The sequence below is a fragment of the Streptomyces sp. NPDC002446 genome (assembly GCF_053595675.1).
On record NZ_JBSFYC010000015.1, the window covers coordinates 56,262 to 110,900 of the forward strand.

57 protein-coding genes and 1 pseudogene (2 of these 58 running past the window's edge) are annotated in these 54,639 nt (G+C 72.1%); 31 read left to right on the top strand and 27 right to left on the bottom strand.

The window, feature by feature from the left end; translation table 11 throughout:
• Positions 1-949 carry the 5' portion of a L,D-transpeptidase gene (locus ACWD6P_RS11715; protein WP_451443873.1) on the bottom strand. It extends 314 nt beyond the left edge of the window, so the window shows 949 of its 1,263 coding nt (coding positions 1-949); its start codon is at positions 947-949; the stop codon falls past the left edge of the window.
• 266 nt (positions 950-1,215) lie between these two features.
• Positions 1,216-1,554 (bottom strand): hypothetical protein, encoded by a 339-nt coding sequence (locus tag ACWD6P_RS11720; RefSeq protein WP_451443874.1) that lies wholly within the window; start codon positions 1,552-1,554, stop codon positions 1,216-1,218.
• Between the two features lie 109 nt (positions 1,555-1,663).
• On the opposite strand from ACWD6P_RS11720, the gene ACWD6P_RS11725 reads away from it, so the two are divergent.
• Complete coding sequence (locus tag ACWD6P_RS11725) at positions 1,664-2,011, top strand: hypothetical protein (RefSeq protein WP_451443875.1); 348 nt, start codon at positions 1,664-1,666, stop codon at positions 2,009-2,011.
• Positions 2,012-2,047: 36 nt separating this feature from the next.
• Here the strand turns inward: ACWD6P_RS11725 and hutH are convergent, their stop codons facing one another.
• The 5 genes from hutH to ACWD6P_RS11750 form a co-directional block, all read right to left on the bottom strand.
• The gene (gene hutH / locus ACWD6P_RS11730) at positions 2,048-3,592 is read right to left on the bottom strand and encodes a histidine ammonia-lyase (RefSeq protein WP_451443876.1); all 1,545 of its coding nucleotides are present in this window, start codon (positions 3,590-3,592) and stop codon (positions 2,048-2,050) included.
• 131 nt (positions 3,593-3,723) lie between these two features.
• Positions 3,724-4,839, bottom strand: coding sequence for a diguanylate cyclase domain-containing protein (locus ACWD6P_RS11735; RefSeq protein WP_451443940.1), 1,116 nt, complete (start codon positions 4,837-4,839; stop codon positions 3,724-3,726).
• 267 nt (positions 4,840-5,106) lie between these two features.
• Positions 5,107-5,901 carry an enoyl-CoA hydratase/isomerase family protein gene (locus tag ACWD6P_RS11740; protein WP_451443877.1) on the bottom strand — a complete coding sequence of 265 codons (795 nt, stop codon included), beginning with the start codon at positions 5,899-5,901 and terminating at the stop codon, positions 5,107-5,109.
• Between the two features lie 108 nt (positions 5,902-6,009).
• A complete protein-coding gene (locus ACWD6P_RS11745) occupies positions 6,010-7,164 on the bottom strand; it encodes an adenylate/guanylate cyclase domain-containing protein (protein ID WP_451443878.1) in 1,155 nt (384 codons plus the stop codon).
• Positions 7,165-7,315: 151 nt separating this feature from the next.
• Positions 7,316-8,191, bottom strand: a complete 876-nt coding sequence (locus ACWD6P_RS11750) for a biotin--[acetyl-CoA-carboxylase] ligase (protein ID WP_451443879.1) — start codon at positions 8,189-8,191, stop codon at positions 7,316-7,318.
• 131 nt (positions 8,192-8,322) lie between these two features.
• Between ACWD6P_RS11750 and ACWD6P_RS11755 the strand changes: the two genes are divergently transcribed.
• The 7 genes from ACWD6P_RS11755 (at position 8,323) to ACWD6P_RS11785 (ending at position 14,205) form a co-directional block, all read left to right on the top strand.
• On the top strand, positions 8,323-9,912 hold the full coding sequence (locus tag ACWD6P_RS11755) for an acyl-CoA carboxylase subunit beta (RefSeq protein WP_451443880.1): 1,590 nt from the start codon (positions 8,323-8,325) through the stop codon (positions 9,910-9,912).
• A gap of 14 nt (positions 9,913-9,926) precedes the next feature.
• On the top strand, positions 9,927-10,142 hold the full coding sequence (locus ACWD6P_RS11760) for an acyl-CoA carboxylase epsilon subunit (protein ID WP_451443881.1): 216 nt from the start codon (positions 9,927-9,929) through the stop codon (positions 10,140-10,142).
• A gap of 125 nt (positions 10,143-10,267) precedes the next feature.
• Positions 10,268-10,396, top strand: coding sequence for a morphogenic membrane protein MmpB (gene mmpB / locus ACWD6P_RS11765; protein WP_451443882.1), 129 nt, complete (start codon positions 10,268-10,270; stop codon positions 10,394-10,396).
• 170 nt (positions 10,397-10,566) lie between these two features.
• Positions 10,567-12,045 (top strand): peptidoglycan D,D-transpeptidase FtsI family protein, encoded by a 1,479-nt coding sequence (locus ACWD6P_RS11770; RefSeq protein ID WP_451443883.1) that lies wholly within the window; start codon positions 10,567-10,569, stop codon positions 12,043-12,045.
• Positions 12,046-12,080: 35 nt separating this feature from the next.
• A complete protein-coding gene (locus tag ACWD6P_RS11775) occupies positions 12,081-12,716 on the top strand; it encodes a nucleoside triphosphate pyrophosphatase (RefSeq protein ID WP_451443884.1) in 636 nt (211 codons plus the stop codon).
• 20 nt (positions 12,717-12,736) lie between these two features.
• Positions 12,737-13,567, top strand: coding sequence for an MOSC domain-containing protein (locus ACWD6P_RS11780; RefSeq protein ID WP_451443885.1), 831 nt, complete (start codon positions 12,737-12,739; stop codon positions 13,565-13,567).
• A gap of 71 nt (positions 13,568-13,638) precedes the next feature.
• Positions 13,639-14,205 (top strand): DJ-1/PfpI family protein, encoded by a 567-nt coding sequence (locus ACWD6P_RS11785; protein ID WP_451443886.1) that lies wholly within the window; start codon positions 13,639-13,641, stop codon positions 14,203-14,205.
• A 39-nt stretch (positions 14,206-14,244) separates the two neighbouring features.
• On the opposite strand, the gene ACWD6P_RS11790 is transcribed toward ACWD6P_RS11785, so the two are convergent.
• The 4 genes from ACWD6P_RS11790 to ACWD6P_RS11805 form a co-directional block, all read right to left on the bottom strand.
• Complete coding sequence (locus tag ACWD6P_RS11790; RefSeq protein ID WP_451443887.1) at positions 14,245-16,377, bottom strand: serine/threonine-protein kinase; 2,133 nt, start codon at positions 16,375-16,377, stop codon at positions 14,245-14,247.
• A 22-nt stretch (positions 16,378-16,399) separates the two neighbouring features.
• The gene (locus tag ACWD6P_RS11795; protein ID WP_451443888.1) at positions 16,400-18,640 is read right to left on the bottom strand and encodes a protein kinase domain-containing protein; all 2,241 of its coding nucleotides are present in this window, start codon (positions 18,638-18,640) and stop codon (positions 16,400-16,402) included.
• 7 nt (positions 18,641-18,647) lie between these two features.
• Positions 18,648-19,595: a serine/threonine protein kinase gene (locus ACWD6P_RS11800; RefSeq protein ID WP_451443889.1), complete on the bottom strand. Its 948-nt coding sequence runs from the start codon at positions 19,593-19,595 to the stop codon at positions 18,648-18,650.
• 129 nt (positions 19,596-19,724) lie between these two features.
• Positions 19,725-20,192 carry a hypothetical protein gene (locus ACWD6P_RS11805; RefSeq protein WP_451443890.1) on the bottom strand — a complete coding sequence of 156 codons (468 nt, stop codon included), beginning with the start codon at positions 20,190-20,192 and terminating at the stop codon, positions 19,725-19,727.
• Between the two features lie 434 nt (positions 20,193-20,626).
• Here ACWD6P_RS11805 and ACWD6P_RS11810 point away from each other — a divergent pair, with 434 nt between their 5' ends.
• A complete protein-coding gene (locus ACWD6P_RS11810; protein ID WP_451443891.1) occupies positions 20,627-22,396 on the top strand; it encodes an acetyl/propionyl/methylcrotonyl-CoA carboxylase subunit alpha in 1,770 nt (589 codons plus the stop codon).
• A 102-nt stretch (positions 22,397-22,498) separates the two neighbouring features.
• Here the strand turns inward: ACWD6P_RS11810 and ACWD6P_RS11815 are convergent, their stop codons facing one another.
• Positions 22,499-23,683, bottom strand: coding sequence for an alpha/beta hydrolase (locus tag ACWD6P_RS11815; RefSeq protein ID WP_451443892.1), 1,185 nt, complete (start codon positions 23,681-23,683; stop codon positions 22,499-22,501).
• A gap of 432 nt (positions 23,684-24,115) precedes the next feature.
• On the opposite strand from ACWD6P_RS11815, the gene ACWD6P_RS11820 reads away from it, so the two are divergent.
• On the top strand, positions 24,116-24,673 hold the full coding sequence (locus ACWD6P_RS11820; RefSeq protein WP_451443941.1) for a TetR/AcrR family transcriptional regulator: 558 nt from the start codon (positions 24,116-24,118) through the stop codon (positions 24,671-24,673).
• 80 nt (positions 24,674-24,753) lie between these two features.
• Here ACWD6P_RS11820 and ACWD6P_RS11825 read toward each other — a convergent pair whose 3' ends face one another.
• Positions 24,754-25,740 (bottom strand): DeoR/GlpR family DNA-binding transcription regulator, encoded by a 987-nt coding sequence (locus tag ACWD6P_RS11825; RefSeq protein WP_451443893.1) that lies wholly within the window; start codon positions 25,738-25,740, stop codon positions 24,754-24,756.
• A 306-nt stretch (positions 25,741-26,046) separates the two neighbouring features.
• The gene (locus ACWD6P_RS11830) at positions 26,047-27,492 is read right to left on the bottom strand and encodes an NAD(P)H-quinone dehydrogenase (protein WP_451443894.1); all 1,446 of its coding nucleotides are present in this window, start codon (positions 27,490-27,492) and stop codon (positions 26,047-26,049) included.
• 140 nt (positions 27,493-27,632) lie between these two features.
• Here ACWD6P_RS11830 and ACWD6P_RS11835 point away from each other — a divergent pair, with 140 nt between their 5' ends.
• The 3 genes from ACWD6P_RS11835 (at position 27,633) to ACWD6P_RS11845 (ending at position 31,010) form a co-directional block, all read left to right on the top strand.
• The gene (locus tag ACWD6P_RS11835) at positions 27,633-28,070 is read left to right on the top strand and encodes a gamma-glutamylcyclotransferase (RefSeq protein WP_451443895.1); all 438 of its coding nucleotides are present in this window, start codon (positions 27,633-27,635) and stop codon (positions 28,068-28,070) included.
• Positions 28,071-28,250: 180 nt separating this feature from the next.
• Positions 28,251-29,072, top strand: a complete 822-nt coding sequence (locus ACWD6P_RS11840; protein WP_384442674.1) for a purine-nucleoside phosphorylase — start codon at positions 28,251-28,253, stop codon at positions 29,070-29,072.
• A gap of 252 nt (positions 29,073-29,324) precedes the next feature.
• Entirely contained in the window at positions 29,325-31,010 is a 1,686-nt protein-coding gene (locus tag ACWD6P_RS11845; RefSeq protein ID WP_451443896.1) for a phospho-sugar mutase, read from the top strand.
• Positions 31,011-31,087: 77 nt separating this feature from the next.
• Here ACWD6P_RS11845 and ACWD6P_RS11850 read toward each other — a convergent pair whose 3' ends face one another.
• Genes ACWD6P_RS11850 through ACWD6P_RS11875 form a run of 6 tightly spaced genes read right to left on the bottom strand, consistent with a single transcriptional unit; the run spans position 31,088 to position 32,996 of the window.
• Positions 31,088-31,297, bottom strand: coding sequence for a DUF397 domain-containing protein (locus tag ACWD6P_RS11850; RefSeq protein WP_451443897.1), 210 nt, complete (start codon positions 31,295-31,297; stop codon positions 31,088-31,090).
• Positions 31,294-31,503: a DUF397 domain-containing protein gene (locus tag ACWD6P_RS11855; RefSeq protein ID WP_451443898.1), complete on the bottom strand. Its 210-nt coding sequence runs from the start codon at positions 31,501-31,503 to the stop codon at positions 31,294-31,296. The genes ACWD6P_RS11850 and ACWD6P_RS11855 overlap by 4 nt, the downstream gene beginning before the upstream one ends.
• Entirely contained in the window at positions 31,500-31,709 is a 210-nt protein-coding gene (locus ACWD6P_RS11860; protein ID WP_451443899.1) for a DUF397 domain-containing protein, read from the bottom strand. Before ACWD6P_RS11860 ends, ACWD6P_RS11855 begins: the two co-directional genes overlap by 4 nt.
• Complete coding sequence (locus ACWD6P_RS11865; protein ID WP_451443900.1) at positions 31,706-31,915, bottom strand: DUF397 domain-containing protein; 210 nt, start codon at positions 31,913-31,915, stop codon at positions 31,706-31,708. The genes ACWD6P_RS11860 and ACWD6P_RS11865 overlap by 4 nt, the downstream gene beginning before the upstream one ends.
• Positions 31,912-32,121 (bottom strand): DUF397 domain-containing protein, encoded by a 210-nt coding sequence (locus ACWD6P_RS11870; RefSeq protein WP_451443901.1) that lies wholly within the window; start codon positions 32,119-32,121, stop codon positions 31,912-31,914. Before ACWD6P_RS11870 ends, ACWD6P_RS11865 begins: the two co-directional genes overlap by 4 nt.
• Positions 32,118-32,996 (bottom strand): helix-turn-helix domain-containing protein, encoded by an 879-nt coding sequence (locus ACWD6P_RS11875; RefSeq protein WP_451443902.1) that lies wholly within the window; start codon positions 32,994-32,996, stop codon positions 32,118-32,120. Before ACWD6P_RS11875 ends, ACWD6P_RS11870 begins: the two co-directional genes overlap by 4 nt.
• 157 nt (positions 32,997-33,153) lie before the next feature.
• On the opposite strand from ACWD6P_RS11875, the pseudogene ACWD6P_RS11880 reads away from it, so the two are divergent.
• From ACWD6P_RS11880 to ACWD6P_RS11890, 3 genes and pseudogenes are all read left to right on the top strand, one after another.
• Positions 33,154-33,477: pseudogene (locus ACWD6P_RS11880) on the top strand (ATP-binding protein).
• Between the two features lie 240 nt (positions 33,478-33,717).
• Complete coding sequence (locus ACWD6P_RS11885; RefSeq protein WP_451443903.1) at positions 33,718-34,602, top strand: helix-turn-helix domain-containing protein; 885 nt, start codon at positions 33,718-33,720, stop codon at positions 34,600-34,602.
• Positions 34,599-35,186, top strand: coding sequence for a Uma2 family endonuclease (locus ACWD6P_RS11890; RefSeq protein ID WP_451443904.1), 588 nt, complete (start codon positions 34,599-34,601; stop codon positions 35,184-35,186). Before ACWD6P_RS11885 ends, ACWD6P_RS11890 begins: the two co-directional genes overlap by 4 nt.
• A gap of 18 nt (positions 35,187-35,204) precedes the next feature.
• On the opposite strand, the gene ACWD6P_RS11895 is transcribed toward ACWD6P_RS11890, so the two are convergent.
• Positions 35,205-35,834 carry a PH domain-containing protein gene (locus tag ACWD6P_RS11895; protein WP_451443905.1) on the bottom strand — a complete coding sequence of 210 codons (630 nt, stop codon included), beginning with the start codon at positions 35,832-35,834 and terminating at the stop codon, positions 35,205-35,207.
• Positions 35,835-35,964: 130 nt separating this feature from the next.
• On the opposite strand from ACWD6P_RS11895, the gene deoC reads away from it, so the two are divergent.
• From deoC to ACWD6P_RS11925, 6 genes are all read left to right on the top strand, one after another.
• Positions 35,965-36,960: a deoxyribose-phosphate aldolase gene (gene deoC / locus ACWD6P_RS11900; protein WP_451443942.1), complete on the top strand. Its 996-nt coding sequence runs from the start codon at positions 35,965-35,967 to the stop codon at positions 36,958-36,960.
• 7 nt (positions 36,961-36,967) lie between these two features.
• Complete coding sequence (locus tag ACWD6P_RS11905; protein WP_451443906.1) at positions 36,968-38,398, top strand: aldehyde dehydrogenase family protein; 1,431 nt, start codon at positions 36,968-36,970, stop codon at positions 38,396-38,398.
• Complete coding sequence (locus ACWD6P_RS11910; RefSeq protein ID WP_451443907.1) at positions 38,391-39,251, top strand: aldehyde dehydrogenase family protein; 861 nt, start codon at positions 38,391-38,393, stop codon at positions 39,249-39,251. The genes ACWD6P_RS11905 and ACWD6P_RS11910 overlap by 8 nt, the downstream gene beginning before the upstream one ends.
• 138 nt (positions 39,252-39,389) lie before the next feature.
• Entirely contained in the window at positions 39,390-39,722 is a 333-nt protein-coding gene (locus ACWD6P_RS11915; RefSeq protein WP_451443908.1) for a hypothetical protein, read from the top strand.
• The gene (locus ACWD6P_RS11920) at positions 39,719-40,822 is read left to right on the top strand and encodes a WXG100 family type VII secretion target (protein ID WP_451443909.1); all 1,104 of its coding nucleotides are present in this window, start codon (positions 39,719-39,721) and stop codon (positions 40,820-40,822) included. Before ACWD6P_RS11915 ends, ACWD6P_RS11920 begins: the two co-directional genes overlap by 4 nt.
• Before the next feature lie 13 nt (positions 40,823-40,835).
• A complete protein-coding gene (locus ACWD6P_RS11925) occupies positions 40,836-41,501 on the top strand; it encodes a hypothetical protein (protein WP_451443910.1) in 666 nt (221 codons plus the stop codon).
• A 43-nt stretch (positions 41,502-41,544) separates the two neighbouring features.
• On the opposite strand, the gene ACWD6P_RS11930 is transcribed toward ACWD6P_RS11925, so the two are convergent.
• Positions 41,545-41,949: a hypothetical protein gene (locus tag ACWD6P_RS11930; RefSeq protein WP_451443911.1), complete on the bottom strand. Its 405-nt coding sequence runs from the start codon at positions 41,947-41,949 to the stop codon at positions 41,545-41,547.
• A 260-nt stretch (positions 41,950-42,209) separates the two neighbouring features.
• Between ACWD6P_RS11930 and ACWD6P_RS11935 the strand changes: the two genes are divergently transcribed.
• Positions 42,210-42,803 (top strand): ATP-binding protein, encoded by a 594-nt coding sequence (locus tag ACWD6P_RS11935; RefSeq protein WP_451443943.1) that lies wholly within the window; start codon positions 42,210-42,212, stop codon positions 42,801-42,803.
• 207 nt (positions 42,804-43,010) lie between these two features.
• Here ACWD6P_RS11935 and ACWD6P_RS11940 read toward each other — a convergent pair whose 3' ends face one another.
• Positions 43,011-43,799, bottom strand: coding sequence for a SigE family RNA polymerase sigma factor (locus tag ACWD6P_RS11940; RefSeq protein WP_451443912.1), 789 nt, complete (start codon positions 43,797-43,799; stop codon positions 43,011-43,013).
• Positions 43,800-44,093: 294 nt separating this feature from the next.
• Between ACWD6P_RS11940 and afsQ1 the strand changes: the two genes are divergently transcribed.
• The 6 genes from afsQ1 (at position 44,094) to ACWD6P_RS11970 (ending at position 48,802) form a co-directional block, all read left to right on the top strand.
• A complete protein-coding gene (afsQ1, locus tag ACWD6P_RS11945) occupies positions 44,094-44,771 on the top strand; it encodes a two-component system response regulator AfsQ1 (RefSeq protein WP_026169550.1) in 678 nt (225 codons plus the stop codon).
• Positions 44,768-46,540 carry an ATP-binding protein gene (locus ACWD6P_RS11950; RefSeq protein ID WP_451443913.1) on the top strand — a complete coding sequence of 591 codons (1,773 nt, stop codon included), beginning with the start codon at positions 44,768-44,770 and terminating at the stop codon, positions 46,538-46,540. Before afsQ1 ends, ACWD6P_RS11950 begins: the two co-directional genes overlap by 4 nt.
• On the top strand, positions 46,537-47,166 hold the full coding sequence (locus ACWD6P_RS11955; protein WP_451443914.1) for a hypothetical protein: 630 nt from the start codon (positions 46,537-46,539) through the stop codon (positions 47,164-47,166). The genes ACWD6P_RS11950 and ACWD6P_RS11955 overlap by 4 nt, the downstream gene beginning before the upstream one ends.
• Before the next feature lie 82 nt (positions 47,167-47,248).
• Positions 47,249-47,872, top strand: a complete 624-nt coding sequence (locus ACWD6P_RS11960) for an antibiotic biosynthesis monooxygenase (RefSeq protein WP_451443915.1) — start codon at positions 47,249-47,251, stop codon at positions 47,870-47,872.
• 116 nt (positions 47,873-47,988) lie between these two features.
• Positions 47,989-48,543: a VanZ family protein gene (locus ACWD6P_RS11965; RefSeq protein WP_451443916.1), complete on the top strand. Its 555-nt coding sequence runs from the start codon at positions 47,989-47,991 to the stop codon at positions 48,541-48,543.
• Positions 48,544-48,589: 46 nt separating this feature from the next.
• Positions 48,590-48,802: a PspC domain-containing protein gene (locus tag ACWD6P_RS11970; RefSeq protein ID WP_451443917.1), complete on the top strand. Its 213-nt coding sequence runs from the start codon at positions 48,590-48,592 to the stop codon at positions 48,800-48,802.
• Between the two features lie 123 nt (positions 48,803-48,925).
• Here the strand turns inward: ACWD6P_RS11970 and ACWD6P_RS11975 are convergent, their stop codons facing one another.
• Entirely contained in the window at positions 48,926-49,213 is a 288-nt protein-coding gene (locus tag ACWD6P_RS11975) for a hypothetical protein (RefSeq protein WP_451443918.1), read from the bottom strand.
• A 143-nt stretch (positions 49,214-49,356) separates the two neighbouring features.
• The gene (locus ACWD6P_RS11980; protein ID WP_451443919.1) at positions 49,357-50,517 is read right to left on the bottom strand and encodes an adenosine deaminase; all 1,161 of its coding nucleotides are present in this window, start codon (positions 50,515-50,517) and stop codon (positions 49,357-49,359) included.
• A gap of 103 nt (positions 50,518-50,620) precedes the next feature.
• On the opposite strand from ACWD6P_RS11980, the gene ACWD6P_RS11985 reads away from it, so the two are divergent.
• Positions 50,621-51,388 carry an alpha/beta fold hydrolase gene (locus ACWD6P_RS11985; protein WP_451443920.1) on the top strand — a complete coding sequence of 256 codons (768 nt, stop codon included), beginning with the start codon at positions 50,621-50,623 and terminating at the stop codon, positions 51,386-51,388.
• Positions 51,389-51,742: 354 nt separating this feature from the next.
• On the opposite strand, the gene ACWD6P_RS11990 is transcribed toward ACWD6P_RS11985, so the two are convergent.
• Entirely contained in the window at positions 51,743-52,756 is a 1,014-nt protein-coding gene (locus tag ACWD6P_RS11990) for a LysR substrate-binding domain-containing protein (RefSeq protein ID WP_451443921.1), read from the bottom strand.
• Between the two features lie 95 nt (positions 52,757-52,851).
• On the opposite strand from ACWD6P_RS11990, the gene ACWD6P_RS11995 reads away from it, so the two are divergent.
• On the top strand, positions 52,852-54,171 hold the full coding sequence (locus ACWD6P_RS11995; protein ID WP_451443922.1) for an MFS transporter: 1,320 nt from the start codon (positions 52,852-52,854) through the stop codon (positions 54,169-54,171).
• A gap of 172 nt (positions 54,172-54,343) precedes the next feature.
• Here ACWD6P_RS11995 and ACWD6P_RS12000 read toward each other — a convergent pair whose 3' ends face one another.
• On the bottom strand, positions 54,344-54,639 hold the final stretch of the coding sequence (locus ACWD6P_RS12000) for a thymidine phosphorylase (RefSeq protein ID WP_451443923.1). The gene runs 982 nt beyond the window's last position; only the last 296 of its 1,278 coding nucleotides appear in the window; its start codon lies off the right edge, out of view; the stop codon is at positions 54,344-54,346.

The window sequence follows — 54,639 nt, forward strand, 5'->3', positions numbered from 1 at the left end:
CGTTCTTCTTCTTGAAGCCGACGGTCGAGCCGTCCATCCGGGTCTGCTGGAACCGCTCGGAGATGACCATCTTGCCGTTGTAGGTCGGGTTCTTCTCGTTGCCGGCCGAGATCGGGATGGTCTTGAGGATCCGGTCGTCACGGACCACAACCATCTTGTGCGCCTTGGTGTCGACGGTGCTGACCTGGGCGTGGCCGACGCGGAAGCCGACGGTCTTGTGCTGGATGCCGGTGACGCCCGGTGAGGCCTCGACGCCGGCCAGGCCGAGCTCCATGCTGACCTCGGTGTTCGCCTTCCAGTACTCCCGGGGGCGGAAGTCGAGCCGGGTGTCGCTGAACCAGTGGCCGACGACCCGCTGGTTGCTGCTCGCCGCGACCTGGATCGCGGACTCGACGGCGGCCTTGTTCTTGACCGGCTTGTTGAAGTTGATCGACACCGGCATGCCGATGCCGACGGTCGAGCCGTCCTCGGGCGTGAAGGTCCCGACGAGGTGCGGGGAGGGGGAGGCCGTGGTGAAGGCGGAGTTCTCCACCGCCTTGCGGCCCTGGTCGTCCACCGCGCGGGCGGTGACCTTGTACCGCGTCGAGCGCTGCAGCGGCTGTTCGGGCTGCCAGGAGGTGCCGTCGGCGGACAGCGTGCCGTCGACCGTCTTCTTGGTCTCGACGGCGGTCATCGTGACGTCGGTGAGCCGGCCGCCACTGACCGTGACCTTGGCGGCGCCGACGCCGGCGCGGCTGTCGCCGTCCTTCGGCAGGATCGTGATCCTGGCCTCGGAGACGTCCTGTGCGGCCGCCGCGTCCACCTGCTGGGTGTTCTCGTGACGGGCGGCGCCGTCGGCCCCGCTGCCGCCGTCCGCCGCACTGCTGGCGCCGCACGACGTGAGCGTGAGTACGCCCCCGAGCAGCGCGGCGCCGGCTATCAGGCCCTTGCGGCGGTTGCTGTCCGTCATCACACGCATCTCCATTGCTACCGAGTTCGCGACAAATCCCCGAGCTGGCTGCCAACTGAACGCAGGCATATCTGGACGCAGGCATTCCTGCCGACGCCATAAGAACGCCTTTTCCGTTTCGCCCGTTCCATTCGTCCGAAAAGTGTGGGGTAGGCCACTAAGGACCCCTCTGGGGTGCGCTCGGGGTCTGCACGTAGTCGGCCCCCGTACGGCGGGGAGCCGTGCGGGGGCCGTGGCCGGCAGGGAGGGGGCAGTGGTGCCCGGTGTCAGCCCTCCCCGTCCGCGTCGTCCGCCAGGTCCCACTCCGCCGCGTCCCACTCGGCGTCGGGGTCGTAGTCGGTCATCTCCTCGCTGCTCCAGGAGGCCTGCGCGAGCTCGGCCCCCGGCACGGAGGCGACGAGGTCGAACGGGTCGATCAGGTGGGCCAGCGCCTCCGCCGGGTCCTCCTTGACCGTCTCCCGGGACTGTCTGCGCTCCTCGTCCGGCAGGGACGGGTCGCCGTCGATGTGGTCGAGGGCGGCGCCGGTCAGCTGGCCGGCGTCGGTGACCTCCATGACCAGTTCGACATGAAGCCGCACAAAACGTGATGTCTCACCATTGCTCATAGCACGGAGGTTAGGCACGGACGGCTCCCGACTTCCCCGCGACCCGCGGCGGTCACTAACATCTGCGCTCAACGGCCAATTCGCCGAACCCACAAGGAGGATTGCTTCCGTGACCGCACGACGATCACTGCTGACCGCCACGGCCGCGGGATCGGTGCTGTTCGCCTTGTGGTTCGTACCGTCCGCCAACGCGATCGTGGGCACTGACGGGGCGACAGATTCCGGTCTGCGGGCGGCATCCGCGCAGGCCGGGCGGGCCGCGACCGACGAGCCGGACCGGGCGGGCCGCACGGGCAGCGGCGCCAAGGGCACCGGCCCCACCGCCCCGCACCACCTCCTCGCCGACACCGGCAGCCCGGACACCACCCCGTACGCGATCGGCGGCGCCGCCTTCCTCGTCCTGGGCGCCGGGCTGGTCGGCTACTCCGTGCGCCGCAGCCCCGGCGGGACGGCCTGACCGTCCGCGGGCGGGGCCCCGGCGCGGCACCCGGAGCTACGCCAGCTCTCCGGTGACCGACTCCGCCGCCGCCACCAGCTTCCCGGCCCGCACGAAGGCGTACGCGGCCTCCAGGTCCGGCGCCAGGAAGCGGTCCTCGCCGGGCCCCTGGATGCCCGCGGCGCGCACCGCGTCCAGCACCGCACGGGTCGCGGGCGCCGGGGCCAGCCCCTCGCGCAGCTCGATGGCGCGGGTCGCCGCGTACAGCTCGACGGCGACGATCCGGGTCAGGTTGTCGACGGCGGTACGCAGCTTGCGCGCCGCCGACCAGCCCATCGAGACATGGTCCTCCTGCATGGCGGAGGACGGGATGGAGTCCACCGAAGCGGGCGCGGCCAGCCGCTTCAGCTCGCTGACCAGCGCGGCCTGCGTGTACTGGGCGATCATCAGGCCGGAGTCGACGCCCGGGTCGCCGGCCAGGAAGGCGGGCAGGCCGTGGGAGCGGTTCTTGTCCAGCAGCCGGTCGGTGCGGCGCTCGGCGATCGATCCGAGGTCGGCGGCGGCGATCGCCAGGAAGTCCAGGACGTAGGCGACCGGCGCACCGTGGAAGTTGCCGTTGGACTCGACCCGGCCGTCGGGCAGCACCACCGGGTTGTCGACCGCCGACGCCAGCTCGCGGTCGGCGACCAGCCGGGCGTGGTCCAGGGTGTCCCGTCCGGCGCCGGCGACCTGCGGGGCGCAGCGGATGGAGTAGGCGTCCTGGACGCGCGGGGCGTCGTCCTGATGGTGGCCGGTGAAGCCCGAACCCGCCAGCACCTTGAGCATGTTGGCGGCCGAGGCGGCCTGCCCCGGGTGCGGGCGGATGGCGTGCAGCTCGGGGGCGAGGACCCGGTCCGTGCCGAGCAGCGCCTCCAGGGAGAGGGCCGCGGTGATGTCCGCCGAGGTGAAGAGCCGGGCGAGGTCGGCGCAGGCCATCACGAGCATGCCGAGCATGCCGTCGGTGCCGTTGAGGAGGGCCAGGCCCTCCTTCTCGCGCAGCTCGACGGGCGCGATGCCGTGCGCGGCCAGCAGCTCGCCGGCCGGGCGGACGACACCGTCGGGGCCCTCCGCCTCGCCCTCGCCCATCAGCGTGAGCGCACAGTGCGAGAGCGGTGCGAGGTCGCCGGAGCAGCCGAGCGAGCCGTACTCGTGCACGACCGGAGTGATGCCGGCGTTGAGTATGGCGGCCATGGTCTCGACGACCAGCGGGCGGACGCCGGTGTGCCCGGAGGCGAGCGTCTTGAGCCGCAGGAACATCAGCGCGCGGACGACCTCGCGCTCGACCCGCGGGCCCATGCCGGCCGCGTGCGAGCGCACGATGTTGCGCTGGAGCTGGGCCCGCAGCTCCGGGCTGATGTGGCGTACGGCGAGGGCACCGAAGCCGGTGGAGACGCCGTAGACGGGGTCGGGCTTGGCGGCGAGTTCGTCGATGAAGGCGCGGGAGGCGGCGACGGCCGCGAGGGCCTCCTCGGACAGCTCGATCCGGGCGGCACCGCGGGCCACCGCGATGACGTCCTGTGCGGTCGTGCCGGACGTCCCCAGCACCACAGTGTGCATATCCATATTCAGGCACCCTAGAGACTGAATCGCCGGATGTCACCACCAGATTTCGGGATCACCCCTTACCGGAGGGGGCGTCCGAGGGAGACCCGGGGCGTACGGGGGATCTGCCGTCTGCACAAGGATCTGCCGCCTCACCTCCGGAAGCGCCGGCGCTCCGGCCCCGGGCGCCGGTCGGGGGCGTCGGCGAGCCGTACGACCGGGTCGTCCCGGCCGCCGTGCCGGCCGGCAACCACCGGCTCGCCCGAGCCCGCCGCCTTGGACTTGTACTGCGCGGCGTCCGCGAGCCGGAAGAGCCGGCGGCCGCTGCGCACCGGACCGATCGGGTCACCGGTCGAGGCGACCCCCACCGCGACGCCCTCCCCGAGATCCAACTCCCCGGCCCGCTCGCACAGTTCACCGGCCACCTTGACCACCTCGTCGGCCGGCGGGCCCACCGCGAGCAGACAGAACTCATCGCCGCCGAGCCGGGCGGCCAGGGTGCCGGGCAGCATCGCGCCGCACAGGGACAGCACCGAACCGAACCGCTCCAGCAGCCGGTCGCCCACCGCGTGGCCCCGCGAGTCGTTCACCCGCTTGAGGCCGTTGAGGTCGCACACCACCAGGCTGACCACCACGCCCTCACCGCGGTGCAGCTCCAGCGCCTCGTCCAGCCGCATGTCGACGGCGCGGCGGTTGGCGAGGCCGGTCAGCGCGTCGGTGAAGGCCAGCCGGCGGGCCTCCGCCAGCCGCTCGGTCTGGGCGACCCCGGCGGCCGTCACCGCGGCGAGCACACTGGCGAAGTCGGCGTCCGCCCGGCCGAAGACCGGCTCCCCGGTGCGCCGGGCGACATACAGCTCGCCCCACGCCCTGCCGTGCAGCACGATCGGGGCGACCACGCAGCAGCCCCGGCCGCGGCGGCGCAGGGCGGCCACCCGCTGACGGTTGTAGGGCCCGGCCCGGCCGCCCGCCGCGCCGCCAGGCGGGGGAGGGTCCGCCTCGGCCGTCTCCACCCAGGCACTGGGCTCGCCGCCGCCGGCCCACTGCTCGTGCAGGAAGCCGACGATCTCCGGGAACTCGTGGACGGGGTAGCTCTCGTCCTCCGGGAACTCCTCCTCGCCTTCGGCGAGTTCGCCGATGTTGACCAGGACCCGCAGCTTTCCCAGCTCCCGCTCCCACTTCGAGATCGCCGCGAAGGAGCCCCCCAGGGCCTGGCGCACGCCCTGCGCCGCGGCGTGCGCCGATTCGCGCGGCGTATGCGCGGCCGCCATGGCCTGCGCAAGCTCCACCACGGCCCGCAGCCTCGCATCGCCCTCGCCCGTCACCGGATCCTCGCATTCCGTCACCGTGAGCACGCTCTGTACTACAGCGTAGGAATGTTTAACCCCATTCGCCCCTTTCAGTGCGGGAATGACACCGGGACGTGATGTACGTCGTGGCTGGTGAGGGCCGAAACGAGCAGGACGCAGCCCGCAATTACGGTGAGTGACGGAAAGGGCGTCACGGGTGGCGGCACACCTCCCGCCCGGCCGCCGCCCTCACTCACCCGGCCACCGCGGATCCCGCTTCTCGTTGAAGGCCGCCACGCCCTCGGCGCGGTCCCCGGAGAAGGCCACACTGCGCCAGGCGCCGTCCTCCACCTCCAGGCCGGCCCGCAGGTCCAGGCCGTGCCCCAGGCGCAGGGCGCGCTTGGCGGCGCGCAGGCCGACCGGCGAGTTGCAGGCGATCGCCGCCGCCAGCGCCAGCGCCTCCGCCCGGTCCTGGCCGTCCGCCACCAACTGGTCGACCAGACCCAGCTGCGCCGCCTCGGCCGCCGGCACCCGCCGGGCGGTGAACACCAGCTCGGCGGCGCGCGCGGCGCCCACCCTGCGCGGCAGCAGCTGCGTCCCGCCGCCCCCGGGGATGACGCCCACCGACACCTCCGGCAGACCGACCACCGCGGTACCGTCCGCGACGATCAGGTCGCAGGCCAGCGCCAGCTCGAAGCCGCCGCCGAGCGCGAAGCCGTGCACCGCGGCGATGGTGGGCACCGGCAGCTCCAGTACGCCCGTGTAGGCGGCGCGGGTGTGCGGGCGCTGGCGCATCAGGTCCGCGTCGGTGAAGGAGTTGCGCTCCTTGAGGTCGGCGCCGACGCAGAACGCCCGCTCATGGGTGGAGGTGAGCACCACCGCCCGTACGGAGCGGTCCGCGGCCAGCTCGGCGCAGGCCTGCGCGAGGCCGTCGGCCATCGCCGTCGAGACCGCGTTCATCGCCTTGGGGCGGTCCATGACCAGCTCCGCCACAAAGCCGTGGCGCTCGATGCCGACCCATTCGTCCGTGCCGAACCGCTGCATGGAGCCCTCCCTGTTAACGAGCGTTGACCTGATCGACAGGGGGGATCATGCCAGGCGGGGGCCCGGCGGGACAGGGGGTCGGGGCACCCGTCGCGCCACCGGGGCCGGTCAGCCGCGCCGGGTCAGCAGCCAGGGCTCCACGACGCCCAGGCCGCGCACCGGCCGCTGCCACATCGGCTGCAGCGCGAAGCGGTAGGACGGCGGCGCCTCGCCCGTGCCCTCCTCGGCCGCCTTCTCCGCGGCCGCGGCGTCCGCCTCGGAGACCGGTGCGTCACCGATCCGGCCGAGCTCCTCCGCGAACGCCTCGTCCACCAGGACGGTGTCCTTCGGCGCTATCGAGGTCAGCCGGCTGGCCAGATTGACGGTCGTGCCGAAGACATCGCCCATCCGGGTCGTGACCGTGCCGAAGGCGATGCCGACCCGCAGTTCGGGCATGGTCTCGTCGTGGCTCATCGTCTCGATCAGCCGCAGGCCGATCTCGGCGGCGATACCGGCGTCGTCGGCGGAGAAGAGGACCTCGTCGCCGAGGGTCTTGATGAGCCGGCCGCCGTGCGCGGCCACCAGGTCGGAGCAGGTGGTCTCGAACGCCTCCACCAGCTCGCCCAGTTCCTCCTCCTCCAGACGGCGGGTCAGACGGGTGAAGCCCACCAGGTCCGCGAAGCCCACCGCGAGCCGGCGGTCGACCATCTCGGCGTCGTCCTGGGCCCGTACGACCCGGCCGGTGGCCGCGGCCAGCTGCCGCCGCCAGACGTAGACGAGGAACTCCTCCAGCTCGGGCAGGAGCAGCTCGACCAGCGGATAGGTGATCTCCGTACGGGTCAGGCCGGAGTCCTGGGGCTCGGTGAGGCCCTCCAGGAAGGAGTCGATCTGCCAGTCGGCGAGGCGGGCGGTGGTCTGGCCCGTGGAACGGGCGACCTGGACGGCCATGGCCTCGCTCAGCAGGCCCGCCTCGACGAGACCGGCGAGCCGGCGCAGGGCGAGGACGTCCGCCTCGGTGAGGGCCTTGACCTGGCCGATGTCGGCGAAGCCCATGGCCCGCCAGAAGCGGGCCGCCAGGTCCATCGAGACGCCGGCGCTACGGGCCGCCTGGAACGGCGTGTAGCGGCGGTCGGCGCCGAGGATGAGCTGTTCGAGGCGCAGCGCGATGCTGTTCTCGTCGCCCTCCTCGTGGACCCCTGGCGGGTCGCCCTCGGGGACGTCGCGTACGGCATCGTCCTCGGTGTCCCTCTCGCGCGGGGTGGCGCCCGAGTCGTCGGCGGTCACCGGCCGCTCCCTGTCCGATCCCTGCGCACTGCCCTTCCGATCACTGCTCGCCCGTGGCCCGCTCCCTGGCGGACCGCCTCAACGATACGGCACAGGTGTGCTGTGGCTCACAGCCGCGGGTGCGTCGTGCCTGAGCGGGGCGGGGCTCTTGTCAGGGGTGCGGCCCGGTGGTCCGCAGATGGACGATGTCGCCCGCCCCCACCGGCCGCTGTACGCCCTCCTCCGTGGCCAGGACCAGACGGCCGTCGCCGTCGATGGCGACCGCCTCGCCGACGATCTCGGTGCCGCCGGGGAGTTCGGCCCGTACGGAACGGCCCAGGGTGGCGCAGCCCGCCGCATAGGCCTCCTGGAGCCGGCTGCCGGCGGGGTCGCCGTCGGCGGTCTGCCATTCGGCGTACCAGTGCTCCAGGGAGCGCAGTACGGCGCGCAGCAGCGGGTCGCGGTCGGTGGTGCGGGCGCCGGCCAGGGCCAGCGAGCCCGCGCCGGGGACGGGCAGTTCGCCGGCGGTGAGGGTGACGTTGAGGCCGATGCCGACGACGACGCCGTCCGCGGCCCGTTCGGCGAGGATGCCGCCGGCCTTGCGCTCGTCGCCGTCGATGGTGACGAGCAGGTCGTTGGGCCACTTGAGTGCGGTGTCGACGCCGGCCGTACGGGAGACGGCGGTGGCGGTGGCGACGCCCGCCAGGAGGGGCAGCCAGCCCCAGCGCTCCACCGGGACGCGAGGGGTGAGGTAGACGGAGAAGAAGAGGCCCGAGCGTGCGGGCGCCGACCAGGTGCGGTCGAGGCGGCCGCGGCCGGCGGACTGCTCCTCGGCCACCAGGACGGCGCCCTCGGCCGCGCCCTCGGCGGCCCGCAGCGCCAGGTCGGTGTTGGTGGAGCCGGTGGCGGGGACGACGTCGAGGTCGGTCCACAGGGAGCCGGAGCGCACCAGGGCGCGGCGCAGCGCGGCGGCGTTCAGCGGAGGGCGGCCCAGATCGCTCCAGCGACCGGAGTCTTTGTCCCGGTTTCCCGGTGGTTGAGGGGTCATGGCACCAGCCTAGGTGTGGTCAACGACGCAGTGCCGCTGAGCAGCGCCGCCGATACGCTACGAGTCGGTAGCCATACACGTACCACCCTCAGTACGAGCACCATTCCAGGACGAGCAGGAGCCGCATCCCGATGTCCGAACCGGAAGCAAACATCCACACCACCGCGGGCAAACTGGCGGATCTGCAGCGGCGGGTCGACGAGGCCACCCATGCCGGTTCCGCCCGCGCGGTGGAAAAGCAGCACGCCAAGGGCAAGTTGACGGCGCGTGAGCGCATCGACCTGCTGCTGGACGAGGGCTCGTTCGTCGAGCTGGACGAGTTCGCGCGGCACCGGTCGACCAGCTTCGGAATGGAGCGCAGCCGCCCGTACGGCGATGGTGTGGTGACGGGCTACGGCACCGTCGACGGGCGCCCGGTGGCGGTCTTCTCCCAGGACTTCACGGTCTTCGGCGGGGCCCTCGGCGGGGTCTTCGGCGAGAAGATCGTCAAGGTGATGGACTTCGCGCTGAAGACCGGCTGCCCGGTCATCGGCATCAACGACTCCGGCGGCGCGCGCATCCAGGAGGGCGTGGTCTCGCTGGGCATGTACGGCGAGATCTTCCGGCGCAATACGCATGCGTCGGGCGTCATTCCGCAGATCTCGCTGATCGTCGGCCCGTGCGCGGGCGGCGCGGTCTACTCCCCCGCCATCACCGACTTCACGGTCATGGTCGACCAGACCTCGCACATGTTCATCACCGGACCGGACGTCATCAAGACGGTCACCGGTGAGGACGTGGGCTTCGAGGAGCTGGGCGGTGCGCGGACGCACAACAGCACCTCGGGCGTGGCCCACCACATGGCGGGCGACGAGAAGGACGCCATCGACTACGTCAAGGGACTGCTGTCCTACCTGCCGTCCAACAACCTCTCCGAGCCGCCGGTCTTCCCCGAGGAGGCGGACCTGGAGACCTCGGAGTACGACCGCGAGCTGGACGCCCTGGTCCCGGACTCGGCGAACCAGCCGTACGACATGATCACGGCGGTCGAGCACGTCCTGGACGACGGCGAGTTCTTCGAGACCCAGGCGCTGTTCGCGCCGAACATCGTCACCGGTTTCGGGCGGGTCGAGGGCCATTCGGTCGGTGTGGTGGCCAACCAGCCGATGCAGTTCGCGGGCACCTTGGACATCAACGCCTCGGAGAAGGCCGCCCGCTTCGTGCGGACCTGCGACGCGTACAACATCCCGGTCCTGACGTTCGTCGACGTCCCCGGCTTCCTGCCCGGCACGGACCAGGAGTACGACGGGATCATCCGCCGCGGCGCCAAGCTGATCTATGCGTACGCGGAGGCGACGGTCCCGCTGATCACGGTCATCACGCGCAAGGCGTTCGGCGGCGCCTACGACGTCATGGGGTCCAAGCACCTGGGCGCCGACCTGAACCTGGCCTGGCCGACCGCGCAGATCGCGGTGATGGGCGCGCAGGGCGCGGTCAACATCCTGCACCGCCGCACCCTGGCCGCCATCGAGGACCCGGCCGCGCAGGACGCCAAGCGCCAGGAGCTGATCCGGGAGTACGAGGACGCCCTGCTCAACCCGTACGTGGCGGCCGAGCGCGGCTACGTCGACGCGGTGATCATGCCGTCCGAGACACGCCGGCACATCGTCCGCGGGCTGCGCTCGCTGCGCAACAAGCGTGAGGCGCTGCCGCCGAAGAAGCACGGCAACATCCCGCTGTAGAAGGGTGGTCGCAGATGATCAAGGTCGTACGGGGCAATCCGACGCCTGAGGAGCTGGCCGCCGCACTGGCGGTGGTACAGGCCCGGGCGGCGGCGGCCGCGGCCGGTTCCGCGCCCGGCGGCGCCGCCCCCGGCTCCGAGTGGTCCGATCCGGCGTCCACGATCCCGGCGCGGGCCCGGGTGCCGCACCCGGGGCCGCGGGCGTGGCGGACGAGTTACTGGCCGCGCTGACCGGCCGGCTACGGGTGTGTCCGGCCGGCAGGGTCGGTGCATCGTGCAATGACTAGTCCTTTGCACCGCGGCGCCTGAGTACGCGTACTCAGGCGCCGCGGGCGTGACGGGCACAGGATCGATACATGCTGTGGTCCGATCCGCCCGATGAGCCGCCCGAGGAGCTGCGCGACGTGCAGGCCAAGCTCCGCCGGATGGGCATCGTGCTGGCCGTGGCCGTGGTGCTGCTGACGTTCCTGCTCGCCGGCCGGTGACGGCCGGCCGGGCGCTTTCCCCGCCGGGCGAGGCGACACTCACAGTTCCCGCCTGCAACCACAGGCCCCGGAATCTCATCTTTCACTCTCGAAGAGCCGCAATTCGGGCGTAGTGCGGTCCGGGCGCCGAGCCGTCCGGGCCGGCGCCGCCGATGGGGAGTGGGAGAGCGATGAACAGGCCGCTGAGGCACATAGCCGTCTTCTGCGGGGTGCTGGTACTGGCCCTGCTGGTTCGTGCGACCTGGGTCCAGTTCGTCCAGGGCGACGAGCTCGCCAACGACCCCCACAACCGCCGGGTGAAGATCGAGGCGTTCTCCTACCCCCGCGGCAACATCATCGTCGGCGGCAAGCCCATCACCGGCTCCGTGGCGACCTCCGGCGACTTCAAGTACAAGCGGACGTACAAGGACGGCGCGATGTACGCCCCGGTCACCGGCTTCGCCTCGCAGGGCATCGGCACGTCCTTCCTGGAGGGCATCTACAACAAGCTGCTCAGCGGCAAGGACGACCGCCTCGCGCTCGACCGCGCCATGGACGTCCTCACCGGCGAGAAGCCCCGCGGCGCCGATGTCGTGACCACCATCAACCCCAAGGCGCAGAAGGCCGCGTACAAGGGGCTGACCGACCTCAACGCCAAGGGCGCGGTGGTCGCCCTCGACCCCCGCAACGGCAACGTCCTCGCGATGGCCTCCACGCCCTCGTACGACCCGTCCGCCTTCGCCGGCATCCTCGACGGCGACAAGTTCACCAAGCTCGACAAGGACAAGAGCAAGCCGCTGAACAACCGGGCGCTGCGCGAGACCTACGCGCCCGGCTCCACCTTCAAGATCCTCACCGCGGCCGCCGCCCTGGAGCACGGCGTGGTCGGCGACATCAACGCCAAGACCGGCGCCCCCGCCCCGTACCAGCTGCCGCTGAGCTCCGTGAAGGTCGGCAACGACGTGGCCGGCGCCCCCTGCGACAAGGCGTCCCTCAAGACCGGTATGCAGTGGTCGTGCAACAACGTCTTCCTGGACACCGCGCTGAAGGTCGGCAAGGACAAGATGCGGGAGACCGCCGAGAAGTTCGGCTTCAACTCCGACGTCTACGACGAGGCCTTCGGGGACCTGAAGGCCAGCAAGAGCCTCTACCCCGACAAGCTGGACAAGCCCGCCACCGCGCTGACCGGCATGGGCCAGGGCAGCCTGACCAGCACCCCGATGCAGATGGCGATGGTGGCCGCGGCGCTCGCCAACGACGGCAAGCTGATGATGCCGCACCTCGTCGACGAGCTGCGCGGCCCCGACCTGTCGACGATCCAGAAGTTCGAGCCGAAGGTGAAGTCCCAGGCCGTCTCCGCCGACACCGCGAAGAAGGTCCAGGAGATGATGGAGTACACCGTCGAGGAGGGCACCGCCAACAAGGCCAAGATCGACGGCGTGACGGTCGGCGGCAAGACCGGTACCGCCCAGCACGGCATGGACGTCAACGACGAGCGCCCCTACGCCTGGTTCGTCTCCTACGCCAAGCAGAGCGACGGCTCCTCCCCGGTGGCGGTCGCCGTCTTCGTCGACCCCAAGGACATGGACATCCCCCGGGCCGAGATCGCCGGCGGCAAGCTCGGCGGCCCGATCGCCAAGCAGGTCATGCAGGCGGTCCTGGGCAAGTAGTCCGTCCGCGCCCCGGCCGTGACCGGCTCCGTACGATGGCGCCCATGACCGAAGAGCAGTCCCCCTCCCCCGCCCGCCCCCGCCGCCTCGTCCTCGCCTCCCAGTCCCCGGCCCGGCTGGCCCTGCTGCGCCAGGCCGGGCTGGCGCCCGAGGTGATCGTCAGCGGCGTCGACGAGGACGCGCTGACCGCCGCCACACCCGGTGAGCTGGCCCGCATACTGGCCGAGGCGAAGGCCGCCGCCGTCGCCGCCCGCCCGGAGGCGGCGGGCGCACTGGTCGTCGGCTGCGACTCGGTCCTGGAGCTCGACGGCCGGGCGCTCGGCAAGCCGGCCGACGCCGAGGACGCCACCGCCCGCTGGAAGTCGATGCGCGGCCGCTCCGGCGTCCTGCAGACCGGCCACTGCGTCATCGACACCGCCAGCGGCCGCGAGGTGTCCGCCACCGCCTCCACCACGGTCCGCTTCGGCGAGCCCACCGACGACGAGATCGCCGCCTACGTCGAGAGCGGCGAACCCCTCTTCGTCGCCGGCGCCTTCACCCTCGACGGCCGCTCCGCCCCCTTCATCGACGGCATCGACGGCGACCCCGGCAACGTCATCGGCCTCTCCCTGCCGCTGCTGCGCCGCCTGCTCGCGGACCTGGATGTGGCGATCACCCAGCTGTGGACCTGAGGCCCTCATAGGCTGCCCGCATGGCAACCGTCGTCGAACTGATCAGCTACCCCGTCAAGGGCTGTGCCGGGACCCCGGCGGCCGAGGCGGAGCTCACCCCGGCCGGCCTCGCCCACGACCGCAGCTTCATGGTCGTCGGCGAGGACGGCGTCTTCCGCAGCCAGCGCACGGACCCCGGCCTGGCGCTCATACGCCCCGAGGTCGGCCCCGAAGGCGCCGAGCTCACCCTGTCCGCACCGGGAACCGCCCCCCTGACGTACGAGATCGACCACGGCCTGCAGTCCGCGGCCAGAGCCGACGTCGAGATGTTCCACGCGCCCTACCGCGCCGTCGACCAGGGCGAGGCGGCGGCCCGCTGGCTGTCCGAGGTGCTCGGCGCGCCCAGCCGGCTCGTCCGGGTACCGCCGGAGCACGACCGGATCACCGACGGCCACACCCCCGGCACCTCCGGCTTCGCCGACAGCAGCCCCGTCCACGTCCTGTCCCGGGCCTCCCTGGACGACCTCAACGCCCGTATCACCGCCGCCGGACGCGCCCCGGTCCCGATGGAGCGCTTCCGCCCGAACATCGTCGTCGACGGATGGCACCAACCGCAGACGGAGGACCGCGCCCGCCGGATCACCATCGGCGAGTGCGCACTGGGCTTCGCCAAGCTCGCCGTCCGCTGCGCCGTCACCCTCGTCGACCAGCGCTCCGGCACCAGGGCCGGGCCCGAGCCGCTGCGCACCCTCGCGTCCTACCGCCGGGTGCCCGAGGGCGGTGTCGCCTTCGGCTCGAAGTTCTCCGTGCTGGAAACCGGAAAGCTGGCGGTGGGCGAGGCATTCAACGTCACCGCGTGGGGAACCGATTGATCCGATACGGCCTGATCGACCGGATCAGCCGGATCGGACCGGTCCGTCATACCCCACGAGGAGTGCGCAGCATGCCCACGATCCTGCTCATCGCCGGTGACGCCACCGAGGACCTGGAGTTCTTCTACCCCTACCAGCGGCTGCTGGAGGAGGGCTACGAGGTCCGGATCGCGGCCCCGTCGCGCAAGAAGCTGCGGTTCGTCGTGCACGACTTCGTCGACGACTTCGACACCTACATCGAACGCGAGGGCCACTCCTGGCCGTCCGACGTCGCCCTGTCCGAGGTCGACCCGGCCGAGTACACCGCCCTGGTCCTCCCGGGCGGCCGGGCCCCCGAGTACCTCCGCAACGACCCCGACTACCGCCGCATCGTCACCCACTTCTTCGACACCGACAAGCCGGTCGCCCACATCTGCCACGCGGCCACCACCCTCGCCCCCCTCGGCGTCCTCAAGGGCCGCCGCACCGCCGCCTACCCGGCCTGTGCGCCCGACGTGGAGATGGGCGGCGGCACGTTCGTCGACGGCTCCGCGGTGGTCGACGGCAAGGTCGTCTCCGCCCGCGCCTGGCCCGACCAGCCGGACTGGATGCGCGCCTTCATGGAGGTACTGCGGGAGCATGCGCCGCTGAAGGGGTGAGGTCCGCGGGCGGGGGCGCGGACGTGCGCCCCCGTCCGGTCAGAACACCGGCAGCGCGTAGAGCGAGCCGCCGTTCATGGCGAAGACGCGGTTGCCGTCGGCGACCAGCCACTGGCGGTCGGCCTCGCCCACTTTGTACGTCCAGACCGGGCCGCCGTCCGCCGCGCTCATCGCTTTGACCTCGTACCAGGGGTCGGCCTCGATCGTCCAGAGGCCGTTGCCCTGGACGACCACGGGGGTGTGCAGGCTGGAGCCCCCGCGGATCTGGAAGTCCTTGCCGCCGTCGCGGCGTTGCCACTTGTTGGGGAGGGCGGACTCCTGGTCGGCGTAGGCCTGGTGCGTGGCGTACAGGGCGTCCTCGGTGGCGGTCACCGGGCCCCACCTGACGATCGGCGGCTTCTCGCCCGCGGACGTGCTCGCCAGGGCACGCTTGCGGACCGTCCACAGCTCCTTGCCGTCGGATATCCGACGGGCCGTCATCGACATGCCGTTGACGTAGACGGTGTCGCCGTAACAGGTCGGACGGACGAAGGCGTCGGACCGGTGACGCAGGTCCCACACCCGGCGGCCGTCCGCGGTGTCGACGGCGAGGACGTTGCCGTCGGTGGTGCCCATGACCAGGCGGCCGTGGGCGGCGACGCCGGGCGGGTTGACCTTGGTGCGGAACGGCTCGTCGAGGGGGGCGGTCCAGCGGACCCTGGCGTCAGCGCGGCCGACGGCGCGCAGCCGGTGGTCCTTGGTCAGGACGTAGACCGCCGTGTCGTCGGCGGCCAGTATGGAGTCCGCGTCCGCGTCGGCGGTCCACCGGGGCTCCCCCGTGGAGGGGACGAAGGTGCGCAGCGTCCCCTTGGCGTCGACGGCCGCGACCAGCCGGTCCGAGAGGGAGACATAACGCCCGGTGGCCTTGAGGTCCTTGACGGCCCAACGGCGTTTGCCGTCCACGACGTTGTGGGCGGCGAGGCCTCCCCCGCGCGCGCCGAAGACGATGACGTCGCGGACGGGCAGCGGGGCGGGGGTGTCCTCGGCGAGGGTGTGCACGGCCCACAGCTCCTTGGGGGAGCCGCCGATGATCATGTCGCCGTCGTCGGGGTTCAGCACATGCGCCCTGGGCGTCGTGACGGCGGACGGGAAGGCGAAGAGGTCCACCTTCTTCCTGGGCGGCTTCGGCGTACGCGGCCACCAGGCGGCCGTCGCGCCGCCGCCCGCCGCGAGGACCACGCCGCCCGCCGCGAGGCCCGTGAGCAGCCGGCGCCGGGAGACCTGGCGGGGGCCCACGCCGTCGACGAGCGTGGTGGTCAGCTCGTGGATGCCGCTCTCCCGCTCCTTGATGGCCTGGCTGACCGGGCCGCGCCGCCAGGCCCGTTCGGCGCCGCGCGGCGGGGCGAAGGCCGCGGCGATCTGCGCCGGGGTGGGCCGGGCGGCCGGGTCCTTGGCCAGCAGGGGCGCGATGAGCACCCGCAGCGCTTCGGGGACCCCGGCCAGATCGGGCTCGTCGTGGACGACCTTGTACTGGAGGGCGGCGACATGGCTGCCGTCGAAGGCCCGGTGGCCGGTCGCCGCGTGGACGAGGACCGCGCCCAGGGAGAAGACGTCGGCGGGGGCGGCGACCCGGCGGCCCAGGACCTGCTCGGGGGCGCCGTAGCCGGGGGTGACCGGGACCTGGCCGGTGGTGGTGAGGGTGAGGCCGTGCTCGGGGCGGGCGATGCCGAAGTCGATGACCCGCGGACCTCCCGACGTCAGGACGATGTTCGGGGGCTTGAGGTCACGGTGGATCAGGCCGGTGGCGTGGATGTCCGCCAGGGTGTGCGCGATCGACGCGGCGAGGGCGCGCACGGCCGGTTCGCCGAAGGGGCCGTACGCCTCGACGGCCTCGTCCAGGGTCGGGCCGGCCAGGAACTCGGTGGCGATCCACGGGCGGCCGCCCTCGGTGTCCGTGCCGAGCACGCGTGCCACGCCCTTGCTCACCACGGCCGTCGCCGCCTGGGCCTCGCGGACGAAGCGCTGGGCGAGGTTCGCCTCGCCGGTGAGTTCGGGCCGCAGCACCTTGACCGCGGCGACGGTGCCCTGGGAGTCCTGGCCGACGTAGACCTTGCCCATACCGCCTTCGCCGAGCACGCCGAGCAGGCGGTAGGGGCCGAGGCGGAGCGGGTCGCCGGTGTTGAGGGGTTTCATGAGCGGTGTCCTTCCGGCGGGCTCAGCGGAGGGGGAATCCGGCGAGGAAGTGCGGGCCGGAGGCGATGACCATCCGGCTCTTCTCGTGGGCGACGAAGCGGGTCCCGCTGGTCGTGTACAGCTGCTCGGTGGTGCGCGAGGCGAGGCCCACGGCCCGCAGGACGCCGTCGGTCCTGCTGTACGTGTAGGCGTACTCGGAGCCGATCACGGGCCGCACGACGTGGTCCGCCCGCGGGCCCTCCGCGCTCTTCTCCGACCACCGCGGCTTGCCGCCGCCGGTGCCGTACGACACCAGGCCGAGCCCCTTCTCCACCGCGTAGACCGCACCGCCCTTGAGGACCGCCGGTCCGTAGGTCTTCTTGGGGCGCACGGAGGACGTGTCCCACGCCTGTCCGCCGTCGCTCAGCCGCAGCGCCCGCAACGGGCCGTAGCCCAGGTAGAGGTGCCGCCCGTCGACCGCGAGCGGATCCCGTACGTACCGGGAGTCGGCGCCGTCCCACGGCTTGTCCCAGGCGACCCTCCCGGTGCGGGTGTCACGGGCGACGATCCGGACCTTGCCGTCGTTCGTCTGCTGGAGGAGGACCAGGCGGTCGCCGTGCGCCTTGGCGGCGATGAAGTGGTTGTCGTTGCTCTTGGCGGGGTGGAAGGGCACCGGGTCGGTCCACGTGCGGCGCCCCGAGGTGAGGTCTACCGCGATCACGGACCAGCGGGACAGGCGCTCGTGCGACTTGACCTTCCCGTGCGAGATCGCCAGGTAGGCGGTGCCGTCGGCGACCGCCAGCAGCCGGCTGATGATGCCGTTGTGCTCGGAGTCCGACACCGGGGCGATGCGCCTGCCCGGCTTGCCCGTGCCGAGGTCCACCGGTGCGAGGAACCACGAGACCTTCTTCGTCATCAGGTCCTGCCCGTTCTCGACCCGCAGGATCTGGTAGACGCGCTCGCCGTCCGAGGCGACCTGCCAGGAGGAGTCCGCGTACAGCGAGAACGTCCACGCCGACTCACCGGACTTCGGAGCCACCCCGCGCGCCTCGGCGCCGGCCACCAGGACGACCTGGTCGCCGGCCACCATGGGCACTTCGGGGTTCTGGTCCTCGTCGGGACCACCGGTCTGCTTCTGCCACACCGAGTCCAGCTTCTTCTTCTTGAGCGCGCCGACGCTCGGCCCGGGCTTCGGCCTGGTGTACCCCGGTCCGGTGCCGGGGCCCGGCTCCGTGGCGTCCCGGCCCAGCAGGGCCCACACCCCCGCCCCGGCCCCCGCGACGCCGAGCACCGAACCCGCGCCCGCCATCAGCAGCCCACGGCGGGTGAGGCCGCGCGCGGCGGGCACGTCGGCGGACGGCACGGTGGGCGGCGCGTCGGCCGGCGCGGGCAGCCGCCGCGGCACGATCTGCCAGACCTCGCTCGCCCGCCGTCCGATCTCCGCGAGCACCGCATCCGGCAGATGGTCGGCGAACTGCCCGCCGCCGTCGTGCAGTTGGGACGACAGCTCGGCGGTGGACGGCCGCTGGGCGGGGTCCTTGGCCAGGCAGCGGGACAGGCCCGGGAGCAGCGCCGCGGGCACGCCGGTGAGGTCCGGCTCGCCGTAGCGGACGCGGTAGAGCAGGTCGGCCGGCTGCCCGTCGCCGAACGGGCCGCGGCCGGTGGCGGCGAAGACCAGGACCCCGGCGAGCGCGAAGACGTCCCCGGCCGGGGTGTGTTCCGCCCCGGTCGCCTGCTCGGGCGACATGAACGCCGGGGTGCCGACCGCGGCGCCGGTGTGGGTCAGCCGGTCGTCGCCGAGGGCGCGGGCGATACCGAAGTCGATGACCTTCGGGCCGTGCGCGGTGACCATGATGTTCGACGGCTTGAGGTCGCGGTGCACCACGTCCGAGTGATGCAGTTGGCCGAGCGCCCCGCACAGCGCCGCCCCCAGGGCGCGGACCGATGCCTCGGGCAGCGGGCCGGCCAGCGCCACCGCGTCGTCGAGCGGCGGGCCGAGTACGTACTCGGTGGCCATCCAGGGGGTCTCGGCGCCCGGATCGGCCTCGACGACCTGGGCGCCGTAGCGTCCGCCGATGACCCGGGCGGCGTCCGCCTCCAGCCGGAAGCGGGTGCGGAACGCCGTCTCGGTGGCGATCCGGGCGTGCATGGTCTTGACCGCCAGGGTCCGGCCGCCCGGGGAGCGGGCCAGGTAGACGGTGCCCATGCCGCCGCTGCCCAGCCGGGCGATGAGGCGGTAGGGGCCGAAGCCGTGCGGGTCGTCATGGGCGAGAGGGGAGGGCATGCGGGCGTCAGTCCTGGTGCGGTGCGGGCGGAACGGGGAGGTTCGCGGCCAGCAGTTCGGCCGACTGGCGGGCGAGGGCCGCGATGATCCGGCCGGGCAGCCAGCCCGGGCCGAGCGCGGCGGCGGCCCGGTCGGCGGGGTTGCCCGCCGTGTCGAGCGCCGTGGCGGGGTGGGCGGCCAGCGGGCTGAGCGCGTCCAGCAGCTCGGCCGGACGCGGCCGGGCGGCCGGGTCGCGCGAGAGGCAGCCCGTGACGGCCGCCCGCAAGGCGGCCGGCAGCTCCTCCCGTTCCGGCACGGTGTGACCGGTCGCGGCGTAGGCGAGGGTCGCCCCGAGGGCGTAGACGTCGCCCGCCGGATCGGGGCGGCCGCCGCCCGCCTGCTCCGGCGGGAGGCTCCCGGACTCCAGGCCCGGCAGCCCGGAGCGCGGGGTGCCGTCCTCGGCCGCGGCGCGCACCGCCCCGAAGCAGGTGAGCCGGGGCCCGTCCGCCGCCAGCAGGACGGCCGCCGGGGACACACCGGCGTGCGCCAGCCCCTGCCCGTGCCCGATGATCAGGGTCTCCAGGAGGGCCGCGCCGAGGGCCCGTACGGTGCGTTCGGGCAGCGGACCGCCGTACAGGGCGAGCGCGGCCGGCAGCGGGAGGGCCGGCAGGTAGGGGCGGGCGTGCCAGGGGGCGTCACCGGGCGCGGCGATCTCGGCGGCCGGAGCGGACCACGGCCCGAGCAGATAGCGGGAGGCCTCCGCCTCGGCCAGGAACCGGCCGGGGTCGGCCCCCGGCAGCGGCAGCCCGATCAGGACCGTACGGTCCCCGTCCGCGCTCCGCCCGATGAACCGCTGCTCGGGTACGGGTATGCCGGACACCTCGTCGTCCAGCCGGCCCAGTACCGCGTACGGACCGATCGAGACCGGCGTCCCCGTCCGCGGCGTTGCCCCGGCACCCGCAACCGGCGTCTGCATCTGCACCAACCCCCGTCGACGACACAGCGCGAAGAGCCTACCCGGGCGTGTCGCGGGGGCCGGTGCCGCATCGAGTCGGGCCGGGGAGCGGGGAGTTCGGGCCGGGAATTCAGGTGCGCAGCGCGCGGATCACAGCGCGCCGGGCGCCGCCGGCTGCGGGCCGCCGCCGGGGACCTCCGCGCCGCCGTCCGCGCCCTGCCGGCCGCGCCCCTCCCCGTACGCCACCAGGACCAGCACCAGAAGCCCCAGGACGGCCGTCATCGCGAGGAAGGCGACCCAGCCGACCAGTCCGACGGAGAAGGCGCCCAGCACGCCGTGGACCACGGCGGCGCTGATGAGGGCGATACGGGCGAAGCCGCCGGGGGCGCGGTCGCATACCGCCGTTCGGATGAGGACGGCGGCACAGAAGAGGAGGTAGAGCCCGAAGAGGGCGCCGGCGACCCAGGAGCCGGTGGACATCGCGCGGGGCTGCAGACCGGCCAGCGACATCTGCTGCCGGTCCACGACGATGCTCAGGATCCAGTTGAGGAGCACGATCCCGCACGCCTCCAGGACCAGTACCACCGCCGCGGCCCATGCCACCGGCCGTCGTGCCATCACCCAGCCCACCCACTTCCGGAAGACATCCGTTACCGCGAGTTCTCAGACATCGCGCACGCTACTAATGGGTAATAGCTGGGGCAAGGGTTCTGCACGAGCGGGTGGCGACGAGTGCGGACGGAAGTCCGGCGGTACGTCCAAGGACGGAGCCGACCGCAAAGATTCCTTCGCCCATTCGTAGGGACTCCACAAAGAATTGACGATCCGCTGGACGTCAGAAGTTCGAGACCTAAGCCACACCGAGTCTCGAGCCGGAGCCCGGGAAACGGGGCCTACCCTGGGATACCAGGGGACTTAGGCCCCTCACTGGCGCCCCGAGCACACTCCGTGTGGGCAAGCTCACCCCAGGGAACGGGTCGGCACGCGGTGTCGCCAGTCCCTAAAATCGCCGCATCCCTTTGTTGCGGCGAAGCGCCAAGGAAGGACCCATCGTGCGCAAGGTGCTCATCGCCAACCGTGGCGAAATCGCTGTCCGCGTTGCCCGTGCATGCCGGGACGCGGGGATCGGCAGTGTCGCTGTCTATGCCGACCCCGACCGGGACGCTCTGCACGTACGCGCGGCGGACGAGGCCTACGCCCTGGGCGGTGACACACCTGCCACCAGTTACCTGGACATCGCCAAGGTGCTGGCCGCCGCGGCCGATTCGGGCGCGGACGCCATCCACCCCGGTTACGGCTTCCTTTCGGAGAACGCCGACTTCGCGCAGGCGGTGCTGGACGCCGGGCTGACGTGGATCGGCCCGCCCCCGCAGGCGATCCGCGATCTGGGCGACAAGGTCGCGGCCCGGCACATCGCCCAGCGCGCCGGTGCGCCGCTGGTGGCCGGCACGCCCGACCCGGTCTCCGGCGCGGAGGAGGTCGTCGCCTTCGCCAAGGAGCACGGCCTGCCCATCGCGATCAAGGCGGCCTTCGGCGGCGGCGGCCGCGGCCTGAAGGTCGCCCGCACCCTCGACGAGGTCCCCGAGCTCTACGACTCCGCGGTGCGCGAGGCGGTCGCCGCCTTCGGCCGCGGCGAGTGCTTCGTCGAGCGCTACCTCGACCGCCCCCGGCACGTGGAGACCCAGTGCCTGGCCGACAAGCACGGCAACGTGGTCGTCGTCTCCACGCGTGACTGCTCGCTGCAGCGCCGCCACCAGAAGCTGGTCGAGGAGGCCCCGGCCCCGTTCCTGACGGACGAACAGAACGCCGAGCTCTACCGCGCCTCCAAGGCCATCCTCAAGGAGGCCGGCTACGAAGGCGCCGGCACCTGCGAATTCCTCGTCGGCCAGGACGGCACGATCTCCTTCCTGGAGGTCAACACCCGCCTGCAGGTCGAGCACCCGGTCACCGAGGAGGTCACCGGCCTGGACCTGGTCCGCGAGATGTTCCGCATCGCCGACGGCGAGGAGCTCGGCTACGGCGACCCGGCGGTGCGCGGCCACTCCTTCGAGTTCCGCATCAACGGCGAGGACCCCGGCCGCAACTTCCTCCCGGCGCCCGGCACGGTCACCCGCTTCGACGGCCCCAGCGGCCCCGGCGTCCGCCTGGACGCGGGCGTGGAGTCCGGCTCGGTCATCGGCCCCGCCTGGGACTCCCTGCTCGCCAAGCTGATCGTCAGCGGCGCCACCCGCGAACAGGCCCTGCAGCGCGCCGCCCGCGCACTGGCCGAGTTCCAGGTGGAGGGCATGGCCACCGCCATCCCCTTCCACCGCACCGTCGTCAAGGACCCGGCGTTCGCCCCCGAACTGACCGGCTCCGCCGACCCGTTCACGGTCCACACCCGCTGGATCGAGACCGAGTTCGTCAACGAGATCGCCCCGTTCGCCGCGCCCGGCGCGGAGGAGGCCGAGACCGACGCCCGCGAGACGGTCGTCGTCGAGGTCGGCGGCAAGCGCCTGGAGGTCTCGCTGCCGTCCTCGCTGGGGATGCCGCTGGCCCGCGCGGCGGTCGCCGGAGGCGCCAAGCCCAAGCGCAAGGCCGCCAAGAAGGCCGGCAGCGCCGCCTCCGGTGACGCGCTCGCCTCGCCGATGCAGGGCACCATCGTCAAGGTCGCCGTCGAGGAGGGCCAGCAGGTCACCGAGGGCGAGCTGGTCGTCGTCCTGGAGGCCATGAAGATGGAGCAGCCGCTCAACGCGCACCGCTCCGGCACCATCAAGGGCCTGACCGCCGAGGTCGGTGCCGCCCTCACCTCCGGCGCGGTGATCTGCGAGATCAAGGACTGACCCGGTAGTTCCGACGTCCGAGGGGCCCGCGGCAGGCGACTGCCACGGGCCCCTCGGACGTTCCCGGACGCGTCCGCGGGCCGGCCCCGGGGCCGTATTCCGCTACGAGTTCCCCACCACGTCCTCCGGGAACGTCAGCTTCTTGCCCATCCACTCCAGCGCGGCGGGCAGTTCGCGCCGCCAGGTGGCGAAGTTGTGGCTGCCGTGGTCGAGGACCACGGCCTCGGCCTTCATCGGCGGCCGGACCGCGGCCAGGAAGTCCCTGGCGGCCGGGTAGTTCTTCTCGCCCGTACGGCTCGTGCCGATCAGGACGTTCACCTGGGGGGCGGGCAGATGCCGCAGCCGCCACATCAGGTCGTGCTCCTGGCGGCGGCGGACCCGGTCCCGGCCGTCGCCGAAGAGGTTGCCGGTCGTGGGGTCGTTGCTGACCTTGAAGTCCGGCGAGAGGGCGGCCGCCGCGGTGTACGTACGGTCGTGCCGCAGGGCGAGCTGGAGGGCGCAGCTGCCGCCCGACGAGTAGCCCAGCACGCCCCAGCCGCCGGGGTCGTGGCCCACGCGGTAGTGCGACCTGAGGGCGTCGGGCACATCGCGCGCGAAGAACGTCTCGGCCTGCGGGCCGCCGGGCACATCGACGCACTGGGTGTCGCGCGGCGGCGCGATGGTGGGCCGCAGCATCACGATGACGGTCGGCTGCATCCGGCCGGCGCGGATCAGCCCGGCGGCGGTCTGCGGCACCCGCAGATGCTGGGCCAGCAGGAACGTGCCGCCCGGGTAGCCGCTGAGCGCGACGACGACGGGGAAGCGCTGGCGCGCGTACTGCGGCTGGAAGTACTGCGGCGGCAGATAGACATAGGCCGGGTCCACCGCCCGGGTCCGCTTGCCGACGATCCGTACGGCCTCGACCCTGCCCACCTGGTCCGGCGGGCCCTTCGGCAGACCGTGCACCTTGTCCAGGCCGTCCGGGCCCGAGGCCTGGACGAGGCCCTTGGACGGGTCGCCGGCGGGGCCGGCGCTGCCGCCGTCGCCCCACTTGCCGACGGCGGCCGGCGCGTCGTCGTAGAGGCCCAGCAGCTCCTGCCAGGAGCCGTAGAACTGGAAGTTGGCGTTCACCGCGAGACCGAGCGCCGCCACGACGGCCAGCTGGGTCGCGACGATCGAGCTGAGGCGCCCGAGCATCGCCCGTGCCCCGCGCCCGGCGAACCGCGGCCACAGCCACAGCGTGAGTCCCACGCAGACCACCGCGACCGCGGCCATGACGTACAACAGCGACCGGCTGGTCAGTCCCATGGCGTTCCCCAGGTACTCCGCGCCGCGGACCGCTCCCCCGGCGGGATCTCACGGCGTGTCCCAGGCCCTCCGGAAGACCCCGGAAGACCTCATTGCGCCAGGTTTGATGGCTGCCGGCGGCGTGGCGTTGCGGCCCCGCCGAGGTGTTCGGCCACGCGACCACTGCGGTATGCCGGAACTTCACGCCCGGTCCGCCGGCCGTCCACCGGGCGGGATCCGGACCCTGACCGGAAGCAATCGGAGTACACCTCCACTAATCCTTGCGTACCGCACCGAGATACCCCGTGAAGGGGCAGTGGCATCCTGGACCCACCGGGCCGCGACCGGCCGGGTGGAGGAAGGACGGCGATGGCGACGGAGACGGCAGGGCAGCGGCAGACGGCGCGGGGTCCGGTGACGGCCGCCCCGGCGCGGGACGGTGCTGCGCGCCCGATGCGGGCCGATGCCCGCCGCAACTACGAGCGGCTGCTGACCGAGGCCCGTACGGCCTTCACCGAGCACGGCACGGACACCTCACTGGAGGACATCGCGCGCCGCGCCGGCGTCGGCATCGGCACCCTCTACCGGCACTTCCCCAACCGCACCGCCCTGATGGGCGCCGTCTTCCAGAGCGAGGTGGACGCCCTGCTTGCGTACGCCAGGGAGCTGGCCGACGCGCCCCGGCCGTGCGCCGCGCTGGTCGACTGGCTGCGCGCGATCGTCGCCCACGCCAGTACGTACCGCGGTCTGTCGCGGGCGCTGATGACGGCGTCGGCGGACGAGAGCTCGGGGATGGCGCGGTGCAGCGTGCCGATGCGGGAGGCCGGCGGCACGCTGCTGGCCCGCGCCCAGCAGGCCGGTGCCGTACGCCCGGATGTGAGCATCGGCGATCTGATGCAGCTGACCAACGGCATCGCCCTGGCCGCCGAGGAGTCCCCGGACGACCCGGAGCTCGCCGACCGGCTGCTGACGCTCACCTTGAGCGGACTGAAGGCGGGGAGCGCCTGCTAGGGCCTGTCCGATGGGTCAGGCCCTAGGACCGCCCCGGGGACGCGCTCCCCGGGCCGACCGCCCGCTCCGGGCCTTGGCGCTCAGCGCCGCCGTGGTGCCAGATCGGCCACCCGGCCGCCCGGCGGCTCGCTCAGTGACGCGGCCGGGCGCAGCTGCGGCGCACCGCTTGTGCCGCCCGGCGCATGGCTGCGCCGCTGCCCCGGCAGCGGGACGTCCCGCCGCGGGCCCCGGCGGTCACCGCCCCCGCCCTCCAGGCCCTGCTGGCCCGGAGCGTGCCCCGCACCCGGCCCGCCGGCGACGGCGATCTGTACGCCCTGGTCGGCCAGCGCCTGGAGTTCCGTGGCGGCGCGGTCGTCGTGGCCCGGCGGCTCGTCGGTGACCAGGCGGGTGATCACGTCGGTCGGCACGGTCTGGAACATCGTGTCGGAGCCGAGCTTGGTGTGGTCGGCGAGCACCACCACCTCCCCCGCCGCCTGGACGAGCGCCCGGTCGACGCTGGCGGAGAGCATGTTGGAGGTGGACAGGCCGCGCTCGGCGGTCAGACCGCTGCCCGACAGGAAGGCGCGGGACACCCGCAGTCCCTGGAGGGACTGTTCGGCACCGCTGCCGACCAGCGCGTAGTTGGAGCCGCGCAGGGTGCCGCCGGTCATCACGACCTCGACGCGGTTGGCATGGGCCAACGCCTGGGCGACGAGCAGGGAGTTGGTGACGACGGTGAGTCCGGGGACGCGGGCGAGCCGGCGGGCCAGCTCCTGGGTGGTCGTTCCCGCGCCGACGACAATGGCCTCGCCCTCTTCGACGAAGCCGGCCGCGAGATCGGCGATGGCCGTTTTCTCCGCGGTGGCGAGATGGGATTTCTGTGGAAAACCGGATTCCCTGGTAAAACCTCCCGGCAGGACCGCACCGCCGTGCCGGCGGTCGAGCAGTCCCTCTGCCTCCAGCGCCCGCACATCCCGCCGTACGGTCACTTCGGAGGTCTGGACGACGCGGGCGAGCTCCCGGAGCGAAACCGCCCCATTGGCACGCACCATTTCAAGGATCAATTGGCGACGTTCTGCAGCGAACACGAAACTGACAGTAACGCCAACGACCGTCTGTTTTCAGCAGGTTGCACCAATTAACGGAAGTTGTTCACACCGCGCAGCGTGACGTGGTATGCGAAGCGCATATGTCGTGCGTACGGCGGACCGCCGGGCGGCGCGACCCGCTCGCTGCCTGGTCAGCCGCCCTGGGGGCCCGTGCGCCGGCGAGGCCGCCGCACGGGCGGACCGCCGGTGTGTGCAGGGACGTTTCATCCCCAGTGCTCACTGGGGGCACAAAGTTTTCAATCGCCTATGGGCGCGGGGGGATCGCCGCTTTTCGGTTGTGTGCCCTTACTCGCCGGCGGTCTTACGGGAGTGCAGCTGCCGGGCGACCTCCGCGATCGAGCCGGACAGCGACGGGTAGACCGTGAAGGCGCTGGCGATCTGCTCGACCGTCAGATTGTTGTCGACCGCGATCGAGATGGGGTGGATCAGCTCGCTGGCGCGCGGGGAGACGACCACACCGCCGACGACGATGCCGGTGCCGGGACGGCAGAAGAGCTTCACGAAGCCGTCGCGGATGCCCTGCATCTTGGCGCGCGGGTTGCGCAGCAGCGGCAGCTTCACGACCCGGGCGTCGATCCGGCCGCTGTCGACGTCGGCCTGGGAGTAGCCGACGGTGGCGATCTCCGGGTCGGTGAAGACGTTCGCCGAGACGGTCTTGAGGTTCAGCGGGGTCACCGCGTCGCCGAGGAAGTGGTACATCGCGATCCGGCCCTGCATCGCGGCGACCGACGCCAGCGCGAAGACGCCGGTGCAGTCGCCGGCCGCGTACACGCCGGGGGCCGTGGTGCGCGAGACCTTGTCGGTCCAGACGTGGCCGGAGTCCTTGAGCTTGACGCCCGCCGCCTCCAGGCCGATGCCCGCGGTGTTGGGGATCGAGCCGACCGCCATCAGGCAGTGCGTACCGGAGATCGTCCGGCCGTCGGCGAGGGTGACTTCGACGCGGTCGCCGACCCGCTTGGCGGACTGGGCCCGCGAGCGCGCCATGACGTTCATGCCGCGGCGGCGGAAGACGTCCTCCAGGACGGCGGCGGCGTCCGGGTCCTCGCCCGGGAGCACGCGGTCACGGGAGGAGACGAGGGTGACGCGGGAGCCCAGCGCCTGGTAGGCACCGGCGAACTCGGCGCCGGTGACACCGGAGCCCACCACGATGAGCTCCTCGGGCAGCTCGTCGAGGTCGTAGACCTGCGTCCAGTTCAGGATCCGCTCGCCGTCGGGCAGCGCGTCGGGGATCTCGCGGGGGTGCGCGCCCGTGGCGATCAGCACCGCGTCCGCGATCAGGCCCTCGGTCGTGCCGTCGGCGGCGGTGACGGTCACCTTGCGCGAGCCGTCCGGCGCCTGGCCCGGCTCCAGCCGGCCGCGACCGCGCATGACCCGGCCGCCGGCGCGGGTCACGGAAGCGGTGATGTCATGCGACTGGGCGAGCGCGAGCCGCTTGACCCGTCGGTTGACCTTGCCGAGGTCGACGCCGACGACCCGGGCGGGCCGGTCGATGTGCGGCGTGTCGTCCTCGACGATGATGCCGAGCTCCTCGTAGGAGGAGTCGAAGGTCGTCATGACCTCGGCCGTGGCGATAAGGGTCTTCGACGGCACGCAGTCGGTGAGCACCGACGCCCCGCCCAGACCGTCGCAGTCGACGACGGTCACCTCCGCGCCGAGAGAAGCCGCCACCAGGGCCGCTTCGTATCCGCCGGGTCCGCCACCGATGATCACGATCCGAGTCACGTACTCCATTGTCCCGCACGCCCGTGTGTCGCTCTCGCCCGGGGGCGCCGTGTGCGCCGGCCGGCCGCCCGTGCGCCGCCTGTGCTGCCCTGTCGTACGAGCCTCCGGTACCACGAGCCCGACGGGCAACCTCCCGTACCCTCGGAACCATGTCGCTCTACGCCGCGTACGCCGGCAACCTCGACGCGCGGCTGATGTCCCGCCGCGCACCGCACTCGCCGCTGCGCGGCACCGGCTGGCTCAGCGGCTGGCGGCTCACCTTCGGCGGCGAGCAGATGGGCTGGGAGGGCGCGCTGGCGACGGTCGTGGAGGACCCGGGCTCCCAGCTCTTCGTCGCCCTGTACGACATCGCCCCCATGGACGAGGAGTCCATGGACCGCTGGGAGGGCGTCGGCATGGAGATCTACCGGCGGATGCGGGTGCGGGTGCACACCCTCGAAGGCGACGAGACGGCCTGGATCTATGTGCTCAACGGCTACGAGGGCGGGCTGCCCTCCGCCCGCTATCTGGGCGAGATCGCGGACGCCGCGGAGTCGGCCGGCGCGCCCCACGACTATGTGATGGAGCTGCGCAAGCGGCCCTGCTGAGGAGCGGACACCGGATCGGCGGGTGCGCGGGACGGCGCGGCGAAGGCCGTCGGCGCGTCCGTACGGGTGTCGCGACGCGCCCGGGCGACCGGCGTTTGGCGAAAGCCACAAGACAACGATCCGAGCACCGTAAGCAGCGACATCTACGCGCGTAGGGGAATACCGGCTACCCTCGTCCGCGTGAACGCATCTGTTACTCCGGACATCGCGCGCGACCCGCAGGGTGCCGCCGCCGACGCCGCCGCCCGTCTGCGCGAGCTGACCGGCGCCGAGACCCACGACGTCGCCCTGGTGATGGGCTCCGGCTGGGCGCCGGCCGCCGAGGCCCTGGGCGCGCCCGAGCACGAATTCCCCGTCACCGAGCTGCCCGGCTTCCCGCCCCCGGCGGTCGCCGGACACGGCGGCAAGATCCGCTCCTACCAGGTCGGCGCGAAGCGCGCGCTGGTCTTCCTGGGCCGTACCCACTACTACGAGGGCCGCGGCGTGGCCGCCGTCGCGCACGGCGTCCGTACCGCCGTCGCGGCCGGCTGCAAGACCGTCGTACTCACCAACGGGTGCGGTGGCCTGCGCGAGGGCATGCGCCCCGGCCAGCCGGTCCTGATCAGCGACCACCTCAACCTCACCGCCACCTCCCCGATCGTCGGCGCGAACTTCGTCGACCTGACCGACCTGTACTCGCCGCGGCTGCGCGCGCTGTGCAAGGAGGTCGACCCGAGCCTGGAGGAGGGCGTCTACGCCCAGTTCCCCGGCCCGCACTACGAGACCCCGGCCGAGATCAAGATGATCCGCACGCTGGGCGCCGACCTGGTCGGCATGTCCACCGTCCTGGAGGCCATCGCGGCCCGTGAGGCGGGCGCCGAGGTGCTCGGCCTGTCCCTGGTGACGAACCTCGCCGCCGGCATGACGGGCGAACCGCTCAACCACGAGGAGGTGCTGCAGGCCGGCCGCGACTCCGCGACCGCGATGGGCAGCCTGCTCGCCCAGGTGCTCGGCAAGCTCTGAACCACCGCGGCGCCATGGGCGCCACGGCCACGGACACGGCGGGTGCGCGGGTCGCGTCGCGGGCCGATCACGCAGATCGGCCGGACGCGCCACCCGCGCGCCGCCCGCCGCCCGCCGCCGCGGCCTGCCAATGGCCGGTTCTGCGGCTCCCTTCACGCCCGTACGGGGTAAGCGTGACGAGCCGGGACGAGGCCCCGCTCACGGGCACCCCGCAGCGCGCCCCCCACCCGTATCCACCCTCAGGAGCATCACGTGGCTACCGATCCCGCGGAGCTGATCAACCGGGCCCAGGCATGGCTGGCCGAGGACCCGGACCCGGAGACCCGGGACGAGCTGTCCAAGCTCATCGAAGCCGCCGACGACGCCGACATCACGGCCGAGCTGGCCGCGCGGTTCGCCGGCACCCTCCAGTTCGGCACCGCCGGGCTGCGCGGTGAGCTGGGCGCGGGACCGATGCGGATGAACCGCTCGGTGGTCATCCGGGCCGCGGCCGGCCTCGCCGCGTACCTCAGGGCCAAGGGCCAGGGCTCGGGACTGGTCGTCATCGGCTACGACGCGCGCCACAAGAGCGCCGACTTCGCCCGCGACACGGCCGCCGTAATGGTCGGCGCGGGCCTGAAGGCGGCCCTGCTGCCCCGCCCGCTGCCCACACCCGTCCTGGCCTTCGCGATCCGGCACCTGGGCGCGGTCGCCGGCGTCGAGGTCACCGCCAGCCACAACCCGCCGCGCGACAACGGCTACAAGGTCTACCTGGGCGACGGCTCGCAGATCGTGCCGCCCGCGGACGGCGAGATCGCCGCCGAGATCGCCGCGGTCCGCTCGCTGGACGACGTACCGCGCCCCGAGTCCGGCTGGGAAACCCTCGACGACGCCGTCCTGACGGCCTACCTGGCCCGTACCGACGCCGTCCTGACCCCCGGCTCCCCCCGGGACGTGAAGGTCGTCTACACGCCGATGCACGGCGTCGGCCGGGACACCCTCCTCGCCGCCTTCGACCGGGCCGGCTTCCCGGCCCCGGCGGTCGTCGCGGAGCAGGCCGAGCCGGACCCCGACTTCCCGACGGTCGCCTTCCCCAACCCGGAGGAGCCGGGCGCGATGGACCTGTCCTTCGCCACGGCCCGCTCCGTGGGCCCGGACATCGTCATCGCCAACGACCCCGACGCCGACCGCTGCGCCGTCGCCGTCCCGGCCCCCGGCACGCCGGAGGGCTGGCGGATGCTGCGCGGCGACGAGGTCGGCGCCCTGCTCGCCGCCCACCTCGTCCGCAAGGGCGCGACCGGCACCTTCGCCACCACGATCGTCTCCTCCCAGCTGATGTCCCGCATCGCGGCCGGCTCCACGCTCCCGTACGAGGAGACGCTGACCGGCTTCAAGTGGCTGGCCCGGGTGGACTCGCTGCGCTACGCCTTCGAGGAGGCGCTCGGCTACTGCGTCGACCCGGAGGGCGTGCGCGACAAGGACGGCATCACCGCCGCCCTGCTGATCACCGAACTGGCCGCGGAGCTGAAGGCGGCCGGACGCGGCCTGCCGGACCTGCTGGACGAGCTGGCCGTGGAGCACGGACTGCACGCCACCGACCAGCTCTCGGTCCGCGTCGAGGACCTGTCGCTGATCTCCGACGCCATGCGCAGGCTCCGCGAACAGCCGCCGACCACACTGGCGGGCCTGACCGTGGACCGCGCCGACGACCTGTCCCAGGGCACCGAGGCACTCCCGCCGACCGACGGCCTGCGCTACTACCTCTCCGGTTCCGCTGAGGCAGGCATCGAGTCGGCCCGTGTCGTGGTCCGCCCCTCCGGCACCGAGCCCAAGCTCAAGTGCTACCTGGAGGTCGTGGTCCCGGTGGCGTCGGCAGACGGGCTGCCCGAGGCGCGGGGCAGGGCCGCCGGGACGCTGGCCGCGATCAAGGGGGATCTGTCGGCGGCGGCCGGGATCTGAGAGCTTTCTGCTCTTCTCACGCCATGCGCCCCGCTCCCGGGTTCACCGGGGACGGGGCGCGTTGCGTTCAGTCGTCTTCAGCGCTCGACCATGTACGTCACGAAGTCGGCCCACGCGGTCGCCGTGAACGCGAGCCGGGGGCCCGGCTTGTCCTTGGAGTCACGGACGTGGATGAGGCCGGGGGCGCTGGCGACTTCGACGCAGTCGTTGGGGTTGCTGCTGTCGCTGTAGCTGCTCTTGAACCACTGCAGCTCGGAACCATCCCCGGTGGAAAGCTTGTGGATCATGTCTCTCCCACGTATGTCACGAAGTCGGCCCACACGGCCCGCGTGAACACGAGCCGCGGGCCCGGCTTGTCCTTGGAGTCACGGACGTGCACCGCGCCGAAGGAAGTCGCCACCTCGACGCAGTCGTTGCCGTCACCGCTGTCGCTGTAACTGCTCTTGAACCAGTGCAGGTCGAAGGCAGCCCCAGCGGGGGACTTGGGGATCATGTCTCGACCGCGTACGTCACGAAGTCGGCCCACGCGGTCGGCGTGAAGGCGAGCCGGAGGCCCTGGGCGTTCTTGGAGTCACGCACATGGATCGTGCCGGGGGTGGTCGCGACCTCAACGCACTCGCTGCTGTTGCTGCTGTCGCTATAGCTGCTCTTGAACCACCACAGCCTGGAAGTGTCCCCAGCAGATGCCTTGCGCATCATGTCCCGACCACGTACGTCACGAAGTCGGCCCACGCACCAGGCGCGAAGCCGAGGCGTGGCCCCTGGGTGTTCTTGGAGTCGCGGACGTGGACGAGGCCGGGGGCGCTGGCGACTTCGACGCAGTCGTTGGGGTTGCTGCTGTCGCTGTAGCTGCTCTTGAACCACTGCAGCTCGGAACCATCCCCGGTGGAAAGCATGTGGATCATGTCTCTCCCACGTATGTCACGAAGTCGGCCCACACTGCCGGCGTGAACACGAGCCGCGGGCCCGGCTTGTCCTTGGAGTCACGGATGTGCACCGCGCCGGAGGAAGTCGCCACCTCGACGCAGTCGTTGCCGTCACCGCTGCTGCTGTAGCTGCTCTTGAACCATTCCAGGTCGGAAGCACCCCCAGCAGGGGACTTGGGGATCATGTCTCTCCCAGCACTTGCTCGATGAAGGCCAGCGACTCCCGTGGCGTGAGAGCCTGGGCCCGGATCATCCCATAACGCAGTTCAAGGATCCTGAGCTGCTTCGGATCAGATACCGGGCGGCCGCTGAACGCGCCCTCGGAACGCCCCACGGCAGTGCCATCGGGAAGCTTCAGTACCTCGATCAACCCACCGGTCCCGGGGTGTTCCTCGCGACTGGTCGGCATCACCTGGATCGACACATTCCGCAACTTCCCCACCTCCAGAAGGCGTTCGAGCTGTCGGCGCCACACCATTGTGCCTCCAACAGGACGGCGAAGCGTCACCTCTTCCTGGACGAAACTGAGTGCCGGGACGGGATCCCGCTCGAAGATGGATCGCCGGGCCATCCGGGCGGCCACCATGCGATCCATTTCATCCTCCGTGTAGGCGGGCAGCCAGGCCGCAAACAGTGCCCGCATGTGTTCCTCGGTCTGCAAGAGGCCGTTGATGTTGTGGTGGTGATACGCCTCCACCACAACCGCCTTGGCCTCCAACTTCGCCAAGTCCCGTACCTTCTTCGGATACCGGGCCTCCGCCACATCCCGCTTCATGGCGGCCAGCTTCCCGCCCGCCCCCAGCACCTCGTCCGCCCTGTCCAGGAACTCCGGCCGGGGGATGCGCCGGCCGCCCTCCACCTTGTAGATCAGGTCCTCTCCGTACCCGATCGCCGCCCCGAACTCCGCGGCCCGCAGTCCGGCCGCCTCGCGCCAGGCCTTGAGCTGGCGGCCGACCGTCGCGACCACCGCCGCCCCCGACTCATCGTCCGGATCGACCTCCCAGCCCGGCTCGTCCACCCCGGTCTCCCCGGTCTCCACGCCCTCGCCGTCCACGCTCATCCGCGCCCACCTCCGAGATCCGTCCCTGGTCAACGCCCCAGCTCACCGCGATGTCACTCCGGACAGCCGGGACAGCACCGGACAAGCCCGGGACAGTCTCCGTACGCAAGGGCGTCACCGCTGTTCACGGTACGCACGCATCGCCACGCTGAGTGACATGAACCGAGGAATCACCCAAAGCGGAACCCGCACACGGCAGTTCACGGTCCAGCTCTCCGCCACCCGCCGAGGCGCCCGACTCGCCAGACTGCTCGCCACCAAGCAACTCCGTTCCTAGGGGCTCCCCTTGGACACCGCAGCGCACGTCATCGCCGACAGCGAATCGGGCCGCGGCCTGCTCCTCGTCGGGGCGCTCGCCGACCGCTGGGGCGTCACCCCCGGACCCGTCCCCTGCAAGACGGTATGGGCAGAAATCACCCTGGTCACCGCATCGTTCACCGCATCGCACCTGCCGCGACCCGGTGGAGTACGACGCGGCTGACCACGACGCGGCGCGCCACGACATCAAGGCTTAAGACCGGGGAAATAACCGGGGGAAATACCCCTCCCAACCCCTCCGACCTCCCGTCACCCACTCAGGTGACATCGCCCAACTGGGCTGGATTTGCGACCGGTTCACCGGCATATGCTCGCCGCAACGACTCCAGACATGCGACGGCCCCCGGCCGGGACTCCAGATCCCGATCGAGGGCCTGACCACCGAGGAAGTAGGAGCTTCCTGATGGCTTTACAGCAGCCTAGCGCGCCCTCGTGCGCCACGTCAGCCGTTCCCTCCCCGACCGCCCGATCCGGTGTCGTCCACGCCAACGTCCGGCACACCACCCGCTACACGGTCGTCGGCAACCACCTCGCCCAGCACCGCGAGCTCTCCCTCCTCGCGATCGGGCTCGCCGTCCACATCCAGTCGCTGCCCGTGGGCGCCCTGGTCGGCATCAAGTTCCTGTCGGCCCGCTTCCCCGAGAGCGAGCACCGCATCGCCGGAGCCCTGCGGGAGCTGGAGGCCCACGGCTATCTGAAGCGCACCCGGGAACGCCTCCCCAGCGGCAAGGTCGTCACCCGGACGGTCTCGTACAACCAGCCGGGTTCGGCCGTCACCGCGACGCCCAGGCCGACCCGCACGCCCGAGCGGCCCCAGAAGCCGACACCGGCCGCCCCGAAGCCCACGCCCGCAGCCGCCCAGCCTCCAGCGCCCACGTCCCGCCCCGCACCTCGGGAGCCACTCCCCGAGCCGCGCACCCCCGACCTGGAGCGTCACCGCACCGCCGCGGCCCTCCTCGCGGAGCTCCACCGCCACGTACCGCGGCTGCTGCTCGCCGAGCGGGACGTACGCCACCTGACCCCGGCCGTGGCGGCCTGGCTGGAGCGCGGCGCCACCCCCGATGCCGTACGCCGCGCCCTGACCGCACGCCTCCCCGACGACCTGAAGCACCCGGCCGCCCTGCTCGCGCACCGTCTCACCGCGCTGCTGCCGCCTCCATTGCCCACCACCTCGGTCGTAGCAGGCCCCAACCCGTTCCAGACCTGCGAAGGCTGCGACCGCGCCTTCCGCGCACCTGAACCGGGCCGCTGCCGCGACTGCCGGTCCGACCACAGAAAGGCTGCTTGACCATGGCCCCGGACGATGCCCGGCGAGGCACCCGCCTGTACAAGGTGATGAAGGAATTCGTTGAGTCGACCGACGGCACCCTTCCGGGCAGATTCGAGATCACGAAGGAAGGGATCGTTCTCGACATGGTGTCGCCCGTCAAGCCACACGCACTCACCGCGCTACACCTTCGGAAACGCCTGGAGAAGGTCATGCCGGAAGAGCTCGTGGCGCACGTGGGGGCACCCGACGTCGAAAACGAACCCGAGGGCATCATGCGTCGCCCCGACGTGATGGTGATCGCCGAAGCGGATATGGAGATCCAGGGTTCCTTCGCCCCCCGCACCGTCATCGCCGTCATCGAGATCGTCTCCCGCTCCAACCCCGACAACGACTGGGTGAGCAAGATGCGGGACTACCCGCTGCTCGGCATCCCCATCTATGCGGTCTTTGATCCGCGCGAGGGCAAGGGAGCCGTCCTCTCCGACATCCACTCCACCCCCGATGGCCCCCGCTACGCCATCCGGAAGGACTTCCTCTACGGCGAGGACGTCACCATCGGCGACTGGACGATCTCGACGGAGGGACTGCCCCGCTACGAGTAGCCCAGGCCTTCAGAGCCCTCAGAGCGCGACCATCACCGCAAGCCCAACGGCCCCCGCCACGGCCGACGCGATGACCGCATACGCCCACCGCACCACCGGCTCCCCCTGAGCACTCTCCCGCCCCGCCGCCCGCTCCTTGACCTCGCGCAGCTCGTCGAGCGCCTGGTCGGCCATCGCGCGCGGCACCGGGCCGGCGTCCGCGTTCGGGCCGAACCGGGGACCGGCGGCGCCCGCGCCGCGCATCGCCTGCCGGTTCGCCTTCTTGCGCTGGCGCAGCGAGACCGGGATGGCCCACAGCTGGTACTTGCCGCCGCTGGTGGTGGCGACCTCGGTGGAGAAGGACGCCCGCAGCGCCTCCACGGCGCCCCACGGCAGTGTGATCGTGCGGAACGGGTTGCGCACCGTCAGCCGGTCCTCGTCCGCGCGTACCAGGGGCCGCAGGGTGAAGGCGGCCACCAGCGGGACGCCGAGGAGCAGCGCGAACAGCGCCGTGAGCCTGGTGTGCGCGTCGCCCCGCAGCAGCGCGTCGCCGCCCAGCCAGAGGCCGAGCAGGAGGAGCAGACCACCGCCGACGAGGGCCGCCGGCGAGCGGTAACTGCGCGCGGCGTACTGCTGCTGGGGCGGGGTCGTCCGTTCCTGGCTCGTCATGCCGCCGATTCTGCCCGACCGTCCGGATGCCGGACATTGCGTTACGGCATCATTCGGGAGCGGAGCGGGATTCGGCCCACCGCAGGGGATGACATTGCGCTACGCGCGTAGATATGCTCCCCTCGTGACCATGCCCATCACTGTTCCCGCATACGGCAAGGAAGCCGCGGGGCGTCTGGCGTCAATGGCGGACGTGACCGCCGACGACGGTGCGCTGCGCCGCTTCCTCCACGGCCTCCCGGGGGTCGACGCGGTCGGCCTCGAAGCCCGCGCCGCCACCCTCGGCACCCGCTCGATCAAGACGACGGCGAAGGCGTACGCCATCGACCTCGCCCTCACGATGATCGACCTGACGACCCTCGAAGGCGCGGACACCCCGGGCAAGGTCCGGGCGCTGTGCGCCAAGGGCATCCACCCCGACCCCACCGACCGCACCGTCCCCAAGGTCGCGGCGATCTGCGTCTACCCCGACATGGTCGCGACGGCCAAGGAGGCGCTCGGCGACTCCGGCATCCATGTCGCCTCCGTCGCCACCGCCTTCCCGGCCGGCCGCGCCGCGCTGCCGGTCAAGCTCGCCGACACCCGTGACGCGGTCGCGGCCGGCGCCGACGAGATCGACATGGTGATCGACCGGGGCGCCTTCCTCTCCGGCCGGTACATGGAGGTCTTCGAGGAGATCAAGGCCGTGAAGGAGGCGTGCGCCCGTGAGGACGGGACCGCCGCCCACCTGAAGGTCATCTTCGAGACCGGTGAGCTCCAGACGTACGACAACGTGCGCCGGGTCTCCTGGCTGTCGATGCTCGCGGGCGCCGACTTCATCAAGACCTCGACCGGCAAGGTGGCGGTGAACGCGACCCCGCCGGTCACGCTCCTGATGCTGGAGGCCGTGCGCGACTTCCACGCCGCCACCGGCGTCCAGGTCGGGGTGAAGCCGGCCGGCGGCATCCGTACCACCAAGGACGCGATCAAGTACCTGGTGATGGTCAACGAGACGCTCGGCGAGCCCTGGCTGACCGCCGACTGGTTCCGCTTCGGCGCCTCCAGTCTCCTCAACGACCTGCTGATGCAGCGCCAGAAGCTCAGCACCGGCCGCTACTCCGGCCCCGACTACGTCACGGTGGACTGAGGCACCCATGACCTTCGATTACGCACCCGCACCCGAGTCCCGGGCGGTCGTCGACATCGCGCCGTCCTACGGCCTGTTCATCGACGGCGAGTTCGCCCCGGCCTCCGACGGCAAGGTCTTCAAGACCGTCTCCCCCTCGTCCGAGGAGGTCCTCTCCGAGGTCGCCCAGGCCAACGCCGACGACGTAGACCGCGCCGTCAGGGCCGCGCGCAAGGCCTTCGAGAAGTGGTCCGCGCTGCCCGGCGCCGAGCGCGCCAAGTACCTCTTCCGGATCGCCCGGCTCATCCAGGAGCGCTCGCGCGAGCTGGCCGTGCTGGAGTCGCTGGACAACGGCAAGCCGATCCGCGAGTCGCGCGACGCCGACCTGCCCCTGGTCGCCGCGCACTTCTTCTACTACGCGGGCTGGGCCGACAAGCTCGGCCACGCCGGCTACGGGCCCGACCCGCGCCCCCTCGGTGTCGCCGGGCAGGTCATCCCCTGGAACTTCCCCCTGCTGATGCTGGCGTGGAAGATCGCCCCGGCGCTGGCGACCGGCAACACGGTCGTCCTCAAGCCCGCCGAGACCACGCCGCTGTCCGCCCTGTTCTTCGCGGACATCTGCCGCCAGGCGGGCCTGCCCAAGGGCGTTGTCAACATCGTCACGGGCGACGGCTCCACGGGCGCCGAACTGGTCGCGCACCCGGGCATCGACAAGGTCGCCTTCACCGGCTCCACCGAGGTCGGCAAGGCCATCGCCCGTACGGTCGCCGGTACCGACAAGAAGGTGACGCTCGAACTCGGCGGCAAGGCCGCGAACATCGTCTTCGACGACGCGCCCATCGACCAGGCCGTCGAGGGCATCGTCAACGGGATCTTCTTCAACCAGGGGCAGGTGTGCTGCGCCGGCTCCCGGCTCCTGGTCCAGGAGTCGGTCCAGGACGAGCTGCTGGACGCGCTCAAGCGCCGTATGCAGACCCTGCGCGTGGGCGACCCGCTGGACAAGAACACCGACATCGGCGCGATCAACTCCGCCGAGCAGCTGGCCCGTATCACGGCGCTCGCCGAGGCCGGCGAGGCCGAGGGCGCCGAGCGCTGGGCCCCGGCCTGCGAACTCCCCTCCACCGGCTACTGGTTCGCCCCGACCCTCTTCACCGGCGTCACCCAGGCGCACCGCATCGCCCGCGAGGAGATCTTCGGCCCGGTGCTGTCCGTGCTGACCTTCCGCACCCCGGCCGAGGCCGTGGAGAAGGCCAACAACACGCCCTACGGCCTCTCCGCCGGCATCTGGACGGAGAAGGGCTCGCGGATGCTGTGGATGGCGAGCAAGCTGCGCGCGGGCGTCATCTGGTCCAACACGTTCAACAAGTTCGACCCGGCGTCGCCCTTCGGCGGCTACAAGGAGTCGGGCCACGGCCGCGAGGGCGGCCGGCACGGTCTGGAGGCGTACCTCAATGTCTGATCGCTTGAGCGTGCTCAAGACCTACAAGCTGTACGTCGGGGGCAAGTTCCCCCGGTCCGAGAGCGGGCGGGTGTACGAGGTGACCGACTCCAAGGGCGCATGGCTGGCCAACGCCCCGCTCTCCTCCCGCAAGGACGCCCGGGACGCGGTGGTCGCCGCCCGTAAGGCGTTCGGCGGCTGGTCGGGCGCCACGGCCTACAACCGCGGCCAGATCCTCTACCGCACCGCCGAGATGCTGGAGGGCCGCCGGGACCAGTTCGTCGCCGAGGTCGCGGACGCCGAGGGGCTGTCCAAGGCCAAGGCCGCCGCCCAGGTGGACGCGGCGATCGACCGCTGGGTCTGGTACGCGGGCTGGTCCGACAAGGTCGCCCAGATCGCCGGTGGCGCCAACCCGGTCGCCGGCCCGTACTTCAACCTGTCCTCCCCCGAGCCGACCGGTGTGGTCGCCGTCCTGGCCCCCCAGGAGTCGTCCCTGCTCGGTCTGGTCTCGGTGGTCGCCCCGGCGGTCGTCACCGGCAACACGGTGGTCGTGGTGGCATCACAGGCGGCCCCGCTGCCCGCGCTGTCGCTGGCCGAGGTGCTCGCCACCTCGGACGTCCCCGGCGGCGTGGTCAACGTCCTGTCCGGCCGTACGGCGGAGCTCGGGGCGCCGCTCGCCGCCCACCAGGACGTCAACGCGATCGACCTCGCGGGCGCCGACGCGGAGCTGGCGACGTCCCTGGAGGAGGCCGCGGCCGACAACCTCAAGCGCGTACTGCGCCCGGCTCCCGCCGACTGGACCGCCGACCCGGGCACCGGCCGTCTGCTCGCCTTCCTGGAGACGAAGACGGTCTGGCACCCGATGGGCGTCTAGGGCCCGTTCCGCCGGTTTCCCGGCGGCTTCGGCCGACTGTGCGGGGCCTCACCTTCCGTGGGTGGGGCCCCGTACTGCTGTTCGGGGCGCCACCTGAGATGATCTTGATCGGACCACGTCAAGACATCGGGGAGATCAGTGGCTGAGCAGTTTTCGGCTGCGCAGGAAGCCCTGCACACGTTCGCCAGGAGTGCCGACCAGCGCGCGGAGAAGCTGCGGGCGATCCGCAGCAGACTCGCCTCGCACCGCCTCAGCGAGCAGGCCTTCGGCAAGCTTCCGGAAGCCGACGAGCTCTACACGGCGTACGACGAGCAGAGCGAGCACGTCCTGGAGACGCTGGAGCAGGCGGCCACGCTGGAAGAGAAGGTGGGCGAGGGCGTCACCGAGACGGCGCGTGCCTACCAGTCCGACGAGGACGCGACGGTCGCCGCGCTGAACTCCGTCCAGGGCGGCCCGGGGAACATGCGGTGAGCGGGGTCGCAACCGGCGCGCTGGGCGCGTACAACAAGGTCAACGACTGGATGAGCGGGTTCGACTCCGTCGTCGACGAGATCATGCGGCCGCTGGTGGAACCGCTCGCCGAGCACCTGGAGTCCGTCACCGGCGATGACGAAGGGCTCTATGAAGCCGCCCGGTTGTGGCGGGACCAGGCGGCCGAACTGCGGGAGCTGATCGCCGATCAGCGGCGCGACCGCGCGGACCTCGCCCATGAGTGGACCGGCGCGGCGGCCGACGCGTTCCAGGGGCATCTCGCCGAGATGGAGACCGCCCTGGAGGCGGAGGCCGCGGACATGGACGCGGTGGCCGACGTCCTGCAGGGGGCGGCCGAGCAGTGCAGACTCGCCGAGCAGGTCGTCGAGATGCTCATCCGCGAACTGATCGAGTGGGCGCTCATCGAGCTCGCCGTGGCCCTGGCCACCTCGATCGTCACGGCCGGCGTCTCGGCGGCGGCGGGCGCGGCGGCGGCGGTGGCCAGGGCCGGCATCACCTCGGCCCGGGTCGCCGACAAGCTGCGCGACCTGGCCACCGAGCTGAAGGCCTTCGTCAACATCATCAAGCTGCTCAAAGAAGCCAAGAAGATGTCGAAGGTCAAGAAGCTCAAGCCCTGGACCTGGAAGCACATCAAGGACCCGGGTGAGGCCGAGAAGTTCGCCAAGGCACTCGCCGCCAAGCATGCGCTGAAGGCCGTCAAGGTGCCGATGAAGGGGGCCGTCGAGCTCGGCATGGGAGGCCTCGGCTTCTCCGGGGATCCGACCCAGGCGGTGTCGCCCGTCCTCCAGCACGAGGCCGAGAAGCTCGACGCCGCGCTCAGCGGCGACGACGCCAAGCCCGAGGGCCGCGCCCCGTCCCACCCGGCACCCGGCAGCCACCCGCTGCCGCCGGCGTCGGACTTCGCCCCGCAGCCGCCCCGGCCGGCACCGCTCCCGACGCCTCCGGCCACCCCGGCCACCCCGGTCGCCCAGGATCCGCTCAGCCGCTACCGCGAACCCGCGGTCGGACAGGATCCACGGCTGGTCACGCGCCCGGCCCCCGCGCAGCAGCCCCGCGATCCCGGCAACCCCTTCGGCTGAGAGGATCGAGCGCATGGCGAAGCCCGATCACGAGACCCCCTGCCGCCGGTTCCTCCACCCCGGCGAGGTGCTGGCGCACGCCAACCAGTACGAGGTCTACCCGGCGCTCCCCCTGGTCCCCGCCCATCTGAGGGTCCCGCGGAAGAAGTCGCCCCTGGAGAAGCGGGTCTGGGGTGCGCTGAGCAGCGCCGTGGAGAAGGCCTCGCGGCCGCTCGGGCCGGCCGCGCGCAGCAGGCTGGTCAACAATCCGATGACGCGCGCCGCGGGCAACTTCGCGGAGGGGATGAGCAACGCCCAGGAGACGTTCGAGGACGCCGTGGACGATGCCGTCGAGTACGCGATGTACGGCAAGCCCATGGAGGGCGGCTGGACGAGCATGGCAGGACGCTTCCATGTCGCGCTCACCAACGCGGGCGGCGAGCCCCGGCACCAGGCGGTCACCGACCGCCGGCTGTTCGTGGTCGTGGACCACGCCACCGGCTGGCGGGAGCGCGCACCGGAGCTGGAGGTCGGGGTGGAGGTGCCGCGTACGGCGATCGCTCAGCTGCGGCCCGCACCGCGGATGACGTTCCCGCGGGGCCGGTTCGACCTCGTCTTCGTCGACGGTTCGTGGATCGCGCTGAGTTGTTCGTTCCAGCGGGACATGGAGGCGCTGGTGGGGGCCTTCTACGGGCGCTGAGCCCGGCCGGGAGCCCGGTGCGAGCGCCCGGCCGGGGCGGCGCTCACTCCGGCAGCGCCCTGGCCACGCTTCCCGCGAGCGGTACGTCCCGCAGCGCGGCGCCGTCCGAGAGGAAGCCGGTCACCTGCGTGGTGCTCATCGGCTTGAAGTCGGCGACCTTGGTGGCGACGCCGTTGTTGAGCGGATCGACAGCGGTGTTGGCCATCGGGTTCAACTGGATGTTCTTGACCGGGCCGAGACCGCCGGCCGCGGAGTGCCGCAGCGCGGTGTGCACCCCCTTGGCCGCGGCGCTGGTGTCGGTGTTGCGCGCCAGGAAGGACGCGGTGTCCGCGCTCGCCGTCGCCGCACCGCCCGCCGCGATCGCGGCACCGGCCGCGGAGACCACCAGTCCGGCGCGCAGCAGGGTGCGCGGGACGCGGCGGGAGTGGGAACGTACTTGGGAGGGCATCTGCCACCTGCCTCTGGATCGAAGGACACACGAGCATGCGCTCGGTAATCGCCTGGTTTCGTAGCGTAATTGAGGGGCGGTGGCCGATCCACCTCGCGCGCCAGGGGTACCCCACCCGGCCCAATGCGCGACAATGAGTGCCCGTGAGCTCCCACTCCCCCGCCCGGCCGTCCTCCCCCAGCCTCCCGGCTCCTCCTGCGCTCCCGGCTCCGCCCGGGCGGGAGGGCCGCCATGAGCGAGGACGCGCCCCCGCCCGCGTCATCCTGCTGACCGGTCCTTCCGGCTCCGGCAAGACGTCCCTGGCCGCGCGCAGCGGTCTGCCCGTCCTCAACCTCGACGACTTCTACAAGGAGGGGACGGACCCGACGCTGCCCCAACTGGCCGACGGCGGCGGCACCGACTGGGACTCACCGCTCTCCTGGGACGCCGGCGCCGCCGTCGCGGCCATCGAGACGCTGTGCCGCACGGGAGGCACCGACGTCCCCGTCTACGACATCCCCACCAGCGCGCGGACCGGCGCATCCCGGCTCGACCTCGGCGGCGCCCCGGTGTTCATCGCGGAGGGCGTCTTCGCCGCCGACGTCATAGCGGCCTGCCGCGCCGCGGACCTGCTGGCCGACGCGCTGTGCCTGCGCGGCCGGCCGGCCACCACCTTCCGCCGCCGGCTGCTCCGCGATCTGCGCGAGGGCCGCAAGTCCGCCCCGTACCTCGTACGCCGCGGCCTGCGCCTGATGCGCGGCGAACGCTCCATCGTCGCCCGGCACACGGCCCTGGGCGCCCACCCCTGCGCCAAACCGGAGGCGCTGGCCCGGATAGGGGCGGCGCGGGCGGCGGGCGCGGCCACGGGCTCCTGAAACGGCCGGCACACAGCAGGAAGCGGGCTCGGGCAGACCCCCCGGCCGCCCGAACCCGCTTCCTTTCCCCCGTGTTCCCCCTACCCCGTATCCCCCGATACGTCCGGCCTGCGCGGATCGCTCCGCCGCCGCCGGTTCCCCCGTTCCCCCTCGGGCGTCCCCGTTCCCCCTCGGGCTCCCGAATTCCCCCTCGGGCCCTCGGATCCTTCAGGCCACCAGCTCGCCGAAGGACTCTTCCTCGTCACGGCCGAAGCTGAGGACCTCGTCCTCGCGCAGCCGGCGCAGGGCGCGCCAGATGCTCGACTTCACCGTGCCGACACTGATGTTGAGGATGTCCGCGATCTCCGGGTCCGTACGGCCCTCGTAGTAGCGCAGCACCAGCATGGTGCGCTGCGTCTCGGGCAGCCGCGCCAGCGCCTGCCACAGCACGGCACGCAGCTCGGTGCCGCGCATCGCGTCCACGTCGCCGGCCGTCTCCGGCAGCTCCTCGGTCGGGTACTCGTTGAGCTTGCGGCGGCGCCAGGCGCTGATGTGCAGATTGGTCATGGTGCGCCGCAGATAGCCGCCGAGCGCCGCCTTGTCGCTGATCCGGTCCCAGGCCCGGAACGTCGAGAACAGCGCGCTCTGCAGCAGGTCCTCGGCCTCGTAGCGGTCGCCGGTCAGGTGGTAGGCGGTGGCGTACAGGGAGGCGCGGCGCTCCTGGACGTAGGCGGTGAAGGCCGCTTCGGCCTCGGCCGCCTCCGACGCGGAACGCCGTTCCCCCGTGGCCTCCCCGTACTCCGCTCCCCCGTGGGCCGCGTCTCCCCCGTGGCCCGTGTTTCCCCCGTCGACGACCACCTTCGTGGCGTCGATGGCCACCATGAAGGGCGGCCGCTGACGCCCGGTGCCGCGAGCGCACCCCCGCCCGCTCACGGCACCGGACTTCTCCGAGCTCCGGACGACGTCGTGAAGCCGCGTGATAACTGCGCTGGAAGCCGTGCCGTGCAGTGTGTTCATCTCGCGCCCCCCGTCGTAGAGCCAGCTCGTTCGGTGTCCCCCCGGGTGTTGATCTCTCCCGGTGCCCAAAAGACTGCCAACCCAGTTTCATCGCGTTGTCCGCCGACTGTCACAGGCCTGTCACAGGGCCGGGCGGCACGCATACGGCGCCCCGGCCCCAGCGCGACGCACCCGCGACAGGTGGCATGCATACGGGCCCCACTCCAACCGCAACCACCCACGGCTCCGCCCCGGCCCCGCACGACGCACCCGCGGCAGGTCGATGTCCCGGCATCCATGGGACAGAATGGCGCCGTGCCTTTCCTGTTGCTGATCGAGGACGACGACGCCATCCGCACGGCCCTCGAACTCTCGCTGTCCCGCCAGGGTCACCGTGTGGTGACCGCGGCGACGGGCGAGGACGGCCTGAAGCTGCTGCGCGAGCAGCGCCCGGACCTGATCGTGCTGGATGTGATGCTGCCGGGCATCGACGGTTTCGAGGTGTGCCGGCGGATCAGGCGTACGGACCAGCTGCCCATCATCCTGCTCACCGCGCGCAACGACGACATCGACGTCGTGGTGGGGCTGGAGTCCGGCGCCGACGACTATGTCGTCAAACCGGTCCAGGGGCGGGTGCTGGACGCCCGCATCCGGGCCGTGCTGCGCCGCGGCGAGCGGGAGTCCAGCGACTCGGCGACGTTCGGCTCGCTGGTCATCGACCGGTCGGCGATGACGGTCACCAAGAACGGCGAGGATCTGCAACTGACCCCGACCGAGCTGCGGTTGCTGCTGGAGCTGAGCCGCCGGCCCGGCCAGGCACTCTCCCGGCAGCAGCTGCTGCGGCTGGTGTGGGAGCACGACTATCTGGGCGACTCCCGCCTGGTGGACGCCTGCGTGCAGCGGCTGCGCGCGAAGGTGGAGGACGTACCGTCCTCGCCGACGCTGATCCGTACCGTCCGCGGCGTCGGCTACCGGCTGGACTCACCACAGTGACGGAACGTTCCCACACCGGCGGGACACGGCACGACGGCGCGGAAGGAGCCGGCAGCTTGGGGGAGGAGTCGAGGACCGGGGGAAGGGTGCCGCGGCTGCTCGGCCGCGCCTCGGGGCTGCTGCGCTGGACGAGCCTGCGGCTGCGGCTGGTCGTGGTCTTCGCCCTGGTGGCGCTGACCGCCGCGGTCTCCGCATCGGGCATCGCGTACTGGCTCAACCGCAACACCGTGCTGGACCGCACCCAGAACGCCGTCCTCAACGACTTCCGCAAGTCGCTGGAGGACAGTACGCGGTCGCTGCCGCTGCGCCCCCGGTGCACCGAACTGCAGGACGCGGCACGGCAGATGGCGGCCGGCCCGCAGAACTACACGGTGCTGCTGATCGGCGTGGACCGCGAGGGCAAGGACTGCGCGGCAACCACGGACAAGGACCTGCTGACGCTCGCCGGCGTGCCCGGTTCGCTGCGCAGCGCCGTCAACGACGAGCGTCCGGTCGACGAGTCCAACCCCTATTCGCACCACCTGTACTGGCAGCGCAAGGAGGTCGGGGACACCCCCTACCTCGTCGCCGGGGCGAAGGTGATCGGCGGCGGACCGACCGGCTACATGATGAAGTCGCTGGCCGCGGAGCGGCAGGACCTCAACTCGCTGGCCTGGTCGCTGGGCATCGCCACCGCGCTGGCGCTGGTCGGCTCGGCGCTGCTCGCGCAGGCCGCCGCGACGACCGTACTGCGGCCCGTACAGCGGCTGGGGCATGCGGCGCGGCAACTGGGCGAGGGGCGGCTGGACACCCGGCTGCGGGTGACCGGCACGGACGAACTCGCCGACCTCTCCCGCACGTTCAACCGTACGGCGGAGCGGCTGGAGCAGCGGGTCGAGGAGCTGAGCGCGCGCGAGGCGGCCTCCCGCCGCTTCGTCGCCGACATGTCGCACGAACTCCGTACGCCCCTGACGGCGATCACCGCGGTCTCCGAGGTGCTGGAGGAGGAGGCCGACTCCCTCGACCCGATGATCGCGCCCGCCGTCCAGCTGGTGGTCAGCGAGACCCGCCGGCTGAACGACCTGGTGGAGAACCTGATGGAGGTCACCCGCTTCGACGCGGGCACGGCCCGGCTGGTGCTGGACGACGTCGATGTCGCGGACCAGGTGACCGCCTGTATCGACGCGCGGGCCTGGCTGGACGCGGTGGACCTGGACGCGGACCGCGGCATCGTGGCCCGGCTGGACCCGCGGCGCCTCGACGTCATCCTCGCGAATCTGATCGGCAACGCCCTCAAGCACGGCGGGTCGCCGGTGCGGGTCTCCGTGCGCACGGAGAACGCGCACGGGGACGGGGAACGGCCGGGGAACACGGCGGGCGAGGACGGCGGCGCTGCGGCCGCGCCCGGCCCGGCGGGTGAGCCGGACGGCGCCGAGGGCGGGCCCGGGGAGCCGGCCGAGGGGGCCGGCGGGCCCGGGAGCGGCCAGCTGGTGATCCGCGTACGGGATCACGGCCCCGGCATCCCGGAAGAGGTCCTTCCGCACGTCTTCGACCGCTTCTACAAGGCGAGCGCGTCCCGCCCGCGGTCGGAGGGCAGCGGCCTGGGCCTGTCGATCGCGCTGGAGAACGCGCACATCCACGGAGGCGAGATCACCGCGGCCAACCTCCCCGAGGGCGGCGCGGTCTTCACCCTGCGGCTGCCGATGGACGCCTCCCGGCTGGCCGGCGGCGACAGGAAGCACGGCGGCCCGGACGGCGCGGCCGGCGAGCGCACGGAGGGCGGACGATGACGCCGACCGGACGAAGGTGGCGGCGCGCCGCCGGTGCGGCGGCGCTGGCGCTGGCCGCCGCGGGCTGCGGGATCCGGGGTACGTCCGTACCCGTCGACGCGGGCGGCGCACCCTCGCGGGTGAGCTGCAAGGCACCGGCCGGCGAGATGCCGCCGGGCACGCCGCCCACCGGGCCGCGGGCCGCCGTCTATCTGGTGTGCGGCTCGGCGCTGGCGCAGGTCGAGCGGGCGGTGTCCCCGGCCAAGGGCACGGCGGCCGCCGATCCGCGGCTGCACGCCGCCCGGGTGCTGCTGGCCGAGCTGCAGCGCACACCGTCGGCGGACGAGGAGGCGGCCGGGTTCAGCAGCGCGCTGCCCCCGGGCCTGAAGGTCGACGGCCCGCGCAGCGGCGATCCGGCGGACGCGCTGCGGCTGAGCATCCGCCCGGACGATCTGCCGTCCTTCGCGCTGGCGCAGCTGGTGTGCACCTACGGCACGAGCCCGGCCCTGGGACGCACCCAGGCGGCGGTGCTGGGCGGCCCGGGCGACGATACGGCGCACCGCTACGACTGCTCCGCCGATGTCCGGGCCCATCCGGACATCGCGGAACACGCCGGGTGGGGGGACCCGCTGTCGGAGGAGGGCTAGTTCTAGGCCGGCACAAGGGTTAGTTCTAGGCCGGCACACGGGCCTTGACCTCAAGTGCAGTTGATGTATGACGGTGTCACCCATGACACGCTTCCTTGACCTTGTGCACCCCGCCGCCGGAACCGCTTTGATCAGTGAGTGGCTCACGGGTACCGCCGAGCGTTCGCGCGCGGCCGCGGACGCCGTGACCGACGGGTGGGCGGCGGCCGAGTCCCCCTCCGCGCTCCTCGCCCAGCATGTGTTCCTCTCCACGGAGGGCGACGGCCTCCTCTTCTACACCCAGTGGACGAGCGACGAGGCACACCTGGCGTGGGCCCGGGCCCGCCGCCCCGGAATGGTCAGCCGCATCGACACGCTCGTGCCCGGTATCGAGCGTCCCGGCCTCAACCGGACCCGCCTGCACCGCAGCGTCGTGCACGACGCAGGGCGCCCGCCCGGCGTGTTCGCGGTGACCACGACGACGGCGGACGGCGCCGAAGACGCGGCCACGGCGGCACCGGGCCTGCTCGCCGCGCACATCCATCTGACGACGGGCGAGGAGCGCGCGATCGTCGTCACGGAATGGACCGACGCCGCCTCCCATGACGCCGCCTCCCGTGAAGCCGCATCCCATGACGCCGCCGCCGACGGCCTCGGCTTCAAGCGGTACACGCTCCACCGCTCGTTCCGCAGCGACCGCGCCGCGCCCGTGCCCGGCGGGGCATGAGCGGCGCCCTGCGCCGGCCGCGGCCGGGCGGCGCAGGGGGCGGGCGGCGCAGGGGGCGGCCAAGACGGGTGCAATGGGGCGGAACCGCAGCCCCCACTACCGGCGTCCTGGCCTTTGTGCAGCGTCATGGCCCCGGCACCACCGCCGCCCCCCGTATGCGCGTCACCGGACTTCTCCTCCTTGTGGCGCATCTGCTGACCGTCGGCTGGCTCACGCTGCGTCCCCGTTCGGTGCCATGGGTGTCCGCCGCGAATCTCGAACCGCTGGCGACGATCCGGGCCGAGCTGGCGCACGGCGTGTCGTGGCAGGCCGTGGAGCACCTGGGCGGTCCGGTGCTGCTGCTGGCGCCGCTGGGCGTGCTGCTCCCCCTCTCGGCCGGGCGACTGAACGTTTCGCCGCTGGTGTCGCTGACCCGTACCGTCTTCGCCGGAGCGATGATCGCGCTCGCCATCGAGCTGCTGCAGTCAGGGGTACCCGGCCGGGTCCCGGACGTCGACTCGGTGCTGCTGAACACCCTCGGGGTGGCGCTGGTGCACCTGGTGGTCGTCCCTGGGTCCCGGTCCCGGCTCCGCCGCCGGTACGAGGGTCTCGGGGGTGCGACCCCGAGAATCCCCAGGGTCGGGCTGGCCCCGCAGGCTGACGCGCTCTCGGCAGGCCGGACCTACCTTTGAGACATCGGGGCAAACGCCCCACGAAGTCGAAAAGGAGTAGCCCCTCATGGCCGCCGCACTGGTCCGCCCCCGCAACAACCGAATGATCGCCGGAGTGTGCGCGGGCCTGGCCCGTCGCTTCGGTACGACCCCGGCGACGATGCGCCTGATCTTCCTGGTGTCATGTCTGCTGCCCGGCCCGCAGTTCCTGGTCTATCTGGCGCTGTGGATACTCCTGCCCTCGGAGGACAAGGCCACCACCAGCGCCGCCGCCTGGTAGCCCGCGACACCACCGCCGGGGCAGCGATGCCCGGACACGGCGGCGCCCCGGCCGTATGCACGAGGGCGTACGGCCGGGGCACGGCGCGCTGCGCGTCCCTGGGGACGCGGCGGGGTGGCGCGATCAGCCCAGGGCCTTGGCGGCCTTGGCGATGGTGCTGGTGGGCGGCAGGCCGCCCAGCAGGTTCCCCTGGGAGTTCAGCGGCGTCTTGATGTTGCCGACCGGCGTGGAGTGGGCACCGGAGAGGGGCTTGGTGGCGTGCTTGGCGGTGTTCTTCACCGGTGCGCTCTTGAGCACGCTGTCGGTGTCGACCCCGCTCACCTCGGCGGCGCTGGCGGCACCGGCGGCGGTGACGGCGATAGCGGCACCGAGAGCGGCGGCACCGAGAGTCTTGATGGTTCCCTGCTTCATCGAATTAAGTCCTCGCTGATGGGGGCTTGACCGGCCATTCAACCTAGTGACGTGGCAACCGGCCCCGCAAACAGCCACGAGAAAATGAAAAACGGCCGGTGGACATTCCACCGGCCGTTACGCTATAGGCTCGCTTTACCCGATTACGCAGGGTCAGAGCCGCTGTTCGCAGGGGATGTTGACGCCACCGGGCGGAAGAGCCATTCGGCCCGCAGTTCCGCGTAACCGGGCTTGATCACATCATTGATCATGGCCAGACGTTCATCGAAAGGAATGAACGCTGATTTCATCGCATTGACTGTAAACCACTGCATGTCGTCGAGCGTGTATCGGAATGTCTTGACCAGGTGCTCGAATTCCCGGGACATGTTCGTGCCGCTCATCAGCCGGTTGTCGGTGTTGACCGTCAGGCGGAACTGCAGCCGGCGCAGCAGGCCGATGGGGTGCTCCGCGTAGGAGGGAGCGGCGCCGGTCTGGAGGTTGGAGGTGGGGCACATCTCCAGCGGGATGCGCTTGTCCCGTACGTACGAGGCGAGCCGGCCGAGCTTGACCGAGCCGTCGTCGGCGACCTCGATGTCGTCGATGATCCGGACGCCGTGGCCGAGGCGGTCGGCACCGCACCACTGCAGCGCCTGCCAGATGGACGGCAGTCCGAAGGCCTCGCCGGCGTGGATGGTGAAGTGGTTGTTCTCCCGCTTGAGGTACTCGAAGGCGTCGAGGTGGCGGGTGGGGGGGTAGCCGGCCTCGGCGCCCGCGATGTCGAAGCCGACGACGCCGCTGTCGCGGTAGCGGTTGGCGAGTTCGGCGATCTCCAGGGCGCGGGCGGCGTGCCGCATCGCCGTCAGCAGGGCACCGACGCGGATGCGGTGGCCGTTCTCGCGGGCCCGGCGCTCGCCCTCGCGGAAGCCCTCGTTGACCGCCTCGACGACCTCTTCGAGGGTCAGGCCCTGCTCGAGGTGCTGCTCGGGCGCGTACCTGATCTCGGCGTAGACCACACCGTCGGCGGCCAGATCCTCGGCGCACTCGGCGGCCACCCGGGCCAGTGCGTCGCGGGTCTGCATGACGGCGCAGGTGTGCGCGAAGGTCTCCAGGTAGCGCTCGAGCGAGCCGGAGTCGGCGGCCTCGCGGAACCAGATCCCGAGCTTCTCCGGGTCGGATTCGGGCAGACCGTCGTAGCCGTTCGCACGAGCCAGGTCGACGACCGTCGCGGGGCGCAGGCCGCCGTCGAGGTGGTCGTGGAGCAGCACCTTGGGGGCGCGGCGGATCTGTTCGGGGGTCGGAAGGGTGGTGGTCTCGCTCGTCATTTCGGCACTCTAGCCCCTACGCGCGTAGATCTCATCGAACGATACGTAACAGTGACCCGTCCACAGGGTGGCGGGCACGTCTCCTTCTGCCATCGTTCTGGTCATGGCTCAGCAAGCACTGCCGGTGCGCGAGGCCCGGCTGGGAAAACCGCTGGGAGCGGGCGGAACGGCGAAGGCCGTGAGCGGGGTCGCCCTGTTACTGCCCGGAGGCGAACCGACCGGGGTGCGACGCCCCTCGCCGGTGCCCGCGCTGGCGGTGCGCCCGCTCGCGTCCCGGCTGGCGAAGGCGGGGCGCGACGAAGGGCTGACCGCTCATGTCGTGCACTACCGCTGCCGCGGCTGGAACGGCGCCGCCGCCCACCCCGCCCGCGACGCGACCTGGGCGCTCGACGAGGTGGTGCGCCGCTACGGCGATGTCCCCGTCTGCCTCGTCGGTACGGGCATGGGCGCCCGCGCCGCCCTGCACGCCGCGGGCCACCCCGCCGTCAACTCCGTGCTGGGCATCGCCCCTTGGCTGTCCGACCCCCGCCGGCGCAGCGAACAACCCGATCCGGTGAAGCAGCTCATCGGCCGTCAGATCCTCCTCGTCCACGGCACCAACGACGAACGCCACGACCCCGACCTGTCCTACCGCTACGCCGAGCGCGCCAAGAAGGTCAACCGCGACACCTGCCGCTTCGAGGTCCACTCCGACGGCCACTCCCTGCACCAGCACCGTTCCGAAGTCCTCGCCCTGGCAGCCGACTTCCTGCTCGGTTCGCTCTTCGCCCGCGACTACGCCCGCCCAGTGAAGGACGCCCTGGCCGCACCCCCGCCCCTGGGCCTGCGCATGCCCCTGGCCGCGGGCTTCGGGACGTCACTGCGGCATTGAGCGGCACAGGGGCACTGCGGCACTGATGCCTGACAGCGGCACTGCGCGTCGCACTCGCTGCTGCGAGGGCGGCGCGGAGGGAGCGGTCGCGGCGCGGCCGCCTCGGCTGAGGATGTCCGCTCAGCGCCTGACAGGGCCTCAGCCGGCCGCCGGTGCCTCGCGCTTACCCGGCCGCCGCCGCCTCACCCCTGCCCGGCCGCCGCTGCCTCGCGGGGCCTCCTTATATTCCGGCAACGACTACGGAGAGTAATCAGTTCCCTGGGATGTGTCACGCCCAGTTTGGGTTTGGTTTAGGTCCCCTCGGGCCCTCCCGGTGCGGTCCTCCCGCCCTTCCGGTCCAGTCCTCCCGCCGTCTCACCGGGGCAGTAGCTTGCCCCGGCGGCTCAGTAGGAATTTTTTGAACTCGGCGACGGGTGGGGTGTCGGGGTGGCCGTCCAGCCAGGCCACGCCGATCTCGCGGACCGCGCGGGGGGCCGTCACCGTCAGTTCGGCGACGCCGGGGCGCGGTACGGCGGGTGGCGGCAGCAGCGCCACGCCCAGCCCGGCCGCGACCAGACCGCGCAGCGTCTCGGCCTCCTCCCCCTCGAACGCGACCCGCGGGGTGAAGCCCGCCTCGGCGCAGAGGGCGTCGGTGATCCGGCGCAGCCCGTAGCCCGGTTCGAGGGTGACGAACAGTTCGCCGGCGGCCTCCGCGAGCCGGATCCGTTTGCGGGCGGCCAGTGGATGATCGTCGGGTACGACCAGGCGCAGCTTCTGCTCGTCGAGCCGGCGGGCGACCAGATCCGGGGAGTCCGGGACCGGCGAGGTCAGGCACAGATCGAGGTCGCCGGCGCGCAGTCGCTCGATCATCGCCTCGCCGTAGTTCTGGACGAGCTGGAAGCGGACGCGCGGATGGTCGGTCCGGAAGCTGCGGATCAGGCCGGGGACGGTCTCCGGGCCGAGGGTGTGCAGAAAGCCGAACGCGACCTTCCCGGCCGCGGGGTCGACATCGGCGCGTACCGACTCCGTGGCCCGCTCCAGGTCCGTCAACGCCCGCTCGGTGGAGGCGAGGAAGGCCCGGCCGGCCGGGGTGAGGGAGAGGGTGCGGCCGTGCCGGGCGAAGAGGGCGACGCCGAGGTCCTCCTCCAGGCGGACGATGGCCCGGCTAAGCGTCGGCTGCGGCATGCCGAGCTCCTGCGCGGCGCGGGTGACGTGCTCGTGCCGGGCGACGGCGGTGAACTGGGCGAGCCGCGGGGCGAGGAGCGTCGCCCACGAGTCGCCGCCGAGTTCGGCCGCCTCGCCCGCGTCCGCGGCGGCGTCCCCGCCGAGGCGCTGCGCCCTGATCACTTCTTGCGTCGTGATCACTTCTTTTCTGTTGCGACCTTGCAACAGAGGCCCCTGGGACCTGCGGTCATGCATCACGGAATCGATTATGCAGTTTCCATGCATTGGACGCATGAAACGGGCGGGCCTACCGTCGAAACATGCCTCCCGCTGATACCGGGGCGTCCGTCACAGACCGTGCGGTCGCCTCTCCCCTGTCGTCCACAGACTCCTCTTCCTCCGCCGCCGCGGCCGACCCCGAGTCGGGCAAGCTGCGGCCGGGCGGCCCCGGCTACCGCCGGATGAGCTTCGCCCTCTTCGCGGCCGGTGTGGCCACCTTCGCCCTCCTCTACTCCACGCAGGCGCTGCTGCCCGCGATCTCCAGCGACCTCGGGGTGAGCCCGGACCAGGCGAGCTGGACCGTCTCAGCGGCCACCTTCGGACTGGCCCTCGGCGTCATCCCGCTCAGTGCGGTCTCCGAACGCTTCGGGCGGCGCACGCTGATGACGGTGTCCCTCTCGGTGGCCACGCTGATCGCGCTGCTGGTGCCGTTCGCGCCGTCGATCGACGCACTGATCGCGCTGCGCGCCGTCCAGGGCGTCGCGCTGGCCGGGCTGCCGGCCTCGGCGATGGCCTTCCTGGCCGAGGAGGTACGCGCGAAGGCGCTGGTGGCGGCCATCGGACTGTTCGTGGCGGGCAACAGCATCGGCGGGATGTCCGGCCGCATCGTGACCGGCTGGGTCGCCCAGGCCTGGGGCTGGCGGGCCGCGCTCGGCGCGGTGGGTGTGATGGCCGTGCTGTGCGCGGTGGCGTTCCGGGTGCTCGTGCCCAAGGCCCGGCACTTCACGTCCCGTTCGGTGGGCCCGCGGGCGCTGGCCCGAACCCTGGGCGGCCACCTCTCCGATCCCCTCCTGCGCCGCCTCTACGGCATCGGCGCGCTGTTCATGACGGTCTTCGGCGCGGTCTACACGGTCATCGGCTACCGCCTGGTCTCCGAGCCCTTCAACCTCCCCCAGGGGATCGTCGGCTCGATCTTCATCGTCTACCTGGTCGGTACGGCCTCCTCGGCCGCGGCCGGACAGCTGGTGGCCCGGGTCGGCCGGCGCGGTGCGCTCTACCTGGCGGTCGGCACCACGTCGACGGGCCTGCTGCTGACCCTCGCCGACTCCGTGGCGGCGGTCCTGGCCGGTCTCATCCTGATCACCGCCGGCTTCTTCGCCGGCCATGCGGTCGCCTCGTCCGCGGTCAGCCGCACCGCCAAGACGGCCCGCGCCCAGGCGTCGGCGCTCTACCAGTGCGCGTACTACGTGGGCAGCAGCCTGGGCGGCGCGCTGGGCGCGGCCGCCTTCCACGCGGTCGGCTGGGAGGGCACCGTCCTGCTGGGCCTGGTCGCGATGCTCGGCGCCGCCTCGATCACCCTGTACGCCACCCGCAGGGCCGTGGCCGAACGCCGCCTCCTCCACTTGGAGAAGGCCGCGTAACCGGCGCACCGCCCGCCCTCGGACCGAAGGGCCCGCCCCGTCACCTGTCCTGGCGGGGCGGGCCCTTCGTGCGTCCGGCGCGGGCCACCCCCTTCCGTCAACGGGCAGTGGGCGCAGGCGGGTTGAGGGCGGCCGGCCGCAAGGGGAGGACGGCCGGCCGGGTGGAGGGCGGTCAGCCGATGCGCTCCAGGACCACGGGCCGCGCCGTGAAGGCGGCGTCCGCCGGGCCGACGGTGATGCCGCCGTCCAGGGCCTCCAGTGCGTACGGGATCTTCTCCGGCGTGTCGGTGTGGAGGGTGAGCAGCGGCTGGCCGGCCGTGACCGGGTCGCCGGGCTTGGCGTGCAGTTCGATGCCCGCCGCGGCCTGCACCGGGTCCTCCTTGCGGGCGCGGCCGGCGCCCAGGCGCCAGGCGGCGAGGCCGACGGCATAGGCGTCAAGGGTGGTCATGAGGCCGGTTTCGGCCGCGG

Coding starts and splice junctions, on each gene's coding strand:
- ACWD6P_RS11875 (WP_451443902.1), bottom strand. CDS start 32,996: ATGAGCGTGGACGGCGAGGGCGTGGAGACCGGGGAGACCGGGGTGGAC.
- ACWD6P_RS11755 (WP_451443880.1), top strand. CDS start 8,323: ATGTCCGAACCGGAAGCAAACATCCACACCACCGCGGGCAAACTGGCG.
- ACWD6P_RS11870 (WP_451443901.1), bottom strand. CDS start 32,121: ATGATCCCCAAGTCCCCTGCTGGGGGTGCTTCCGACCTGGAATGGTTC.
- ACWD6P_RS11925 (WP_451443910.1), top strand. CDS start 40,836: ATGGCGAAGCCCGATCACGAGACCCCCTGCCGCCGGTTCCTCCACCCC.
- mmpB (WP_451443882.1), top strand. CDS start 10,268: ATGCTGTGGTCCGATCCGCCCGATGAGCCGCCCGAGGAGCTGCGCGAC.
- ACWD6P_RS11795 (WP_451443888.1), bottom strand. CDS start 18,640: ATGCCCTCCCCTCTCGCCCATGACGACCCGCACGGCTTCGGCCCCTAC.
- ACWD6P_RS11910 (WP_451443907.1), top strand. CDS start 38,391: ATGTCTGATCGCTTGAGCGTGCTCAAGACCTACAAGCTGTACGTCGGG.
- ACWD6P_RS11930 (WP_451443911.1), bottom strand. CDS start 41,949: ATGCCCTCCCAAGTACGTTCCCACTCCCGCCGCGTCCCGCGCACCCTG.
- ACWD6P_RS11740 (WP_451443877.1), bottom strand. CDS start 5,901: ATGCAGCGGTTCGGCACGGACGAATGGGTCGGCATCGAGCGCCACGGC.
- ACWD6P_RS11985 (WP_451443920.1), top strand. CDS start 50,621: ATGGCTCAGCAAGCACTGCCGGTGCGCGAGGCCCGGCTGGGAAAACCG.
- ACWD6P_RS11885 (WP_451443903.1), top strand. CDS start 33,718: ATGGCTTTACAGCAGCCTAGCGCGCCCTCGTGCGCCACGTCAGCCGTT.
- ACWD6P_RS11940 (WP_451443912.1), bottom strand. CDS start 43,799: ATGAACACACTGCACGGCACGGCTTCCAGCGCAGTTATCACGCGGCTT.
- ACWD6P_RS11960 (WP_451443915.1), top strand. CDS start 47,249: ATGACACGCTTCCTTGACCTTGTGCACCCCGCCGCCGGAACCGCTTTG.
- ACWD6P_RS11835 (WP_451443895.1), top strand. CDS start 27,633: ATGTCGCTCTACGCCGCGTACGCCGGCAACCTCGACGCGCGGCTGATG.
- ACWD6P_RS11790 (WP_451443887.1), bottom strand. CDS start 16,377: ATGAAACCCCTCAACACCGGCGACCCGCTCCGCCTCGGCCCCTACCGC.
- ACWD6P_RS11775 (WP_451443884.1), top strand. CDS start 12,081: ATGGCGCCCATGACCGAAGAGCAGTCCCCCTCCCCCGCCCGCCCCCGC.
- ACWD6P_RS11860 (WP_451443899.1), bottom strand. CDS start 31,709: ATGATGCGCAAGGCATCTGCTGGGGACACTTCCAGGCTGTGGTGGTTC.
- ACWD6P_RS11970 (WP_451443917.1), top strand. CDS start 48,590: ATGGCCGCCGCACTGGTCCGCCCCCGCAACAACCGAATGATCGCCGGA.
- ACWD6P_RS11850 (WP_451443897.1), bottom strand. CDS start 31,297: ATGATCCACAAGCTTTCCACCGGGGATGGTTCCGAGCTGCAGTGGTTC.
- ACWD6P_RS11865 (WP_451443900.1), bottom strand. CDS start 31,915: ATGATCCACATGCTTTCCACCGGGGATGGTTCCGAGCTGCAGTGGTTC.
- ACWD6P_RS11815 (WP_451443892.1), bottom strand. CDS start 23,683: ATGGGACTGACCAGCCGGTCGCTGTTGTACGTCATGGCCGCGGTCGCG.
- hutH (WP_451443876.1), bottom strand. CDS start 3,592: ATGGATATGCACACTGTGGTGCTGGGGACGTCCGGCACGACCGCACAG.
- ACWD6P_RS11855 (WP_451443898.1), bottom strand. CDS start 31,503: ATGATCCCCAAGTCCCCCGCTGGGGCTGCCTTCGACCTGCACTGGTTC.
- ACWD6P_RS11895 (WP_451443905.1), bottom strand. CDS start 35,834: ATGACGAGCCAGGAACGGACGACCCCGCCCCAGCAGCAGTACGCCGCG.
- ACWD6P_RS11780 (WP_451443885.1), top strand. CDS start 12,737: ATGGCAACCGTCGTCGAACTGATCAGCTACCCCGTCAAGGGCTGTGCC.
- ACWD6P_RS11760 (WP_451443881.1), top strand. CDS start 9,927: ATGATCAAGGTCGTACGGGGCAATCCGACGCCTGAGGAGCTGGCCGCC.
- ACWD6P_RS11980 (WP_451443919.1), bottom strand. CDS start 50,517: ATGACGAGCGAGACCACCACCCTTCCGACCCCCGAACAGATCCGCCGC.
- ACWD6P_RS11770 (WP_451443883.1), top strand. CDS start 10,567: ATGAACAGGCCGCTGAGGCACATAGCCGTCTTCTGCGGGGTGCTGGTA.
- ACWD6P_RS11785 (WP_451443886.1), top strand. CDS start 13,639: ATGCCCACGATCCTGCTCATCGCCGGTGACGCCACCGAGGACCTGGAG.
- ACWD6P_RS11955 (WP_451443914.1), top strand. CDS start 46,537: ATGACGCCGACCGGACGAAGGTGGCGGCGCGCCGCCGGTGCGGCGGCG.
- ACWD6P_RS11720 (WP_451443874.1), bottom strand. CDS start 1,554: ATGAGCAATGGTGAGACATCACGTTTTGTGCGGCTTCATGTCGAACTG.
- ACWD6P_RS11975 (WP_451443918.1), bottom strand. CDS start 49,213: ATGAAGCAGGGAACCATCAAGACTCTCGGTGCCGCCGCTCTCGGTGCC.
- ACWD6P_RS11820 (WP_451443941.1), top strand. CDS start 24,116: ATGCGGGCCGATGCCCGCCGCAACTACGAGCGGCTGCTGACCGAGGCC.
- ACWD6P_RS11800 (WP_451443889.1), bottom strand. CDS start 19,595: ATGCAGACGCCGGTTGCGGGTGCCGGGGCAACGCCGCGGACGGGGACG.
- ACWD6P_RS11735 (WP_451443940.1), bottom strand. CDS start 4,839: ATGGCGGCCGCGCATACGCCGCGCGAATCGGCGCACGCCGCGGCGCAG.
- ACWD6P_RS11805 (WP_451443890.1), bottom strand. CDS start 20,192: ATGGCACGACGGCCGGTGGCATGGGCCGCGGCGGTGGTACTGGTCCTG.
- deoC (WP_451443942.1), top strand. CDS start 35,965: ATGCCCATCACTGTTCCCGCATACGGCAAGGAAGCCGCGGGGCGTCTG.
- ACWD6P_RS11750 (WP_451443879.1), bottom strand. CDS start 8,191: ATGACCCCTCAACCACCGGGAAACCGGGACAAAGACTCCGGTCGCTGG.
- ACWD6P_RS11995 (WP_451443922.1), top strand. CDS start 52,852: ATGCCTCCCGCTGATACCGGGGCGTCCGTCACAGACCGTGCGGTCGCC.
- ACWD6P_RS11905 (WP_451443906.1), top strand. CDS start 36,968: ATGACCTTCGATTACGCACCCGCACCCGAGTCCCGGGCGGTCGTCGAC.
- ACWD6P_RS11830 (WP_451443894.1), bottom strand. CDS start 27,492: ATGGAGTACGTGACTCGGATCGTGATCATCGGTGGCGGACCCGGCGGA.